The 56,262-nt window shown below is 63.6% G+C and carries 53 protein-coding genes (2 of these 53 running past the window's edge); 24 read left to right on the top strand and 29 right to left on the bottom strand.

Going from position 1 to position 56,262, the window contains the following annotated elements:
- Positions 1–445, bottom strand: partial view of an AraC family transcriptional regulator gene (locus NBH21_RS18685; RefSeq protein ID WP_250911696.1) — the 5' end (the start) only. 446 nt of this gene lie to the left of the window's left edge; only the first 445 of its 891 coding nucleotides appear in the window; its start codon is at positions 443–445; its stop codon lies off the left edge, out of view.
- 163 nt (positions 446–608) lie between these two features.
- Here NBH21_RS18685 and NBH21_RS18680 point away from each other — a divergent pair, with 163 nt between their 5' ends.
- Positions 609–1,364, top strand: a complete 756-nt coding sequence (locus tag NBH21_RS18680; protein ID WP_250911697.1) for an SDR family NAD(P)-dependent oxidoreductase — start codon at positions 609–611, stop codon at positions 1,362–1,364.
- A 104-nt stretch (positions 1,365–1,468) separates the two neighbouring features.
- Here the strand turns inward: NBH21_RS18680 and NBH21_RS18675 are convergent, their stop codons facing one another.
- The 11 genes from NBH21_RS18675 to NBH21_RS18625 all read right to left on the bottom strand — a co-directional run bounded on the left by NBH21_RS18675 (position 1,469) and on the right by NBH21_RS18625 (position 14,859).
- On the bottom strand, positions 1,469–2,926 hold the full coding sequence (locus NBH21_RS18675) for an NAD-dependent succinate-semialdehyde dehydrogenase (protein WP_250911698.1): 1,458 nt from the start codon (positions 2,924–2,926) through the stop codon (positions 1,469–1,471).
- Between the two features lie 16 nt (positions 2,927–2,942).
- On the bottom strand, positions 2,943–3,986 hold the full coding sequence (locus NBH21_RS18670; protein WP_250911699.1) for a tartrate dehydrogenase: 1,044 nt from the start codon (positions 3,984–3,986) through the stop codon (positions 2,943–2,945).
- A 19-nt stretch (positions 3,987–4,005) separates the two neighbouring features.
- Entirely contained in the window at positions 4,006–5,469 is a 1,464-nt protein-coding gene (locus NBH21_RS18665) for an aldehyde dehydrogenase family protein (RefSeq protein WP_250911700.1), read from the bottom strand.
- 95 nt (positions 5,470–5,564) lie between these two features.
- A complete protein-coding gene (locus NBH21_RS18660) occupies positions 5,565–6,473 on the bottom strand; it encodes a LysR family transcriptional regulator (RefSeq protein ID WP_250911701.1) in 909 nt (302 codons plus the stop codon).
- 33 nt (positions 6,474–6,506) lie between these two features.
- Positions 6,507–8,477, bottom strand: coding sequence for a hydantoinase B/oxoprolinase family protein (locus NBH21_RS18655; RefSeq protein WP_250911702.1), 1,971 nt, complete (start codon positions 8,475–8,477; stop codon positions 6,507–6,509).
- A gap of 2 nt (positions 8,478–8,479) precedes the next feature.
- Positions 8,480–10,522, bottom strand: coding sequence for a hydantoinase/oxoprolinase family protein (locus NBH21_RS18650; RefSeq protein WP_250911703.1), 2,043 nt, complete (start codon positions 10,520–10,522; stop codon positions 8,480–8,482).
- A 92-nt stretch (positions 10,523–10,614) separates the two neighbouring features.
- The gene (locus NBH21_RS18645; protein ID WP_250911704.1) at positions 10,615–11,064 is read right to left on the bottom strand and encodes a GNAT family N-acetyltransferase; all 450 of its coding nucleotides are present in this window, start codon (positions 11,062–11,064) and stop codon (positions 10,615–10,617) included.
- Between the two features lie 5 nt (positions 11,065–11,069).
- Complete coding sequence (locus NBH21_RS18640) at positions 11,070–11,423, bottom strand: cupin domain-containing protein (RefSeq protein WP_250911705.1); 354 nt, start codon at positions 11,421–11,423, stop codon at positions 11,070–11,072.
- 29 nt (positions 11,424–11,452) lie between these two features.
- On the bottom strand, positions 11,453–12,376 hold the full coding sequence (locus NBH21_RS18635) for a 2-hydroxyacid dehydrogenase (RefSeq protein WP_250911706.1): 924 nt from the start codon (positions 12,374–12,376) through the stop codon (positions 11,453–11,455).
- 22 nt (positions 12,377–12,398) lie between these two features.
- On the bottom strand, positions 12,399–13,523 hold the full coding sequence (gene argE / locus NBH21_RS18630; RefSeq protein ID WP_250911707.1) for an acetylornithine deacetylase: 1,125 nt from the start codon (positions 13,521–13,523) through the stop codon (positions 12,399–12,401).
- A gap of 7 nt (positions 13,524–13,530) precedes the next feature.
- A complete protein-coding gene (locus NBH21_RS18625; RefSeq protein WP_250911708.1) occupies positions 13,531–14,859 on the bottom strand; it encodes an NAD(P)/FAD-dependent oxidoreductase in 1,329 nt (442 codons plus the stop codon).
- Between the two features lie 260 nt (positions 14,860–15,119).
- On the opposite strand from NBH21_RS18625, the gene NBH21_RS18620 reads away from it, so the two are divergent.
- Positions 15,120–16,022, top strand: a complete 903-nt coding sequence (locus tag NBH21_RS18620; RefSeq protein ID WP_250911709.1) for a GNAT family N-acetyltransferase — start codon at positions 15,120–15,122, stop codon at positions 16,020–16,022.
- Between the two features lie 30 nt (positions 16,023–16,052).
- Here NBH21_RS18620 and NBH21_RS18615 read toward each other — a convergent pair whose 3' ends face one another.
- On the bottom strand, positions 16,053–16,241 hold the full coding sequence (locus NBH21_RS18615) for a hypothetical protein (RefSeq protein ID WP_250911710.1): 189 nt from the start codon (positions 16,239–16,241) through the stop codon (positions 16,053–16,055).
- Between the two features lie 182 nt (positions 16,242–16,423).
- Here NBH21_RS18615 and NBH21_RS18610 point away from each other — a divergent pair, with 182 nt between their 5' ends.
- The 4 genes from NBH21_RS18610 to NBH21_RS18595 are packed head-to-tail and all read left to right on the top strand — an operon-like array spanning position 16,424 to position 19,206.
- On the top strand, positions 16,424–16,693 hold the full coding sequence (locus NBH21_RS18610; protein ID WP_250911711.1) for a hypothetical protein: 270 nt from the start codon (positions 16,424–16,426) through the stop codon (positions 16,691–16,693).
- A gap of 48 nt (positions 16,694–16,741) precedes the next feature.
- A complete protein-coding gene (locus NBH21_RS18605; RefSeq protein WP_250911712.1) occupies positions 16,742–17,926 on the top strand; it encodes a low temperature requirement protein A in 1,185 nt (394 codons plus the stop codon).
- Entirely contained in the window at positions 17,923–18,594 is a 672-nt protein-coding gene (locus tag NBH21_RS18600) for a potassium channel family protein (RefSeq protein WP_250911713.1), read from the top strand. The genes NBH21_RS18605 and NBH21_RS18600 overlap by 4 nt, the downstream gene beginning before the upstream one ends.
- 24 nt (positions 18,595–18,618) lie before the next feature.
- Positions 18,619–19,206: a hypothetical protein gene (locus tag NBH21_RS18595; RefSeq protein ID WP_250911714.1), complete on the top strand. Its 588-nt coding sequence runs from the start codon at positions 18,619–18,621 to the stop codon at positions 19,204–19,206.
- A gap of 263 nt (positions 19,207–19,469) precedes the next feature.
- On the opposite strand, the gene NBH21_RS18590 is transcribed toward NBH21_RS18595, so the two are convergent.
- Positions 19,470–20,030: a TetR/AcrR family transcriptional regulator gene (locus NBH21_RS18590; protein WP_250911715.1), complete on the bottom strand. Its 561-nt coding sequence runs from the start codon at positions 20,028–20,030 to the stop codon at positions 19,470–19,472.
- A gap of 327 nt (positions 20,031–20,357) precedes the next feature.
- The gene (locus NBH21_RS18585) at positions 20,358–21,278 is read right to left on the bottom strand and encodes a LysR family transcriptional regulator (protein WP_250911716.1); all 921 of its coding nucleotides are present in this window, start codon (positions 21,276–21,278) and stop codon (positions 20,358–20,360) included.
- A 186-nt stretch (positions 21,279–21,464) separates the two neighbouring features.
- On the opposite strand from NBH21_RS18585, the gene NBH21_RS18580 reads away from it, so the two are divergent.
- From NBH21_RS18580 to NBH21_RS18550, 7 genes are all read left to right on the top strand, one after another.
- Positions 21,465–22,382 carry a serine hydrolase gene (locus tag NBH21_RS18580; RefSeq protein ID WP_250911717.1) on the top strand — a complete coding sequence of 306 codons (918 nt, stop codon included), beginning with the start codon at positions 21,465–21,467 and terminating at the stop codon, positions 22,380–22,382.
- 100 nt (positions 22,383–22,482) lie between these two features.
- Positions 22,483–24,108, top strand: a complete 1,626-nt coding sequence (locus tag NBH21_RS18575) for an ABC transporter substrate-binding protein (RefSeq protein ID WP_250911718.1) — start codon at positions 22,483–22,485, stop codon at positions 24,106–24,108.
- A gap of 103 nt (positions 24,109–24,211) precedes the next feature.
- Positions 24,212–25,144: an ABC transporter permease gene (locus NBH21_RS18570; RefSeq protein ID WP_250911719.1), complete on the top strand. Its 933-nt coding sequence runs from the start codon at positions 24,212–24,214 to the stop codon at positions 25,142–25,144.
- Positions 25,141–25,974, top strand: a complete 834-nt coding sequence (locus NBH21_RS18565; protein WP_250911720.1) for an ABC transporter permease — start codon at positions 25,141–25,143, stop codon at positions 25,972–25,974. Before NBH21_RS18570 ends, NBH21_RS18565 begins: the two co-directional genes overlap by 4 nt.
- Positions 25,971–26,951 carry an ABC transporter ATP-binding protein gene (locus NBH21_RS18560; RefSeq protein WP_250911721.1) on the top strand — a complete coding sequence of 327 codons (981 nt, stop codon included), beginning with the start codon at positions 25,971–25,973 and terminating at the stop codon, positions 26,949–26,951. Before NBH21_RS18565 ends, NBH21_RS18560 begins: the two co-directional genes overlap by 4 nt.
- A complete protein-coding gene (locus NBH21_RS18555; RefSeq protein ID WP_250911722.1) occupies positions 26,944–27,951 on the top strand; it encodes an ABC transporter ATP-binding protein in 1,008 nt (335 codons plus the stop codon). Before NBH21_RS18560 ends, NBH21_RS18555 begins: the two co-directional genes overlap by 8 nt.
- A gap of 1 nt (position 27,952) precedes the next feature.
- Positions 27,953–29,488, top strand: a complete 1,536-nt coding sequence (locus tag NBH21_RS18550) for a L,D-transpeptidase family protein (RefSeq protein WP_250911723.1) — start codon at positions 27,953–27,955, stop codon at positions 29,486–29,488.
- A 108-nt stretch (positions 29,489–29,596) separates the two neighbouring features.
- Here the strand turns inward: NBH21_RS18550 and NBH21_RS18545 are convergent, their stop codons facing one another.
- Positions 29,597–30,028, bottom strand: coding sequence for a (R)-mandelonitrile lyase (locus NBH21_RS18545; RefSeq protein ID WP_250911724.1), 432 nt, complete (start codon positions 30,026–30,028; stop codon positions 29,597–29,599).
- Between NBH21_RS18545 and NBH21_RS18540 the strand changes: the two genes are divergently transcribed.
- The 8 genes from NBH21_RS18540 (at position 29,916) to NBH21_RS18505 (ending at position 41,415) form a co-directional block, all read left to right on the top strand.
- Complete coding sequence (locus NBH21_RS18540; protein WP_250911917.1) at positions 29,916–30,785, top strand: LysR family transcriptional regulator; 870 nt, start codon at positions 29,916–29,918, stop codon at positions 30,783–30,785. The two genes, NBH21_RS18545 and NBH21_RS18540, sit on opposite strands and share 113 nt — an antisense overlap.
- A gap of 527 nt (positions 30,786–31,312) precedes the next feature.
- Positions 31,313–32,095 carry an SDR family NAD(P)-dependent oxidoreductase gene (locus tag NBH21_RS18535; protein WP_250911725.1) on the top strand — a complete coding sequence of 261 codons (783 nt, stop codon included), beginning with the start codon at positions 31,313–31,315 and terminating at the stop codon, positions 32,093–32,095.
- Between the two features lie 148 nt (positions 32,096–32,243).
- Positions 32,244–33,356 carry an NADH:flavin oxidoreductase gene (locus NBH21_RS18530; protein ID WP_250911726.1) on the top strand — a complete coding sequence of 371 codons (1,113 nt, stop codon included), beginning with the start codon at positions 32,244–32,246 and terminating at the stop codon, positions 33,354–33,356.
- 102 nt (positions 33,357–33,458) lie between these two features.
- Positions 33,459–34,463 carry an NADP-dependent oxidoreductase gene (locus tag NBH21_RS18525; protein ID WP_250911727.1) on the top strand — a complete coding sequence of 335 codons (1,005 nt, stop codon included), beginning with the start codon at positions 33,459–33,461 and terminating at the stop codon, positions 34,461–34,463.
- Positions 34,464–34,899: 436 nt separating this feature from the next.
- Positions 34,900–36,291: an NAD-dependent succinate-semialdehyde dehydrogenase gene (locus NBH21_RS18520; RefSeq protein ID WP_250911728.1), complete on the top strand. Its 1,392-nt coding sequence runs from the start codon at positions 34,900–34,902 to the stop codon at positions 36,289–36,291.
- Between the two features lie 153 nt (positions 36,292–36,444).
- Positions 36,445–37,053 (top strand): TetR/AcrR family transcriptional regulator, encoded by a 609-nt coding sequence (locus tag NBH21_RS18515; protein ID WP_250911729.1) that lies wholly within the window; start codon positions 36,445–36,447, stop codon positions 37,051–37,053.
- 61 nt (positions 37,054–37,114) lie between these two features.
- Positions 37,115–38,251, top strand: coding sequence for an efflux RND transporter periplasmic adaptor subunit (locus NBH21_RS18510; RefSeq protein WP_250911730.1), 1,137 nt, complete (start codon positions 37,115–37,117; stop codon positions 38,249–38,251).
- A 26-nt stretch (positions 38,252–38,277) separates the two neighbouring features.
- Positions 38,278–41,415 (top strand): efflux RND transporter permease subunit, encoded by a 3,138-nt coding sequence (locus NBH21_RS18505; RefSeq protein WP_250911731.1) that lies wholly within the window; start codon positions 38,278–38,280, stop codon positions 41,413–41,415.
- Positions 41,416–41,519: 104 nt separating this feature from the next.
- Here NBH21_RS18505 and NBH21_RS18500 read toward each other — a convergent pair whose 3' ends face one another.
- From NBH21_RS18500 to NBH21_RS26170, 7 genes are all read right to left on the bottom strand, one after another.
- Positions 41,520–41,888, bottom strand: coding sequence for an ArsR/SmtB family transcription factor (locus tag NBH21_RS18500; RefSeq protein ID WP_250911732.1), 369 nt, complete (start codon positions 41,886–41,888; stop codon positions 41,520–41,522).
- A gap of 90 nt (positions 41,889–41,978) precedes the next feature.
- Positions 41,979–43,178 carry an MFS transporter gene (locus tag NBH21_RS18495; protein ID WP_163897937.1) on the bottom strand — a complete coding sequence of 400 codons (1,200 nt, stop codon included), beginning with the start codon at positions 43,176–43,178 and terminating at the stop codon, positions 41,979–41,981.
- Between the two features lie 265 nt (positions 43,179–43,443).
- Entirely contained in the window at positions 43,444–43,827 is a 384-nt protein-coding gene (locus NBH21_RS18490) for a VOC family protein (RefSeq protein ID WP_250911733.1), read from the bottom strand.
- 8 nt (positions 43,828–43,835) lie between these two features.
- Entirely contained in the window at positions 43,836–44,975 is a 1,140-nt protein-coding gene (locus tag NBH21_RS18485) for an MFS transporter (RefSeq protein ID WP_250911734.1), read from the bottom strand.
- A 20-nt stretch (positions 44,976–44,995) separates the two neighbouring features.
- On the bottom strand, positions 44,996–45,781 hold the full coding sequence (locus tag NBH21_RS18480) for a DeoR/GlpR family DNA-binding transcription regulator (protein ID WP_250911735.1): 786 nt from the start codon (positions 45,779–45,781) through the stop codon (positions 44,996–44,998).
- Between the two features lie 83 nt (positions 45,782–45,864).
- A complete protein-coding gene (locus NBH21_RS18475) occupies positions 45,865–46,428 on the bottom strand; it encodes an NIPSNAP family protein (protein WP_250911736.1) in 564 nt (187 codons plus the stop codon).
- 125 nt (positions 46,429–46,553) lie between these two features.
- Positions 46,554–47,447, bottom strand: coding sequence for a helix-turn-helix domain-containing protein (locus NBH21_RS26170; protein WP_250911737.1), 894 nt, complete (start codon positions 47,445–47,447; stop codon positions 46,554–46,556).
- Positions 47,448–47,572: 125 nt separating this feature from the next.
- Here NBH21_RS26170 and NBH21_RS18465 point away from each other — a divergent pair, with 125 nt between their 5' ends.
- Genes NBH21_RS18465 through NBH21_RS18455 form a run of 3 tightly spaced genes read left to right on the top strand, consistent with a single transcriptional unit; the run spans position 47,573 to position 50,818 of the window.
- Positions 47,573–49,291 carry an FAD-dependent oxidoreductase gene (locus tag NBH21_RS18465; RefSeq protein ID WP_250911738.1) on the top strand — a complete coding sequence of 573 codons (1,719 nt, stop codon included), beginning with the start codon at positions 47,573–47,575 and terminating at the stop codon, positions 49,289–49,291.
- A complete protein-coding gene (locus NBH21_RS18460; RefSeq protein WP_250911739.1) occupies positions 49,288–50,067 on the top strand; it encodes an SDR family NAD(P)-dependent oxidoreductase in 780 nt (259 codons plus the stop codon). Before NBH21_RS18465 ends, NBH21_RS18460 begins: the two co-directional genes overlap by 4 nt.
- The gene (locus NBH21_RS18455) at positions 50,060–50,818 is read left to right on the top strand and encodes an SDR family NAD(P)-dependent oxidoreductase (RefSeq protein ID WP_250911740.1); all 759 of its coding nucleotides are present in this window, start codon (positions 50,060–50,062) and stop codon (positions 50,816–50,818) included. Before NBH21_RS18460 ends, NBH21_RS18455 begins: the two co-directional genes overlap by 8 nt.
- A 347-nt stretch (positions 50,819–51,165) precedes the next feature.
- Here NBH21_RS18455 and NBH21_RS18450 read toward each other — a convergent pair whose 3' ends face one another.
- From NBH21_RS18450 to NBH21_RS18425, 6 genes are all read right to left on the bottom strand, one after another.
- The gene (locus NBH21_RS18450) at positions 51,166–51,888 is read right to left on the bottom strand and encodes an ABC transporter ATP-binding protein (RefSeq protein WP_250911741.1); all 723 of its coding nucleotides are present in this window, start codon (positions 51,886–51,888) and stop codon (positions 51,166–51,168) included.
- 1 nt (position 51,889) lies between these two features.
- Positions 51,890–52,636, bottom strand: coding sequence for an ABC transporter ATP-binding protein (locus NBH21_RS18445; RefSeq protein WP_250911742.1), 747 nt, complete (start codon positions 52,634–52,636; stop codon positions 51,890–51,892).
- 2 nt (positions 52,637–52,638) lie between these two features.
- Positions 52,639–53,613, bottom strand: a complete 975-nt coding sequence (locus NBH21_RS18440) for a branched-chain amino acid ABC transporter permease (protein WP_250911743.1) — start codon at positions 53,611–53,613, stop codon at positions 52,639–52,641.
- Positions 53,610–54,488: a branched-chain amino acid ABC transporter permease gene (locus NBH21_RS18435; RefSeq protein ID WP_250911744.1), complete on the bottom strand. Its 879-nt coding sequence runs from the start codon at positions 54,486–54,488 to the stop codon at positions 53,610–53,612. The genes NBH21_RS18440 and NBH21_RS18435 overlap by 4 nt, the downstream gene beginning before the upstream one ends.
- Positions 54,489–54,581: 93 nt before the next feature.
- Positions 54,582–55,712 (bottom strand): ABC transporter substrate-binding protein, encoded by a 1,131-nt coding sequence (locus tag NBH21_RS18430; protein ID WP_250911745.1) that lies wholly within the window; start codon positions 55,710–55,712, stop codon positions 54,582–54,584.
- Positions 55,713–55,860: 148 nt separating this feature from the next.
- Positions 55,861–56,262, bottom strand: partial view of a shikimate dehydrogenase family protein gene (locus NBH21_RS18425; protein ID WP_250911746.1) — the 3' end only. 411 nt of this gene lie beyond the right edge of the window; the window shows 402 of its 813 coding nt (coding positions 412–813); the start codon falls outside the window, past its right edge — the gene reads right to left on this strand; the stop codon is at positions 55,861–55,863.

Genomic DNA, 56,262 nt, shown 5'->3' with positions numbered 1-56,262 from the left:
GCCGCTCTACGAGCCTCATCATGCGATGGGCTGCATCCTCGACTTCCGCATCGGTCGGCTCAACCCGTATGGGAGAATAATGGGCAAGGGGTGCCGCCTTGATCTCGACGGCAAGCTCCGCGAGGACGGCCTTGTCGAGTTCCATCACCACGGAGCAATAGGGATCGCCGACGCTGGCCTCGGTTATCTGGCTGACAGTCGGGACGTCGGCGCTGATGATGAGCGAGTCGCCGGCGCCGAAATCATAGACCTCGCTGCCCATCCGCACGCGCTTCCTGCCTTGCAGGACAATCGCGACAAGCGGTTGGGAAACGGCATATTGAAGCTCGCTCGCATGCGTGGCGCGGATCACGCTCAGTCCGGGGATCGGGCAAGAGGCTATTCCGGCCCGGTTGGCGTGAGCTTTCGCGTAGCGGAGCGCAAGTTCGAGAAACGTGTCTTTCATCGCCACATCTAACGACGGTTGCGATCGTCTGTAAACTCCATCCGGAGGAATAGGCAAGAAACTCCGAGCTTCGCGCAACACCGGCGTCCTCCCGTGAAGCAGAGTCCAGCCATCGGACAAACGCTCCCGGTTGTTCGATGTCCCTGCTTCAAAGGAGTTTCAAATGTCGAAAATTGCCATCGTCACCGGTTCCAGTCGCGGGCTCGGCCGCAACACCGCGCTCAACATTGCCAGCAAGGGCACCGACGTCATCGTCACCTACCAGAGCAACGCCGCCGATGCCGAGACAGTCGTTCGCGACATCGAGGCCATGGGCCGCAAAGCCGCCGCTGTTCAACTCGACGTCAGCAAATTGAGCAGCATTGCCGCCTTTGCCGGCGAGGTGAAGAACGTTCTGCGCGAGAGGTTTCAGCGGGATCGCTTCGACTATCTGGTCAACAATGCAGGCCATGGCGATATGGCCGCGATTGCCGACACCACGGAAGCGCAGTTCGATACGCTGGTGAACGTTCATTTCAAGGGCGTGTTCTTCCTGACACAGGCCCTGCTGCCACTGATCGCCGATGGCGGTCGCATCGTCAATCTGTCATCGGGCCTGACCCGTATCTCATTCCCCGGGTTTTCCGCCTATTCCGCAGTCAAGGGCGCGGTGGAAATTCTGACGCTCTACATGGCCAGGGAATTCGCCGACAGGGGCATCACCGCCAATACCGTAGCCCCCGGCGCCATCGAGACCGATTTCCTCGGAGGAGCGGTGCGTGACATGCCCGACCTGAACAAGACCTTCGCAGGGATGACCGCGCTTGGACGCGTCGGCGTGCCGGATGACATCGGCCCGATGATCGCCAGCCTGCTGTCGGACGACAATCGCTGGGTCACCGGCCAACGGATCGAGGTGTCGGGCGGACAGACTATTTAGGGCTTCAAGAGGCATCATTCGTACGCTTCAGGCCCGAATTGCAATTGAAAAGGGGCCGCTTGCACGGCCCCTTTGATGTTTTCCGCATCCGCCCATCGCCAGCCTCAGGCGAGGCCGCCGATGTGGAAGGTTTTCATTTCCAGATATTCCTCGATGCCGACCTGGGCGCCTTCGCGGCCGAGGCCGGATTGCTTGACGCCGCCGAAGGGGGCGACTTCGGTGGAGATCGCGCCGGTATTCAGGCCGACCATGCCGAATTCCAGTGCCTCGGCCACCTTCCACGAACGCTTCAGGCTCTCGGTGTAGAAATAGGCGGCGAGACCGAAGGGCGTGCCGTTGGCGATCGCGATCGCTTCCTCGTCCGTTTCGAAGCGGAAGAGCGGGGCGACCGGACCGAAGGTCTCCTCGCTTGCCAGCAGCATTTCGGTCGTGGCACCGGTCAGCACCACGGGCGCGGTGTATTGCGGTCCATCGGGCATTGCCGGCTTCTGCGTCACGACCTTCGCACCCTTGGAAAGCGCGTCTTCCACATGGCGGTTGATCTTGGCGATGGCCGCCTCGTTGATCATCGGGCCGATGGAGATGCCGGGCTCGGTGCCGGGGCCGACCTTCATCGCGTTGACGCGCTCGGAAAGCTTGGCTGCGAAAGCATCGTAGACGCTGGACTGGACGAGGATACGGTTGGCGCAGACGCAGGTCTGGCCGCCGTTGCGGAACTTGGAGACGAGCGCGCCCTCGACGGCAAGATCGAGATCGGCATCGTCGAACACGATGAACGGCGCATTGCCGCCGAGTTCGAGCGAGAGCCGCTTGACGCTGTCGGATGCGCCGCGCATCAGCAGCGAACCGACGCGGGTCGAGCCGGTGAAGGAGATCTTGCGGACCGTTTCGTTGGCCATGATCTCGTTGCCGATCTCCGTCGGCATGCCGGTGACGATGTTGACGACGCCAGCCGGGATGCCGGCGCGTTCGGCCAGCACGCCGAGCGCCAGCGCCGAATAGGGCGTGAATTCGGAGGGCTTGATGACCACGGTGCAGCCGGCGGCGAGCGCGGGGGCCACCTTGCGGGTAATCATCGCATTGGGGAAATTCCATGGCGTGATGATGCCGCAGACGCCGACCGGCTCCTTCAGCACCACGATGCGGCGGTCGGGCGTCGGCGAGGGGATGGTGGTGCCGCCGATGCGGCGGGCTTCCTCGGCGAACCATTTGACGAAGGACGCGCCGTAGCGGATTTCGCCCCTGGCCTCATCGAGGGGCTTGCCCTGCTCGGTCGTCAGGATCAGGCCGAGATCGTCGACATGGGCGATCATCAGGGCAAACCAGGCCTCAAGCAATGCAGCCCGTTCGGCATGGGTTTTCCGCTTCCAGGCGGGGTAGGCGGCATTGGCCGCCTCGATTGCCGCGCGGGTCTCGCCGCCGCCCATATCCGGCACGCTGCCGATGGAAGACTGGGTTGCGGGATCGATCACGTCGACGGTCTTGCCGGAGGCTGCGTCGACCCATTTGCCGCCGATGAGGCCCTGCTGGCGGAAGAGGCCCTTGTCCTTCAGGTTCTGCATGTCTTGTCCTTAAATATCAGGAAAGCGCCGCAAGCACTGCGGCGGTGATGACGTCGGTCTTGTCCTTGCCCGGTACGGTGCCGATGCCGCGGGCGGTGGTCTGCTCCAGCGCTGCCATGATGCGGACGGCGGCGTCCTTTTCGCCGAGATGATCGAGCATCATCGCAGCCGACCAGATGGTGGCCATCGGATTGGCGATACCGAGATGGGCGATGTCGGGCGCCGAACCATGCACCGGTTCGAACATCGACGGAGCGGAGCGGTCCGGGTTGATGTTGGCGGAAGCCGCAAAGCCGAGACCGCCCTGGATGGCGGCGCCAAGGTCGGTGAGGATATCGCCGAAGAGATTGGAGGCGACCACCACGTCGAGGCTTTCCGGCGCCATGACCATGCGGGCGGCCATGGCGTCGATGTGATAGCTGGTGACCGTGACATCGGGATATTCGGAGGAGAGTTCTTTCGTCACTTCGTCCCAGAACACCATGGAATATTTCTGGGCATTCGACTTGGTGATGGAGGCAAGCTTGCCGCGCCGGGCGCGCGCCTGCTCGAAACCGAAGCGCAGGATGCGCTCGACGCCCTTGCGGGTGAAGATCGAGGTTTCCACCGCCACTTCGTCAGCCGTACCCTGATGCACGCGCCCGCCGGCGCCGGAATATTCGCCCTCGGTGTTTTCGCGGATGCAGAGGATGTCGAATGCCTCGGCCTTCAGCGGGCCCTGCACGCCGGGCAGCAACCGGTGCGGACGGATGTTGGCATATTGCACGAAAGCCTTGCGGATCGGCAGAAGCAGGCCATGCAGCGAGACCGAATCCGGCACCTCCGCCGGCCAGCCCACGGCTCCGAGCAGGATGGCGTCGAAGCCGCGCAGCGTCTCGATGCCGTCTGCCGGCATCATCGCGCCGGTTTCCTTGTAGAACTTGCAGGACCACGGAAACTCGGTGCCCTTGAGAGCGAAGCCCGCGTCGCTGGAAACCTTTTCGAGCACGCTCCAGGCGGCCGCGGTGACATCACGGCCGATGCCGTCGCCGGGAATGAGCGCGATGGAATATGTCTGCATGGAAAAAGACCTTGTGCTGTCAGAGGCTGATGAGGACGCTCTTGCTCTTGCGGTTGGCGAGATAGGCATCGCGGCCGAGATCCTTTCCGATTCCAGAGCGTTTGTAACCCCCGGTCGGCAGGATGTGATCGCGCGAGCGGCTGTAGCGGTTGACCCAGACGGTGCCCGCCTGGATCTGGCGGGTCAGGCGGATGGCGCGGGAGAGATCGCGGGTAAAGATGCCGCTTGCCAGCCCGTAGGTCGGATGGTCGGAAAGCGCCAGCGCCTCTTCCTCCGTGGTGAAGGTCTGCATGGTCAGGACCGGCCCGAAGATCTCCTCGGTCACGGCGGGTGAATCCTGCCGGACATTGGCGATCAGGGTCGGGGCGTAGAAATAACCTTCGCCCTCCATCGCCGCGCCACCGGTCAGGCACTCGCCGCCGGCTGCAACCGCCGCCTGCACGATGCTGTCGATACGGCCGCGCTGGCGCTCGGAAATGATCGGCGAATACTGGCTTGCCTCGTCCCAGGTCGGGCCGGGGCGCACGGTCTTCATGCGGGCGATGATGGCTTCGACCAGAGCGCCGGCGACACTTTCCTCGACGATCAGGCGCGAACCCGCAACGCAGGCCTGTCCGGCATTGGAAAGAATGCTTCTTGCAATCTCGTCGGCCGCCTTGCCGAGATCGGCGTCGGCGAAGACGAGCTGCGGGCTCTTGCCGCCGAGTTCCAGCGTCATCGGCTTGACCCCGGTGCGGGCGATATTGGCCATGATCGCGGAACCCGCGCCGGTCGAACCGGTAAAGGAGATCTTGGCGATATCGGGATGCCCGGTGATCGCATTGCCGGTGGTCGGGCCGTCGCCCAGCACGATGTTGATGAGACCTGCCGGGATGCCGGCGCGCACGGCGAGTTCGGCGAGATAGACGGTGGAGAACGGGGTCATTTCGGAAGGTTTCAGCACCACCGCATTGCCTGCCGCAAGCGCCGGGCCGAGCTTCCAGCCGGCCATGGAGACCGGGAAGTTCCACGGCGTGATGGCGCCGACCACGCCGTAGGGCTCCGTCATCACCATGCCGAGACTGTTGTCGTCGGTCGGCACGAGATCGCTGCCTTCCTTGTCGGCGAATTCGGCGAAGAAACGGATCTGCTCGGCGGTGACGGCGATATCGCCGGCGACGAGATGGCCAACCGGCCGGGTGGAGGAAAGCGCCTCGAGCTTGGCAAGCGTTGCGGCCTCGGCTTCGATCAGGTCGGCCCAGCGCTGCATCGCCCTGGTGCGTTCGCGGGGACGCACGCCGCCCCAGTTGCTGACTTTCAGGGCCTTCTTCGCGGTTTCGACGGCGCGGTCGACGGTTGCCTCGTCGGCCAGAGGGCAGCCGGCATAGGCCTTGCCATCGGAGGGGCGATGCATGTCGATGACGCCACTGGCCTCCACCAGCCGGTCGCCGATGAAATGACCGACGGGCAGCGGAAGGGTATCGGGATCGAAACTGAGGGTCATGACGCGCACCTTTGCAAAACCTTTGGGCAAGGGTAACTGCCGCGCATGAGCAGCATGCATCGTGTGAGACGGCAGGCGCGAATGAAAATCCTGTTTTACCGGCGGGGGGCAGTGCAATCTTTGGCGGCAGCGAAGGAGCGGCGGAGGCTTTGCAGGAAAGCCGAGATGAAACGGGACTTCGGTCGCTGCTCGTTGATCGAAATCGAGACGCGTGTGGTGACGACCGGCTCGAAACGCCGGGCGACGATGCCTTCCCCGCCCTGAAGCACCGCGAGGCCATCGACCACGGCGACGCCGAGCCCCTGCCGCACCAGCGGCAGCGCACCGACGGATGAGGCGATCTGGATCGCGACATCGCGGTTGAGCCCCCTCGACGCAAAGGCCTCGTCGAGCGCCGGCCCGACTTCCTCGGCATGCGACCCATAGGAAATCAGCGGCACGCCTTCGAGAAGCTCCGGCGTGATGACCTCATGGGCGGCGAGCGGATCGCCTTCCCGCAACACCGCCACCATCGGCGTGGCGCCGAGCGCCTCCACCCGCACGCTGGGGGCCAGAATGGCCGAGAGCGTCACCGCGACATCGATGTCGCCGATGGTCAGGGCCTCGGCGATCTCGCGCTTGGGGAGCGTGTGCAGATGGATCTTCACCTCCAGATGCCGGGAGCGGAAATCGCCCAGCGCCGGCGGCAGCACCGAATAGGCAAGCGGCAGGCTCGCGCCGATCCGCAACAACCCGATCTTGTTGGCGCCGACATCGCGGGCGAGCGTCTTCAGCGCCTCCATCTGGCGGAACACGCGGTCCGCATCGGAAAACAGCAGATGCGCCTCCATCGTCGGAACCAGCCGCCCGCCGATCCGCTCGAACAGCGCGTAGCCGAGCTGATCCTCAAGCTGCAGCAGAAGCTTGCTGACGGCCGGTTGCGAGACGCCGAGCGAATTGGCCGCGGCGGTGATGGTGCCGTCGCGCATGATCGTCCGGAAGATCTCGAGCTGGCGGACATTCATGGAACGGCTTTTTCTCCGGGGTGGATGCTCGGTTCAGAGACCGTACCGGATTTTCATCTCCTGAAACAGGCCGCGCATCTGCTCGACGACCGGCCGGATGTCGGAGCCCAACTTTTCCACCGCCTCGAAGATCCGGTGCTTCAGGAAGAAGCGCCAGCCGACGGGCGCGGTCGCAAGGAAGCCGGTCAGCAGATCGTAGCGCTCGTTGGTCCAGACGGCCTCGAATGCCAGGCGTTCCGCTCCGTAGGTGATGACCGGGGGAGCGGGGTCTACCGGCCGGCCGGCGCGCAGGCTTGCCGTCTCGATTTCGTCAACGCGGCGTTCGCGAATGGCGACACCGTAATCCCGTCTTGCGCTTTCCTCGCTGACCGCCCCCTTCAGGACGTCGTCCAGAACGGCAGCGGGATCGCGCAGGAAGGGGTCGCCCCAGCCGCCGGCGCCGGGACCGACGACACGGATCACGTCGCCCGGACCGCAATGAACGACATCGGTATTGCCGAGCGACACCTCGTCGGCACGGCCGGGATTGCGCAGGAAGCGGGACACCGTGCCGGCCTTTGCGCCGTTCACGCCCCAGGCTGGCATGATCGAGCGGTTGCGGTTTCGCGCCGTCACCACGGTTTCGGGCGAGAACACCTCGAATTCCATGACGGCGGACAGGCCACCGCGATGACGGCCCGGTGCACCGCTGTCAGGTTCCAGCCCGTAGCGCAGGAAACGGATCGGCACTTCCGCCTCGCTGATCTCGATCGGCGTGTTGCGCAGGAAGCCGGTGGCTCCGCCCGCGCCGTCGCTGCCGTCGCCGAAGGGCGTGCCACCGCCACCGCCGCCGACCGGACCGATGGAAGCCATGACCGGCCGGCCGTTGCGACCGCTGGTCTTGATGTTCATGATCGCGTTACCGCCGGGAGAGGCGGCCGGCATCAGGTCGGGAAGCGCCTGCGCGAACGCGCCGACGGTGACGATCTGCGTCATGGCGCAGGTGAGCGAGCGCATGCCGACGGCGGCCGGCCGCTGGCAATTGACCACCGATCCCTCGGGCAGGATGGCGCTGGCCGGGCGCAGCGTGCCGGCATTCAGAAGCAGGCTGTTGTCCAGCGTGTAAAGCACGTAGGTCAGGCCGACCATCACCAGCGGATGGCGTTCACGCCCGCCGGTCGGCATGTTGAGCGAGGAGCCGAGCTGCGGATCGGAGCCGGTGTAATCGAGCACGATCTCGTCGCCGCGCACCTTCAGCGTCAGCGCCACGCGGCAGGGCTTGCCGCCGACGGAATCCTCATCGGCATAGTCGGCGAAGAAGTAGTCGCCGTCCGGCACGCGCGTCAGGATCTGGCGCACCTGTGCTTCGGCATAATCGAGGATCTGCTCGACGCCCTCGATGAAGGTGTCGAAACCGAAGCGGTCGATGATCTCCCGGATCTTGCGCTCGCCGACATTGACGGAAGCGATCTGGGCGTGGAGGTCGCCGAGGTTCTGGTCCGGCAGGCGAACATTGGCGCGGATCATCTCGGGAATGAAGGGGTTCAGCACGCCCTTCTCGACGAGCTTGACCGGCGGAATGCGCAGACCTTCCTGCTCGATTTCGTTCAGCGAGCGAGAGAGAGAAGCCGGCACTGCGCCGCCGACATCGGTATTGTGGATGTGGCCGACGACGAAGCAAGCGATGCGGCCCTCGTGAAACACCGGCTTCCAGATGTGGATATCCGGCGAATGGGTGGCGACGAAGCCGTTATAGGGATCGTTGGTGATGCAGATGTCGCCTTCGGCGTAGTCGTCGAACATCTCAAGCAGCGGGGCGTAATCGATGCCGCTGTACCATGGCGCGCCGAACTGGCGCGGATTGGCGAAGGCCAGCCCCTCGCGGGTGACGATCTGGCAGGAAAAGTCTTCCGTCTCCTTGACGAAGGCCGAATGGGCGGTACGCATCAGCGTGAAGGCCATGGCGTCGGCCGCGGCGGCGCAGAAGTTGGCGAGAACTTTCAGGTTGCGGCGATCGATGGCCATGCTCACAGCTCCGACTTGGTGATGACGAGATTTCCGAGGCGGTCGACGCAGACCTCGAAACCGGGCGGAACGACCGTGGTCGTGTCGTCCTGGGCGATGATGGCGGGTCCCTGGAATTCATGGCCGGCGGCGAGCTCTTCCCGTCGATAGACGCCGGTGACCCAGGTGCGTCCCTTGAACCAGCCCTCGACATGGAAACGCGGTTCGGCTGGTCCCGTTGCCTCCGGGGCCGGCTGCAGGACGAATTTCGGCGTTGCGCCGGAGATGACGAGCCTGAGGCTCACCATCTGCACGGCAGCCGTCTCGTCGGAATGGCCGTAGAGCCTTTCGTGCTCGCGGTGGAAGGCGCCGGCGACCGCAGCCGCATCGCCAGCGGTGAGCCAGACCGTCTCCAGCGGCGTCTCGATCTCAAAGGACTGGCCGAGATAGCGCATGTCGGCCGAAAGCCGGATCTCGCCTTCCTCCGTGTGGCCCTGTGTCTTCAACCAGTCTCGTGCTGCGTTTTCCAGGTCGGAGAAGACCGGAAGCAGCCCCGCGATGCCGGTCTCGTTCACCTCGCAATAGGTGGTGCGGATAAAGTCGTTCTTGAGGTCGGCGATCAGGCCGCCCAGCGCCGACACGACGCCCGGCGTCGGCGGCACGACGACGCCCTTCATGTCGAGTTCGCGGGCGAGGAAGCAGGCGAGCATGGCGCCCGCGCCGCCGAAGGCGAACAGGTGGAACTCCCTGGGATCGATGGCGAAACGCGAGACGAGCGCGCTCACTTCGGCATACATGCCGGAAACCGAGATATCGATGACGCTGCCCGCCAGTTCCTCGACGCTGGTGGAAAGCTGGGCCGCAAGCGGCGCAAGCGCCGCCCGCGAGGCCGCATGATCGACCGTGACCGCGCCGTAGCCGAGCGGCATGTGGCCGATCAGATTGGAGGCGGCCATGGCGTCGGTGATGGTCGGTTTGGTTCCGCCGCGGCCATAACAGGCCGGGCCGGGCGTCGAGCCGGCGCTTTCCGGGCCGACCTGAAGGAAGCCGAGCGGGTCCACCCAGGCGACCGAGCCGCCGCCCTGTCCGACCGAACTGACCGAGACCGAGGGAACATGGATCTGGAAGTCGCCGATCAGTTCGCCGACGCCGTATTGCGCGGTGCCGTCGACGATCACCGCGACATCGGCGCTGGTGCCGCCGATATCGAGGCTCATGATCCGGTCGAAGCCGCTCGCCTTCGCCAGATAGCCGGCGCCGATGACGCCGGAGGCCGTTCCCGAAAGGATCATCTGCACGCATTCGGCCCGGGCCTGGTCGATGCCCATCACGCCGCCATTGGTCTTGGTGATGAGCAGCGGGCAGGCAACGCCACGACCGCGCAGAACGGTTTCGAAGCGGTCGAGATAATGGGCGACGCGCGGCTGCACATAGCCGCTGATGACGGCGGTGATGGTGCGCTCGTATTCGCGGATGATCGGCCACGTATCGGCCGAGGAAACGACAGGCAGGCCGGGAGCGAGACGCTCGATCATCGCCTTGACGGCCCGTTCGTTCGCCGGGTTGCGATAGGAATGGAGGAAGGAGATGACGATACCCTTGCAGCCGGCGGCAAGCGCCTCTTCGACCGCGCGGGCAACATCATCCTCCCGGGGTGCCTCTGCGATCTCGCCGGTTGCCAGCGTGCGTTCCACGATCCCGAACACCCGGTCGCGACGGATCAGCGGTTCGGGCCGGACGGAATAGAGATTGTGGATCTGCGGGATCTTCAGACGCGCGATTTCCAACACGTCCTCGAAATTGCGGGTGGTGAAGAGCGCGATGTCATGACCATTGCGCTGGATCACGGTGTTGACGCCGACCGTGGTGCCATGGGTGAAATAGGCGATCTCGGCGGCGTCCATGCCGTCGCGCGCCTTCAGCGTATCGAGCGCAAGCAGGATTTCCTCGCCCGGCGCATCCGGTCTCGAGAATACCTTCAGCGTCGAAAGCCTCCCCGTGTCCTCGTTCAGCACCGCGAAGTCCGTGAAGGACCCGCCGACATCCACACCGATCCGATAAGTCATGCCGCTCTCCTGTCGTTCGGCATGACTGTCGCATCGGCTATATGACACCACCACCGAAAATCGATGAGGAATCCATAACCAACGGTTATGCTCTACTCGAGCTTAGGCACCGTCATGTAATATTCGGGATGGGGTGCCGGCCGGTAGCCGGCCTTCTCGTAGACGGCATGGGCGTCCTTCGTCGCGAGCATCCAGCTCGTGACGGTGGCAAGCTCCGGATGATTACGGATCTCCAGCGCCAGCCATGAGGCAAGACCCTGACCGCGATGGGCGGGCAGGGTGAAGACGTCGCGCAGATAGGCGAAGACAGCGTAATCCGTCACCAGCCGGCCGAAGGCGGCAAGCGTGCCGTCCGGGGCGTAGATGGCCACGGGAAGGGAGCCTTCCAGCGCCCTCTCCAGCTGGTCGAAGGTGAGGTTGCGCGCCCAGTAGGACTCGTTGACGAGGAAGCGATGAACCTCGACCGGATCGAACCGGCTCCGGTCCGTGCTCAGCGTATAACCCTTGCGGGAAGCCTCGAAGATGACCTTGTCGCGCAACATCGCAATCACATGACCGTAACGTAGATTTTCCGAACGGTTTCTATCGTCTTCCAGACGCCGACGAAACCCGGCTTCATGACAAAACTGTCACCGGCCCTGTAGACGACCGGCTCGCCGCCTTCCGGGGTGATTTCGACGACGCCCGAAATGATGTGGCAGAACTCGAAGGTCTCGCCCTTGATCGAGCGGGTTTCGCCGGGCGTGGCTTCCCATACGCCGGTATGGATCATCTCGCCGCGGGCGACATCCTGCGCCCATGTCTTGAAGGAGGGATTGCCGGCAATCAGGCGTTCCGGCAGCGGGCCGGATTCGCGCGGTGCAGTGGCGGGATTGGTGTCTATGGTCTTGAGCAGGGACATAGGGTTCCTTTCGAGGGGGGGGTAAGAAATCAGTAGCCGCGGGTGCGGTCCACGAGCCCGATGGGGTCGAGGCCGGCTTTGTGGCGCCTGACGTTCTCGACGACGGCGCGGGCGGCGGTTTCGGGTTGCGTGACGCTCGCGACATGCGGGGTCAGCAGGATTTTCGGATGCGACCAGAAGGCATGGCCGGCGGCCAGCGGCTCGGGATCGGTGACGTCGATCACCGCACCGGAAAGATGTCCCTCGTCGAGGGCCGCGATCAGCGCGTCATGGTCGAGTTGCGGTCCGCGTCCGACATGGACGAGGCCCGCGCCAGCCGGCAGTTGGTGGAAAAGATCGGCATCGAGAAAGCCGCGGGTCTCCGGCGTCAGCGGCAGCAGGCAGACGAGAATGTCCGTCTCCGCCAGCATCGCCGCAAGCCCTGACGCGCCGCTGTGGCAGGTGACGCCCTCGATCTCGCGCGGGCTGCGGCTCCAGCCGGCAAGCGGAAAGCCGAAGGGCTTCAACCGTTCCAGCACGGCGGTGCCGAGCATGCCGAGGCCGAGCACACCGATGCGTCGCTCGCCTGCCTGTGACTGCGCCAGCATCCGCCACGTCTGGTGGCGCTGCTGGTCGAGATAGGCGGGCAGGTTGCGATGAAGGGCAAGCACCGCCATCGTCACATATTCCTGCATCATGCGCACGATGCCATCTTCGACCATGCGAACCACCTTCACATGCGGCGGCACGGCGTCGATGCGGAACTGGTCCACGCCCGCGCCGATGGAAAAGAGGATTTCCAGATTGCGGTAACTCGCGAGGTTTTCCGGAACCGTCCATGTGATGAGGTAGCGCACTGCATCGGGGTCGACGGTCGCCGGATCCATCGAGAACGGCACATCGGGCAGATCGCGTGCGAAAGCTTCGGCGAAGATCGCGCCGCGTTTTGCATCGGAGTTGAACAGAAACGTCATTTCGGTCGCATCCCCTCGTTCGTCAGGCCCGGCAGCGAGCGGCAAGCGCGCCGATCATCGCCCGGCAGGACTGCAGTTCCTCGATCAGGATGAATTCGTCGGGCTTGTGGGCGCGGCCGATATCGCCCGGACCGCAGATGATCGCGTCGATGCCGGCAGCCTGGAACAATCCGGCCTCGGTGCCGTAGCTGACCGCTGCGAGTGGAGGCGTTGCCGTGAGTTCAGTGAGCAAGGCGGCGAGCGGAGCGTCGGCGGCAAGCGACAGTGCCGGATAGCTGCTGGTCTCGACCCAGTCGACGGTAAAGCCGCGGGAGGAAAGGGCGCTGGCGGCGGCCTTCACCGGCGCGAGCAGGGCCGTTGGATCGACGCCGGCAATGGCGCGGGCCTCGAGTTCGGCGATGCAGCGGTCGGGAATGATGTTGACGGCCTGACCTCCGCTGATCGTTCCGACCTGAAGCGAGGAATAAGAGGGTTCGAAGGCCGTATCGAACGGTCCCTGCGTCAGCCGTTCGGCCTCCTCGACAGCGGCCGTCAGGATGGAAGCCATGGCGTGCACGGCGTTGAGGCCGAGATCGGGACGCGAGGAGTGGCCGGAGCGGCCGCCAATGGTGATGCGCGCGGCGGCCTTGCCCTTGTGGGCGAGGATCGCGCGCATGTTGCTCGGCTCGCCGATGATGGCACCGGCAGGCGTCGCGCAGAGTTCCGGTAGTTTCGCAAGCATGTGCGGGACGCCGCGGCAGCCGGCTTCCTCGTCATAGGAAAAGGCGAAATGGATCGGCCGCGCCAGCGGTGCTGCCGCAATCTCGGGAACGGCGGCAAGCACGGCCGCGAGAAAGCCCTTCATGTCGGAGGTGCCACGGCCGAAAAGGCGGCTGCCTTCGGCGCGCAGGCGGAAGGGATCGGAGGTCCATTCCGGCTCGCCGGCGGGAACCACATCCATGTGGCCGGAAAGCACATAGCCGGGCACATCGGCCGGGCCGATGGTGGCGAAAAGATTGGCGCGGTCGCCTTCCGGTCCGTCCAGCACATGGACGCGCGCGCCATGGCTTTCGAGATAATCCCGCACCCAGCCGACGATCGCACCGTTCGGCGTTCCGACGACGGAGGGGAAGGCGATGAGGCGTTCGAGGATTTCCGTGGTCTGCATCGTCACCTCACAGCATGCCCGGCTTACCGAGATTGGTGCCGTCGATCATGCGTTCATATCGATAGGGTTTCGGATCGACGCAAGGCTTGTCTCCGCGAACGAGATCCGCCGCCAGCTGACCGGCCGCCGGGCCGATGCCGAAGCCGTGGCCGCTGAAGCCGGACGCGATGAACAGCCCGGGCTGCGACGCGACGGATGAGATGACCGGAATGGCGTCGGGTGTCGAGTCGACCATGCCGCCCCAGCTTTCGGCCACCCTGATGCCCGCGAGCGCCGGATAGATCTCCTGAAGCTTCTTCAGGCCCTTGGCCACCAGATGGGCATCCGGCTTCGGATCGAGAATACGGGTGCGCTCGAAGGGCGAAATGCCGTCGGCGCTCCAGCGGATGATTGCCTCCGGACCATCGAGGAACTGCCGGCCGATGCCGAAGGTCAGTCCCTTGCGACGAAGCTTGAAGGTCGGCCAGAACGGCTTCGCCTGCAGCAGTCCATAAGGGGTGATCTGCAATTGACCCTGTCCGCTGAGGCCGACCGTATAACCGCCGTCCAGCCGGCGGCGCAGCGTGACATCCTGCATGGATACGCCGCCCTCGGTCACGGCCGGAGCCGCCATCGTATAAAAGGAGGTCGATTTCACCGAGGCCTGCAGGAACCTGAAGCCGTGGTGGCGCAGAAACATGCCGCTCCAGGCGCCGCCGGCAACCACGACCGCCGAGCAGCGGATCAGCCCCTGTTCGGTGATGACGCCCGAGACGCGGCCGGCGGTGGTTTCAAAGGCGCGAGCGGCGCAGTTTTCGACAATCACGGCGCCGGCGCGTTGCGCGGCGCGAGCAATGGCGGGAACCGCAAGCTGCGGCTCGGCACGACCGTCGGTCGGGGAATGCACGCCGCCGCGCCATGTGCGGCTGTTGCCCGGCAGCATGGCGGAAACCTCTGCGCCCGAGAGCATGCGGGTATCGACTCCGAAGCCACGGGCAATCTTGCCCCATTTTTCCCAGGTGGCGATGTCCGCGTCATTGTTGGAGGCATAGACGAGGCCGCTGCGCACGAAACCGGTTTCCTCGCCGGTCTCCGCATTCAGCGTTTCCCATATGCGGATGGCAAGCTGGGCAAGCGGCAGTTCGCGCGGGTCGCGGTTCTGCTGGCGGCACCAGCCCCAGTTCCGGCTCGATTGTTCGGCCGAGACGCGTCCCTTCTCGATGACGACGACGGAGGTTCCGCGCCGGGCCAGATGCCAGGCAGTCGCGATGCCCGCCATGCCGCCGCCGAGGATGACCACATCGGCCTGGGACGGGATCCTTGCGGCACTGTCGATGGAAGGAATGGGAGGCGTCATGCTCGAACTCTTCATTCGTGGCTGCGGGCGGTCGAAAAGGCCCCCGACGGTTGTTTCTGCTCATGAAGCTTAAGGGCAGGGCGCCCGATTGCATGCCGAAAGCGGGCTTGTTTTGGTGGATTGTTGTGTATGCTCAGCACTCTCAAGCAATTTGTATCGATGACGCCGGCGTATTCTTCAGGAAACTCAGTGAAATGCCGAATTCACGGGGTCGCGCGGCGCGGTACCGGAATAAACGGCATGGGAAAGGGAGATGGCGAATGGAACCCTCGGCGTCCGAGTCTCTGTTGGTCGATACATTTCAGGCGCGGATGGTCGACATCCACGACGCCAGTCTGGAGCAGTTGCATGCCCTTTCCATCGCGGTCGGCTGGCCGCACCGGGCGGATGACTGGCAGTTCCTCAGGGAAATGGGCCGCGGCTTCGTGGCGCTGGACGAGATCGACCGCGTCCTCGGCTCGGCCATGTGGTTCTCCCATGGCGACCACTTCGCCACCGTCGGCATGGTCATCTCCTCCCCAAGGCTGCAGACCAACGGCACCGGCAACTGGCTGATGCAGCGGATCCTTGCCGAGTGCAAGGAGCGCGGCCTTCGCCTCAACGCCACGCGCGCGGCGCGCCGTCTTTACCAGTCGCTCAACTTCGCGCCGGAAAAGACCGTCTACCAGTGTCAGGGCGAGGCAAGGCGGCTGGCGACACCCGTGCCGCTTCCCGACGGCGCGACGATTTCGACGCTTGGCCCCGAACATCTTGACCGGGCAACAGAACTCGACGCCCTGGCCTTCGGTGTCGAGCGGCGCGTGCTGATGGAAAAGCTTTTCGAGCAATCCGTCGGCTACGGTCTCTTCCGCGAAGGCCGGCTCGAGGCCTTCGCCCTGTGTCGCCATTTCGGCCGGGGCCATGTCGTCGGCCCTGTCGTCGCCGGCAATGACGAGGATGCGATCGCCGTGGTCCAGCCGCATGTGCTCGACCACGAAGGCGCGTTCCTGAGGCTCGACACCCATCGCGACGGCGGCGCTTTCGCCACCTTCCTCTCCCATGCCGGCCTGCCGGTGTTCGACACGGTCCTGACCATGTCGCTCTCCCATGGCAATGCGGTCCCTCAGGTCGCGACATCCGAGGGGCCTGCGACCTATGGCCTCGCAAGCCAGGCGCTTGGCTGAAACGGGCCGCCGGGCACGGGGCCGCAGAAGTCAGATCTGCGCCTTGCCGTCGCCGGCAAGCTCGACCAGGCCGGCCGTGTAGATCGGGTCGGGCGAGACCACATAGACGCGGATGCCCGTCTTCGAGCCACACGCAAGACGTAGGAGAACCGGAACGAATGTTCTTCGCCCATCGATCGGCACCCGCGATTGTTCGTCATTTCTGACAGGTGTTGTCATCAATGCCCGCTTTATCAAGTCGGCACAGACGGTAGGTTGACCCGAAACGCTTGATTGCGGCGATCAAGGTGGCAAAGCTTCGCCCTGCCTGGAATGCCGTGAAATATGCTGCCGTGACCCGCTCCGAAGACAGGGGGTGGACGCAATCGGTTCGGGGGCACGGGAAGAGGGGACCTGTTTTCATGCATATGCTGCTCGTTATTTCCGCCGGCATCCTCCTGCTCGGCGTTTTTGCGTTGTTTGGAAAGTTGTGGGGCGGGGATGCCGCCGGCATTGCGCTGGCTGCCCGGTATTTCGTGCCCGTCTGGCTGCTCGTGGCGCTGACCAACATGTGGGTGGGCGTGACCAAGGCCGGTTATGGCGTGTCGGAGGAACTGCCGATCCTTCTCGTCGTCTTCGCCGTCCCGGCCGCGATCGCCGGTTTTGCCGCCTGGCTCTTGCTGAAGTCCTGAGCGTGGCCGTAGCTTGGGACGGAATTCCTCACTCGTGAAAAGGTCTCCATGAGCCAGTCACTCTTCGCCCGTCTTTTTCCCGCCGACGCCCTGCGTAAACCGGATGCCGGCGCGCAGCCGCGCGTCACCAACATGGAGCTGTTCTTCGACCTGGTCTATGTCTTCTCCATCATCCAGCTTTCGCATTTCCTTCTAGCTCACCAGAGCTGGGAGGGCGTCGTGGAAGCCGCGACCCTGTTTGCCGCGGTATGGTGGGCATGGAACTACACCGCCTGGGCAACCAACTGGCTGAACCCCGACCATCGCAACGGCCGCCTGCTGATGGTCTTCCTGATGGGCTGTGCGCTGATGATGGCTGCCGCCGTGCCCGAAGCGTATTCGGAGCGCTCCGACCTGTTCGTCGGCGCCTATGTGACCATGGCGGTGGTCCGCGCCGCCTATATGGCGCTCGTTTTCCGGGGTGAGCGCATGGGCCGCAACTACGCGCAGCTCTGTGCATGGAGCGCGCTTTCCGGCCTGTTCTGGATTGCCGGCGCTTTCCTGCCGGAGCACAGGATCTGGCTGTGGATCGTGGCAGTCGCCGTCGATTACGGAGCGCCCTATGCCGGCTTCTGGCTGCCCGGCGCGGGCGCAACGCCGATGTCTTCCTGGCCGCTGAAGGGTCTTCACCTGCTCGAGCGCAACCAGCAGGTTTTCATCATCGCGCTCGGGGAATCCGTGCTCCTGCTCGGCGCCATGCTGGTGGAAAAGCCGCTGGACGCACCGATGCTCGGCGCAGCACTCGTCGGTTTCCTTGTGATCGTCGCGATCTGGTGGATCTATTTCGTGCAGCTGTCGGAAACGGGAGAGCATCGGTTCAGCCATGCGGCGGACCACACTGATCTTGCCCGCGCGGGGCTTGCCTATGCCCATGGCATCATGGTCTGCGGCGCGATCGTGGTCGCGGTCGCCATCGAGCAGATGGCGTCTCATCCGGTGGAAGCCACCCATGCCTCCACCGCGCTGATCGCGTTTTCCGGTCCGGCGCTCTTCCTGGCCGGCAGCGCGCTTTTCCATCGCACCATGGCCGAGAAGGTGCCGTTCAGCTATCCCGTCTCCGTTTGCGCCATCGGCGCGTGGTCGGCGCTGTCCTTCGTCATGCATCTTCCGACGCTTGCGCTCGGCGCCGGCGTGCTGGTCGTCATGCTTTTCCTCGCATCGAGCTGCCGGGAAGGGGAGGCCGCCCATAAATGACGACCGAGCCCGACGGCAACCGACAATCAAAACAGGCCCTGACGGCCAACGTCCTGCTGCTGGTCGCGATCCTGCTGCATAACCTGACCTATCCACTGTCGACGATTGGCGGGATCGGCCCTCTGGTCTTCTATCTGTTTTATGCCTCGATCTTCGTCGCCGGCACCTGGGCGCTGGAAAAGGGCAGGGGCTGGCGGCTGGCGGTAAGCGTTGCCGGCCTCTCGGTTTTCATCGCTGGCCTGCTGAACTCCTATCGGCCAGGCCCGATTGCGGCGCTCGACGTCTATCTGACCTCGATCGTCTATCACGGGCTGATGATCGCCGTTCTGATCCGCTATACCTTCACGGCGCGCATCGTCGTCACCGATGTCGTGCTGGCGGCGACCTCGCTCTATCTCGTCATCGGGTCATGCTTCGCGGCGGTCTTCGCGCTGATCGACTGGCTGCAGCCGGGTTCCTTCGTCGCCTCCTCAGGCGCACGGATCGGCTGGCAGCAACTCGTCTATTACAGCTTCGTGACGCTGACGACCGTGGGGTACGGCGACATCACACCGGTCGGCTTCTATGCCCAGTCCTTCGCTGCATTCGAGGCCGTGCTCGGCGTGCTTTATACGGTTATCCTGCTGTCGCGTCTGGTGGGGCTGCATGCGAGCCGACCGACGGAGTGACGAGGTTTCGGAGGGAGTGGGACAATGGATGCTCTGGCCAGCAGCGCGGAAGGCTTCACCCATGTGCGCGTGATCGTCGGCATGGTTCTCGGCCTCAGCCTCGCGAGGCTGGTGAACGGCCTGACGCGCTTCGTGCAGCATCCGGGCAGCGTGAAAATCTATCCGATCCATCTGGGATGGGCGTTCTTCCTGCTCGTCACCATCATTCATTTCTGGTGGTACGAATTTCACCTCAGGCTCGTTCCGCAATGGAACTTTCAGGTCTATTTCTTCCTGATCGTCTACACCATGCTCTATGCGGCGCTGACCGCGCTGCTGTTTCCCGACCAGATCACCGATTATCAGGGCTACGAGCACTATTTCGAGGCCCGCAAACGCTGGTTCTACGGCGTCCTCGCGCTGACCTTCATCTTCGATATCGGCGATACGCTGATCAAGGGACAGGACTATTTCGCCTCGCTCGGAACCGAATACGTCCTGCGCCAATGCCTGTTCGCGGCCGCCGCCATCACGGCCATGTTCGTGAAGGGGAGACGTTTCCAGTTCGTGTTTCTGGTGGTCGGAGCCATCTACCAGATCAGCTGGATCATCAGGGTCTATGACCTGCTTTAGAGATCGTCTCTCGATACCACGGGGCAAGGCGGGTCAGCCACGGGAGCCGACCCGGGGTCAAGTTGCTCCGGCTATCTGGAGCGATACTGTGCAACGAGGTTCCGGCAGGCGCGGAGCGTCAGGGCCACCACGGTGAGCGTCGCGGCGAAACAGCCGTTGCGCGTCTGGCGGGCGGTTTCAACTCGCTGCCGCCATAAAGCCTGACCCGTCTCAACCCCAAGGACGAGGGCGCATAAGGCTCTCCGAGCTTTTTGCCCGTCCCGTCAAGCGGCATCCCTTGCGATGGCAGCGTCGATCCAGGCGCGGGTTTCGTTGAGCACCTCATCCGAGAGTTCGGGATCGGCGATGGCGCGGGCGAGGATCACGGCGCCGACCATGGCCGACCAGCAGCCGATCGCCGCCCGGCGTTTTTCGGCCTCGCCCGTGCCCGGCATCGCCTGGCTTATTCTCTCGATCTGGGCGCGGACGCCTTCGGTCATCGCGGCCTGTGCCGCCGGGCTCTGATGGCGGGTCTCGGCCGCGAGGCCTGCCGTCGGGCAGCCATGGCCGGCATCGTCCCGGTGACGCGGCGACAGATAGCTGCCGATCCAGGAGGAGACGCTGGATTTGCCTTCGGCGTCGATTTTCAAGGCATGGGCCAGCGTCTGGGCGACCAGATCGTCCTTGGAAGAGAAATGACCATAGAAGCCGCCATGGGTCAGGCCCGCGGCCTTCATCACTTCGGCGACGGTCACTGCCTCGAAACCCTTGGCCCGGAAGAGTTCGGCTGCCGAATCGAGAATGCGGAGCCGGTTCTCCGCCATCTGCTCGCGCGTGACTTTCATCGCAAATTTCTCTCGCTTGTCGCTGGCCTTGTCATGACGACCAACATCCCTAGCATCAAACATGATGTCTGTCATCAATATGGGAAGAATGCGGCAAGGTTAAAGGCCCTTCGAATGCCCGTTTCAAAGGCCGAGTTTCGCCCAGGCGCGCTCCGGGCCGTAGACGAAGCCGTGGCGGCGGGCGATTTCCTTGCGGGCCTCAAGGAAGATCCGGCCGATCTCGAAAAGCCGCTGGGGAGCAATGAGCCTTGCGGCTTCCGCCGTTACGGCATGAACCCCGACGGCACACCTTCCGGCAAGAAACCCGCCGGCACCAATGGATGTCGGCTATCGCTCCAGAATGCTTTCCAGCAGGCGCGCCCGCTCGCCGCAGACGGCGGTCAGATATTGCACGAGGCTCTCGCCGCTGTTGACCACGGGCCGGTTTGCCGGCCTCAGCGCCGAAACGAGGAAGTGGATCGAGCGGGACAGCCTTCTGAGCACGATGGGTCTGTCACGATAGGACAGGGCGGTCAGCGGATTGATGATCGCCACCCCCAGTCCGCAGGCGACCATTTCGCAGACGGCATTTGCCGATTGCGTGCTGATCGACATCTTTCGCGTCACCCCGGCTTCGTCGAACATGCGGTCGATCTGCATACGGAAGGGGTCATTGTCGCCGAGAGAAATGAAGTCGACATCGTGGAAATCTTCTGGAACGAGAACCTTCTTTTCTGCCAGCGCATGGCCGGCAGGGATCACGCAGACCTGATCGAAACTGCCGACGGTCAGGACATCGGCGCTTTCCGAACCATAACTTCCCTCGATCAGGCCGATATCGAAGTTGAAGCCGGAAATCGGCGACTGGTCCCGCGGGTCGGAGGTGTCGATGCGCACCGAAACGTGCGGGTGACGGGTCATGAGACGCTGTAGCGCCTCGGGCAGCAGGTTCTGGGCGAAGGCGGGCAGGGTGGCGATATAGAGGATTTCGTCATAGGAGCCACGAAGCCCGTGGACGCAGACATTGATGCGATCGAGGCCGATGAAGGAAGCCTGTACTTCATGGTAGAGCTTCAGCGCCCGGGCGGTCGGATGGAGCCGCTGACGCCGGCGTTCGAACAGCAGGAAGCCCACCGTATCCTCGAGACGCCTCAATTCCCGGGTAATCGTCGGTTGCGACGAGGCGAGAGCGGCCGCCGCCGCCGTCACCGTCCCGAACTTCATCGTGGCCCTGAAGACCTCGATCTGCCGCAGATTGAGATCGCCCATGAAATACCCCCGGCCCGTGTCCACGCATCACAACTTCATATCATGAATGAATGAACTTGCAGCGCATTTTTCGTATCGAAGAGCTGCATATCGGACTTAAGCTTCATTCATGTTGATCATGACATCGCCATTACCGGGACCGGTTTGCACCGCTTTCGGAACGGCGAACAGAATGCGGATTGATACGTGAACGCGGCAGACTTCGACGAACTTCGAGACGGGATCATCGGCCTTGCGGGCGAGCGCAGCGCCGGCAGGCTGGGGCCGGATGCCATCGGACTGGCGCTCGCCGTTCATGACCGGCCGCTGCGCGGAAGCGGTTGCGGGCCTTTGCCGGAAACCGCGCTCTTCGGTTACCGACAGGATGTGCCGGTCTATCCGGCAAGCGTGATGAAGCTCTTCTGTCTCTACGCTTTCACCGCCTTCGAGGCCATGGGGCGCTTTCAGCCTGACGACGAAGACCGGCGCGCCGCCCGCGCCATGATCGAACTGTCGTCCAACGAAGCCACGGCATTTCTCATGGGCCGGCTGACGGGTGCGTTCGACGGCCCCTGCCTGGATGATGCGGACCTTGCCGACTGGCTTCGCCGTCGGCACGCGGTGCAGGACTGGCTGACAAGTCTCGACCGGCCGGAGTTCCGCGACATCAACGTCCTGCATGCCACTTACGAAGACAGCCCGTATGGCTGTTCCTATCAGGCAAGGTCTCATTCGAAGGGCAACCGCCTCACGGCGCGCGCCTGCGCCATGCTGATGCATGACATCGTGCGCGGCGCGACCGATGCCTCCGACTGGATGATGGAGCTGATGGACCGCAGCCGGGAGCGGCGGGCCTTTGCCGAAACCGGCATTCCGCCGGAAGGTGATCAGGCGCGGGGCTTTCTCGGGGAGGGAATGCCTGAAACCACGCTTCTGTGGTCGAAGGCGGGCCATACGAGCTGGACACGCCACGATCTCGTCTATGCCGAGACGGCATCCGGGAAAAGCTTCGTCGCCTGCGTGATGACCGACAGCCACTGGTCGGCCGACGACAGAACGTTTTTCCCCGATGTCGGGCGGCTCATTCACGAAGCCGTCCTGAAAGGAGGGCTAAACCCGTCCTGACACCCAATTTGCCTCGCGCCTCCTGTGGGGCAGGAAAAGAGCATCAAACGAAATGCTCGCATGCATGAAGATAGAAAATAACCACTAGAGGGATACTGCCATGACATTACTCAAGACATCCGCCGGCTGTTTGCGTTCGGCCCGCCTTCTGCTTGCCGCCACCGCAATCAGCGTTCTGACCCAGTTCTCGCCGGTTATGGCGCAGGACCCGATCCCCGGCGGCACGCTGCACCTGCCGGCCCCCTACAGCTCGGCGCTGAAATCGCTCGATCCGCACATCACCTATGAATCGCAGGACATGGCCGTTTCCAAGGCCTTCCACCGCGCGCTCTACACCTGGGATTCGGCCGAAAACCGGCCGGCGCTCGATCTGGCGACCTCGGTGGAAACCTCGGCCGACGGCAAGACTTTCACCTACAAGCTGCGCGACAACGCCTATTTCCACAATGGCCGCAAGATGACGGCGGACGACCTGATCTGGTCCTACACCCGCATCATGGACCCGGCGAAGGGCTATCCGGGTTCCCCGATGATCTCGGAAATCGTCGGCGCGGAAGACTATGCGGCCGGCAAGGCCACCTCGATCTCCGGCCTGAAGAAGATCGACGATTTCACCCTTGAGATCACCTTCAAGAACTACCTCGAGCCGGGCACCCTGCTGTTCGAGGCCGTGACCGCCATCCTGCCGAAGGAAGAGGCCGACAAGCCGGAATTCCTGTCGCATCCCGTCGGTCTCGGCCCGTTCCGCTTCGTCGAGCATGTCGAGGGTTCGCGCGTCGTCGGCGAGAAGTTCGACAAGTATTACAAGCCCGGCCAGCCCTACGCGGACCGCGTGGAATTCACCATTACCGATGAATACAGCGCGCTCGACGTCGCCTTCCGCGCCGGCGAACTGGACGCCACTGTGCTTTCCGGCAGCGCCTATGCTGCCTACAAGGCAGATCCGGAACTGTCGAAGGGCCTGATCGAGGTTCCCGAACTCTTTACCCGCCATATGGGCATGAACGTCCAGAAGGCGCCCTTCAACGACGTTCGCGTGCGTCAGGCGATCAACTATGCCGTCGACCGCGACATCATCATCCGCAAGCTCCTGAAGGACAAGGCGTTCAAGGCCACGGGCTGGCTGCCGATGACCTCGGTCGCCTTCGACAAGGACCGCCAGCCCTATGCCTATGATCCGGAAAAGGCCAAGCAGCTCCTGAAGGAAGCAGGCTATGGCGACGGTTTCGAATTCGAGGCGATGGTGACCGATGGCGAAAGCAGCCTCGGCGTTCTGCAGGCCATGATGCCCTTCCTCTCGGCGGTCGGCATCAACGCCAAGCCGAAAGTGGTGGAATCGGGCGTCCTGCTCGATGCGATCAATGCCGGCGAGGCCATGGCATGGTTCCGTTCCAACGGCACGGGTCCCGATCCGGTCGGCGCGCTGCGCTGCTTCGACAGCCGCGTCTCCCGCTCTGCCTGCAACCGCAGCGGCTATGCCGATCCGAAATTCGACGCCATGATCGATGCCGCCTCGTCCGACCCCGATCCCAAGCGCCGCATCGAGCTGGCCAAGGAAGCCGACGGCTACATCTTCGAACAGGCGCCGGTGTGGTTCCACAACTACAACAAGGCCGTCGTCGCCACGCAGCCCTGGGTGCACGGCGTCGACTCCAACGTAACGGAAGCCGCCATCCTCGAAGTCGACCAGATCTGGCTTGATGAGAACGCCCCGGGACGCAAGTAAGTCCATCGGCTCCTGTCAATCCAACCTTTCTGGCCAACCTTTCCGGTTCGGGCGTCGCGTGTCATCCATGCGGCGTCCGCGTCCCGGAACAGAGGAACACTTCATGCTGATGGTGATTGCGCGGCGGCTGATGCAGGCGCTTCTGACCGTCGCCGTCGTGGTGACGCTCGTCTTCCTGCTGTTCAGCGTCATACCCGGCAGCTTCGTCACGTCGCTGGTCGGTGAAAAACGCGATATCGATCCCAAGGTCATGGCCCGGATCGAGGAACAGCTTCATCTGAACGATCCCTTGCCCGAGCGCTTCGGCCGCTACGTCGCCGACCTCGCGCGCGGCGATCTCGGAACCTCCTTCTCCACCCGCCGGCCGGTGATCGACATGCTGGAAAGCCGCATCGTCGCGTCCTTCCGTCTGGCCTGCGCCGCCATCCTGTTCGCGGTCGCCATCGGCCTGCCGCTCGGCTTCATCGCGGCCTCAAGGCCGGGAAGCTGGATCGACATGGCGGCGATGATGGGGGCGGTTTCGGGGCTTTCCGTGCCCGGCTTCTGGTTCGGCCTGCTGGCGATGTATTTTTTCTCGCTGCAACTGGGCTGGCTGCCGACCTTCGGCTACGGGCAGGGCGGATTGCAGCACCTCATCCTGCCGGCGCTCACCCTTGGCATCGGCCCGATGGCGCTTCTCGCCAGAACCACGAGGGCGGCCGTGCTCGAAGTGCGCGGCGCCGATTTCATCCGCACGGCGCGCTCCAAGGGCATGAGCGAGACCCGCATCGTCACCCGGCATCTGGCCCGCAACGCCTTCGTTCTGGTGCTGACGACCATCGGCCTGCAATTCGGCTCCATGCTGGGCGGCTCGGTGGTGATCGAAAGCCTGTTCGCATGGCCGGGCGTCGGATCGCTGCTCATCCAGTCCGTCTCGCTGCGCGACATTCCCGCAGTGCAGGGCTGCATTCTCGTCATCGTGCTGTTCTTCCTGCTCATCAATACGCTGGTCGACATCGCCTACATGCTGATCGATCCGAGGATCCGCTACCGATGAAACTCCTCCATCTCCTGCGTCCCAATCTCTTCGTCGGCGGGCTGATCCTGGTCGTCATGGTCTTCGTCGCGCTCTTCGCGCCGCTGATCGCCACCCATGACCCCGTTCTCGACGCCAACCTCATCTATGCCGAGGAGCCGCCGGGCCTGTCGTTCCTGATGGGAACGGACGAACAGGGCCGCGACATCTTCAGCCGCGTGGTCTATGGCGCCCGCATTTCGCTCACCATCGGGCTGGTCGTACAGCTCATGAACACCTGCATCGGCGTGGCGCTCGGTCTTTCGGCCGGCTATTTCGGCGGCTGGTGGGATGAATTCGTCCAGGGCCTCACCAACCTGATGCTCTCCATCCCGACGGTGGTCTTCGCGCTGGCGCTGATGGCCGTACTCGGACCGGGAGTCACGAGCCTCTTGATTGCGCTCGGCATGACCGACTGGGCCTATAGCTGTCGCATCAGCCGCGCACAGGTGCTGTCGCAGAAATCGCGCAGCTATGTGCAGGCGGCGCAGACCATGGGCTACGGGCGCCTTCACATCATGTTCCGCGAGCTTCTGCCGAACATTGCGGGTCCGCTGGTGGTGATCGCCACCATGGGCATCGGCTCGGCGATCATGGCGGAGGCTTCGCTCTCCTTCCTCGGGCTGGGCGTCGTGCCGCCGGCGCCGAGCTGGGGCTCGATGCTCTCCCATGCGCGGGAGCAATTGATGGTCTCGCCATGGATCGCCATCTTCCCCGGTGCGGCGCTCTTCCTCACGGTTCTCGGGTTCAATCTCCTGGGCGACGGTCTGCGCGATCTCATCGATCCGCAGGGGAAGGCACGGCGGGCATGAGCGAGGATATCATTCTCAAAATCGAGGACCTGCGGATCTCGCTCTCCGTCAATGGCGAGGATTTCCCGGCGGTCGAAGGCCTCAACCTGTCGATTGGCCGCGGCGAGGTCGTCGGCCTCGTCGGAGAATCCGGCTGCGGCAAGAGCCTGACGGCGCTTTCGGTCGCGGGACTGCTGGGCGGCCCGCTTCGGGTGACCGGCGGCCACATCCGCTTCGATGGCGGCGATATCGCCCGCCTGCCCAACCGCAACATGCGGATGCTGCGCGGCAACCGCATCGCCATGATCTTCCAGGAGCCGATGACGGCGCTCAATCCGCTGATGACCATCGGCGACCAGATCGGCGAAATGTTCGTCCTGCATCAGGGCATGAGCCGTCGGGCGGCGCGCAAGCGCGCCATCGAATGTCTGGAACAGGTGCAGGTGCCGGCTGCCAGCCGGCGGGTAAACGATTATCCGCATCAGCTTTCCGGCGGCATGCGCCAGCGCGTGATGATCGCCATCGCGCTCGCCTGCGATCCGGATCTCCTGATCGCCGACGAGGCGACGACGGCGCTCGATGTCACCATTCAGGCCGAAATCATCGAACTGATCCTCGATCTCTGTCGCGCCCGAGGCACCGCCGTGCTGATGATCTCCCACGATCTCGGGCTTGTCGCCCGTGTCTGCCATCGGGTGGCGGTGATGTATGCCGGCCATCTGGTGGAGGAACAGCCGGCGGAGAAGATCTTCTCCGATCCGCAGCACCCCTACACGCAAGGGCTGGTGGCATCGCTGCCGCGTCTCGGCCGGCGTCTCGTCGCCGGTCAGGCGAAGCTTGCCGAAATACCGGGCGTGGTTCCCCCCATCGTCGAATACGGAAAGGGCTGCCGCTTCGCTCCGCGTTGTGCCGAAGTCATGCCGCAATGCCTGACAGCCGAGCCGGAAACGACGCCGCTTTCCTCGGGCGGCCGCAAGAGGTGCTATCTCAATGGCTGACGTCACCATGGAAAATCCCGGGACCGCGCGTCCCGATATCCTAGGCATCGAGGATCTCAAGGTTCATTACCCTGTCCGTCAGGGCTTCGGTTTCCGGCGCGGCCTGCTCAAGGCCGTCGATGGCGTGAACCTCGACCTGAAGGCCGGCGAATGTCTCGGCCTCGTGGGGGAATCGGGCTGCGGAAAATCGACGCTCGCGCAATCCATTCTCGGCCTTGTGCCGGCGAGCGGCGGACGGATCGTGCTCGACGGACAGGACGTGAGCGGCGCGAGCAGTCACTCCGACCGGCTGGACCGCGCACGCATCGTGCAGATGGTGTTTCAGGACCCGTTCGCCTCGCTGAATCCGAGGCACACCGTCGGCCAGAGCCTCGGCGGGCCGCTGAAGCTGCACGGCATCGGCAATGCCAGCGAGCGGGAAGACCGCGTCGCAGAGATGCTGCGCAAGGTCGGGCTTAGACCCGACGCAGCCAAGCGCTATCCGCACGAGTTCTCCGGCGGCCAGCGGCAGCGCATCTGCATCGCGCGCGCCCTGATCGTCGAACCGAAGCTCGTCGTCTGCGACGAGCCGGTATCGGCGCTCGACGTCTCCATCCGGGCGCAGATCATCAACCTGCTTCTGGAGCTGAAGAACGAACTCGGCGTGGCGCTGCTGATGATTTCGCATGATCTCGGCGTCGTGGAGCATATGTGCGATCGCATCGCCGTCATGTATCTCGGCCGGATCGTGGAACAGGGACGCTGGGACGAGATTTTCACCGCACCCGCGCATCCCTACACCCGCTCGCTGATCGCTTCGATACCCGATCCGATGAACCCGGCTTCCGGCAGCATCCGCCTTCAGGGCGAGATACCCTCGGCGCTCGATCCGCCGCCGGGTTGCGCCTTCAACCCGCGCTGCAGCCAGGCGATTGCCGCCTGCCGGACAGGTACCGTCCCCGAATTCTCCGCTTTGTCACCGACGCATCACGCGCGTTGCCATCTCCTGCAAGGTCTCTGACATGAATGACATCTCCGCTTCCCATCTCGTCCAGCCGGTCATCAAGGTGCGTGCCGGACAGGATCCGGACCAGCCCCACCGGGGCACGCTCACCATCGGCAACTGGACGATCCCCTGCGCCGTCGGCCGCTCGGGCCTGCGCGATCCGGCGTTGAAGCGCGAAGGTGACGGTGCAACCCCGATCGGTACCTTCCCGCTGCGTTATGGCTTCTACGATCCCGAAGCGCTGGGCGACGACCCGCGTTCCTTTGCCTTCCCCTTCCTTGAAAAGCCGGCCAACTATAACTGGGTCGAGGATCCCGAAAGCCCGTTCTACAACCAGTTCGTGCTCGACATGTCGCCGGAAGCGCAGACACGGACAGGCGAGCGGCTGTTCGATCTCTTCATTCCCGTCGGCTGGAACGACTCCACCCCGCGGGCAGCCGGCGGCAGCGCCATTTTCATGCATGCGGCGCGGCCGGATTTCAGCGGCACGCAGGGCTGCGTCGCCATCGCCCATGACCAGTTGCTGGAATTCGCCAGCCGGCTTCAGCCCGGCATGATGATCGATATCGCCCCGGCGGACGCTCCCGAACAGGCGACCCCGCCGGTGCAGACGGAAACGATGGAATGCGTGTCGTTCCGCGCGCTCCAGCCGGGTCCGAGCCTGATCGTCACCGGTTCCGTGCATGGCAACGAGACCTGCGGCCCGACCGCAATTGCCCGCGCCATCGCCGAGTTCCGCTCCGGCCGGCTCAGGCTTGCTCGCGGCAGCGTCACCTTCGTGCCGGTGGTCAACGCGCTCGCCTACCGCTGGAACCGCCGCGAGGGTGACCGCAACCTCAACCGCGACCTCGGCGAGAAGCCGGTGCCGGTGGACAACGAGGACCGCATCGCAAACGTGCTCTGCCCGCTGTTGCGCGAACATGACGTGCTGATCGACCTGCATTCCTTCAGTTCGCCGGGCGTTCCCTTCGCCCTGATCGGCCCAAGTGACAATAGCGGCACGCTGGAACCCTTTGCCAGGGCCGCCCAGGAGGAAGCGCTTGTCAAGGCGCTCGGACTGCCGATGGTGGTGCATGGCTGGATGGACGCCTTCAAACAGGCGGCAACCGTCCGCGCCGAACGCGGCTTCCCGGAAATTTCCCTGACGCATAGCGTCGGCACCACGGAATACATGCGTTTCGCCGGCGGCTACGGCGTTACCGTCGAATGCGGGACGCATACGGACCCGCAGGGAGCCGCGGTCGGCTACCGCACGATCCTCAACGGTCTCGCTCATCTCGGTCTCGTGGTCGCCGACCCGATCCTGCCGCAAGATGCGCCGCAGGTCTGGGAAATCTCCGAAGCCCTGATGACGGATGCGCCGGAAGACAAGTTGTCACGGCAGTTCGCCGCCGGCGAGGCCGTGCGGGAAGGCGAGGTGATCGGCCAGCGCGCCAGCGGCCAGCCGATCCGCGCGCCCTATGACGGCGCCGTGATTTTCGCGAGCCTCACCGCCGAGCCGGGCACGGAACTCTGCTTCTTCTGCCGACCGAGCAATCGTCTCGCGGACTGAGACCGATCACGTCCAAGGAGGCGGCGAACGATGGTTCTCCGTCTCCCAGCTCCTCACCCGTAGATCGAATTCGATCGCATCCACTGCCGCGCCGGTAATCGGGTGTTCTCACTTGCCGCCCAGATATTCGGCATCCGTGACGTGTTCGAGCCAGTCGACGACCTTGCCGTCGAGCGCTTCGGCTATGGCGATGTGGGACATGGCGACGTCAGCCGATGCGCCGTGCCAATGCTTTTCGCCCGGTGCGAACCAGACGATATCGCCGGCGCGGATTTCCTCGATGGGGCCACCCTCGCGCTGCACGCGGCCCAGCCCCGAAACGACGAGCAGGGTCTGGCCGAGCGGATGGGTGTGCCAGGCGGTGCGAGCACCCGGTTCGAAGGTAACGGTCGCGCCGCCTGTCCGGGCCGGAGCGGAACTCGGCGATCTGGTTGCATTTCTCATCGTTGCGGAGGAGCGCAGCTTCACGCGTGCGGCCGCACAGCTAGGCACATCGCAGTCGTCGCTCAGCCACACCGTGCGGCGGCTGGAAGAGCGCATGGGCGTGAGACTTCTCCTCAGGACGACGCGCAATGTCGCGCCGACAGAGGCCGGTGAGCAACTGGTCGAGACGCTGCGCCCGGCGTTCAACGACATTCGCAGCCGTATCGACGCGCTCAGCGCGTTGCGACAGAAGCCGGCCGGCACGATCCGCATCACGTCGAGCCGCCATGCCAGCGAGACGATCCTGATGCCGGTGGTGAAGCGGCTGCTGGCGGAATATCCGGATATCAACATCGAGATTTCCAACGACCCGAAACTCATCGATCTCGTCGCCGAGCGCTACGATGCCGGCGTGCGGCTGGGAGAGCAGGTGGAAAAGGACATGATCGCGGTGCGTATCGGCCCGGAAATGCGCATGGTGGTTGCCGGGTCCCCCGCCTATTTCGAGAAGCATCCCAAGCCCCAGACACCCCATGACCTGACGCAGCACACCTGCATCAACCTGCGCCTGCCGACACTGGGTGGCCTCTACGCCTGGGAATTCGAGAAGGACGGCCGCCCGCTCAATGTCAGGGTGGAGGGACAGTTCATCTGCAACGACCTGCCGATGATCATCGATGCGGCCGTGAGCGGCCTGGGGCTGACATGCCTTCCCGACGATCATCTGGAGAAGTTCATCGCCGAGGGAAAGCTGGTGAAGGTTCTGGAGGACTGGTGTCCCCCGTTTCCCGGCTATCATCTTTTTTATCCGAGCCGCAGGCAGGCTTCGCCGGCCTTCGCGCTGCTCGTGGACGCCCTGCGCTACAGGGGATGAGGCGTTTTCTGCGATCCGCTTGCCATGTCTTGCCTATTGCGCGGCAGGTGAAGGCTACAATTTAAGCACACACAAATGCTGCAATGCGCTATACGCATAGCTGCACTGCGGTAGAGCCCCTTCCTCGAAATCGGGAATGCGGTATAAATCATTTCATCGAAGCGATGCACCTCCTCCCGCAGAGCTTCGTGTTTCAGGCGACCCACTCCTCCTCCCAGGGAAGCCTGAGGGAACAACGACACTCCTCCTCCCAGTCGTTGTTCGGTTTTTCAGGAAAAGCCTGCCGCACCTCCTCCCGCGGCAGGCTTTTTCGTTTGCGCCCCGCCGAAACGCGATCACAACATTTTGATCTCGGCATCGCCGCAACTGTCGTCCCTTGACGATGGCGGGAGAGATCGGCTCACCCAACGCTACCCGACAAAAAAATCCAGCGATCCACCATTGACAGATTACATGATGACCATCATGTTTGCGCTCTATCATGATGATTGTCATGATTAAGCCTATCCAAAGGAAAGAGCAACGCAATGGCCGACAAGAATACTGTCCTCATCACCGGTGCCTCGGCAGGCATCGGCGCGGTTTACGCGGAAAGGTTCGCCCGGCGCGGCCATGACCTTGTGCTGGTGGCGCGCAATACCGAAAAGCTTGGCGAAAACGCAGCGCGGCTGCGGGCCGAAACCGGCGTCTCGATTGATCTCCTGCCGGCGGACCTGACCGACGAAAGCCAGCTGGCTTCAGTCGAGGCGCGGCTTCGCGATGACACCTCGATCGGCATTCTGGTGAACAACGCAGGCGGCAATGTCGGCGGCACCTTCCTCACCCAAAGCGCCGAGGACCTGACGCGCCTGGTGATGCTGAACGCAACAAGCGTTCTGCGCCTCAGCCATGCCGTAGCACCGCGCTTCGCTGAACGGGGCGAAGGCGCGATCATCAACATCAGCTCGGTTCTCGGCCTTGCACCGGAATGGGGCACCCCGGTCTACTCGGCGACCAAGGCTTTCGTCCTGACGCTGTCGCAGGCGCTGCAGACCGATCTCGGGCCGAAGGGCGTCTATGTCCAGGCAGTTCTTCCCGCAGCGACCCGAACCGACATCTGGAAATTCGTCGACGAGTCGCGACTGCCGCCGATGATGGAAGTTGCCGATCTGGTCGATGCCGCGCTCGCCGGTTTCGACCGTCGCGAGGAAGTGACCATCCCGCCGCTGCATGACGAGGCACGGTTTCTGGCCTTCGAATCCGCGCGCATCTCCGTGGTGCAGGGCATAGGAAACACCACCCCAGCCGAGCGCTATCGTGCCTCCGCCTGACGGCATTCGCGATAGAGCCCGCACGCTTCGTCATCGACCACGCCAACGCTCCGACGGGGTTGAAAGGTGCGTCCCGGGGAACGAAGTGCAGGGCTGCACCGTCACCGACGTCAACGCCTGAGCCCATTCCCGCATAGAAAGAAAGATCATGTCGACCCAGATCCTGTTTCAACCCTTCTCCCTGAAGTCCCTGTCCCTGAAGAACCGTATCGTCATGGCCCCGATGACCCGCGCCATGGCGAAGGACGGCATTCCCGGCGCGGCACAGGCCGAGTATTACCGCCGCCGCGCCGCGGGCGGCGTCGGCCTGATCCTGACCGAAGGCACGGTGATCGACCGTCCCGCCTCGCGCAACGATCCCGGCATCCCGTTCTTCCATGGCGAGGCAGCCCTTGCCGGATGGGACGCGGTGGCGAAATCCGTGCATGCCGCAGGCGGCAAGATCGGCCCGCAGATCTGGCATACAGGCTCGACCCGCTCCAGCCGCAGCCAGTCGCAGCCGGAGGATCTGGTGGAAAGCCCTTCGGGTCTCGTCGGGCCCGACGATCCGCGCGGCAAGGCGATGACCGAGGAGGATATCGCCGATACCGTCGCGGCCTTTGCGAGTGCTGCGGCTGACGCCAAGCGCCTCGGCTTCGACATCGTCGAACTGCACGGTGCCCATGGCTATCTGATCGACCAGTTCTTCTGGGAAGGCAGCAACAAGCGCACGGACGCTTTCGGCGGCGCAACCATCGCCGAGCGCTCGCGCTTTGCCGCAGAGGCCGTGCGCGCTGTAAGAGCCGCCGTTGGCGCCGACTTCCCGCTATCGCTTCGCGTCAGCCAGTGGAAGCAGCAGGATTATGCCGCCCGCAACGCGAGCACGCCGGATGAAATGACGGCATGGCTCCTGCCGCTGGTGGAAGCCGGTGTGGATATCCTGCATTGCTCGCAGCGCCGTTTCTGGACGCCGGAATTTCCCGAGATCGACGGTGATGCCGGGCTGAACTTCGCCGGCTGGGCCAAGAAGCTCACCGGTGCCGCCACGATCAGCGTCGGTTCGGTCGGTCTCTCGTCGGACTTCTTCGGTGCATTCGGAGGACAGGGGTCCGAAAGCGCCTCGTTCGACAACCTGATCGAACGGATGGAACGCCAGGAATTCGACCTCATCGCCGTCGGCCGTCCGCTGATTTCGGATGCCGAGTGGACCGCCAAGGTCTCCGGCGGAAAGCTTGAAGAACTGGGCGGCTTCAACGCCGCCGATCTGGCCCTGCTGGCCTGACCCCAAAAGGCTGCCCGGGAGGTATTCCCGCCCGGGCAGCCGCGAAGGCGACCCAAGGCGGATGGGGAGCCGAACAAGACGAGACAGGAACGGAGACATCCGATGAAGGCATTCGTCGTCGATCAATACAAGAAGCGGGGCGCATTGCGGCTGACCGATCAGCCGATGCCGGAGATCAAAGGGACGGATGTCCTCGTCAGGATCCACGCCACCGCCGTGAACCTACTCGATTCCAAGTTGCGCGACGGCGAGTTCAAGCTGCTGCTTCCCTACAGGACGCCCTTCGTGCTCGGTCACGATCTTGCCGGAACCGTCGTCAGGACGGGCGCCGGGGTGACGCGTTTCAAGGTCGGCGACGAAGTCTATGGGCGGCCGCGAGACCATCGCGTCGGAACCTTCGCCGAATTCATCGCGGTCGATGAAACCGATCTCGCGCTTAAGCCGAAGAACCTTTCCATGATCGAGGCAGCCTCGATCCCGCTGGTGGGGCTGACCGCGTGGCAGGCGCTCGTCGAGGTCGCCAAGATCCAGCCCGGCCAGAAGGTGTTCATCCAGGCCGGCTCCGGGGGCGTCGGTACATTCGCCATCCAGCTTGCCAGACATCTCGGCGCAACGGTCGCCACGACCACCAGCACGAAGAACATCGAGCTGGTGAAGAGCCTCGGCGCCGATGTCGTCATCGACTACAAGACGCAGGATTTCGAAACGATGCTGTCGGGATACGACCTTGTGCTGAACAGTCAGGATCCGAAGACGCTCGAAAAATCCCTGCGCGTGCTGAAACCGGGCGGGAGGCTTATCTCTATCTCGGGTCCGCCCGATCCGGCCTTCGCGCGGGCGCTCGGGCTCAATCCGTTCCTGAAACTCGTCATGCGGCTGCTCAGCTACAGCGTGCGCAAGAAGGCGAGGGCGCTCGGCGTCAACTATTCCTTCCTGTTCATGCGCGCCGACGGTCAGCAACTCAGCGAAATCGCAACACTGATCGAGGCCGGGGCGATCCATCCCGTCGTGGACAAGGTCTTTCCGTTCGACAGGACGGGCGACGCCCTTTCCTACGTCGAAACGGGACGGGCAAAGGGCAAGGTGGTCATTTCGATGCCGCAATAGCGTCATCACCGACCGGCGACAACAGTTCTTCGAACCCGGCTTTCACGATTGAACGGGCCAGCCCGGCTGCTCGCCCATGCGCATGTCGCGATCCTGCGACACTTTGCTCGGCCTCATTCGACCTATGACAATTACAAAAGTACGCACGCCTACTATATATACGGAGATACCAATTTAAACAAGGAGTTAGCTTCCTACTCCCGTGATCCTTGGGCCGGCGGCCGGGTCCTCCGTTTTTCTTGGAGGGCATACTGACATGGCTGACCGAAGCGTTCCCGGCTCTCCGTAAGCCCGGCGAAGTGACCCGTTTCGAGGGCCGCCGTCGGACGAGCCCGCGCGATGTCGAACATCGCTTCATTCCGCTTCGCAGGTTCTTCGCGATCCACTCTTGCCGAGCACCCGTCGGAGCCCATTCGTTATTGAAAGGTGATCCATCATGGCCTACGCCACAATCAATCCCTACACCGGCGAAACCATCAAGACATTTGCCGACGCCACGGACGCGGAAGTCCGCGACGCGATCGCAAATGCGCATAATGCCTTCCTGTCGTGGAAGGACGCATCCTTTGCCGACCGCGGCCGTATCCTCCAGAAAGCCGCCGATCTTCTCCGCAAGAACAGCGATGCCTATGCAAAGCTCTTGACGCTGGAAATGGGCAAGCTGTTTGCCGAAGCGAAGGCCGAGGTCGAGCTTTCGGCCAAGATATTCGAATATTATGTCCGTAACGCCGAGGAACTGCTGAAGCCCGAAAAGCTGCCCGTTCTCGATCCGACCGAGGGCGACAATATCATCGTGCATGAGCCGCTCGGCGTGCTGCTCGCCATCGAGCCGTGGAACTTCCCCTATTACCAGATCGCCCGCATCATCGCGCCGCAGCTTTCGGCCGGCAACACGGTGCTCCTGAAGCATGCGTCGAACGTGCCGCAGAGTGCGGCCGCATTCGAGGCGCTGATGAGGGAAGCGGGGCTTCCCGAGGGCGCGTTCCGCAACCTTTACGCCACCCGCTCGCAGATCGAACTGATCCTCAATGACGACCGGGTTCATGGCGTGGCGCTGACAGGTTCCGAGGGTGCCGGCTCCGTCGTGGCGGCGCAAGCGGGCAAGGCGCTCAAGAAATCGACGCTGGAACTTGGCGGGGCCGACGCCTTCGTCGTGCTGGCCGACGCCGATCTCGACAAGACCGTCAACTGGGGCGTCTTCGGACGACACTGGAACGGCGGCCAGGTCTGCGTCTCCTCCAAGCGCATGATCATCGTCGAAGACGTCTACGACGCCTACCTTGAAAAATACCGCAAGGGCGTGGCCGGCCTCGTGGCAGGCGATCCCTTCGACCCGAAGACGACGCTCGCTCCGCTCTCCTCGCAGGGTGCGGCCGACGAGGTGAAGGAAAAGATCCGCGAAGCCGTCAAGCTCGGCGCCAAGGCCGAGGAAGTCGGCCCCGCCGTTCCCAATCAGGGCGCCTTCGTGCAGCCGACCATCCTGACCGACGTCGCCGAGGACAACCCGGCCCGCTACTGGGAATTCTTCGGCCCCGTCTCCATGCTGTTTCGGGCGAAGGACGAGGACGATGCCGTGCGCATCGCCAACGACTCGCCATTCGGTCTCGGCGGATCGGTCTTCACCTCCAATCCGGCGCACGGCGCGGACGTGGCCAGGCGCATCTCCACCGGCATGGTCTTCGTCAACCATCCGACCAAGGTGGAAGCCGACCTTCCATTCGGCGGCATTCGCCGCTCCGGCTACGGACGTGAACTCATCGGGCTCGGCCTGAAGGAGTTCGTCAATCACAAGCTGATCGGCGTGGTCGATATCGACGCGCACTTCTGAAGCGCCGCAAGTCGGTCCAAAACAGCAGTGAACGGGAGAGGCATTCACGATGCCTCTCCTTTTTTGTCGCCTGGTTTGAATTGACGAATGACAGACTATGAGTTACGACTGACGAAATTCGAATTTCGTCAGTCGTAACTCATAAGGCAGACCATGAACCAGATGCCGGAAATCGACGTGGAAGAAGCCCGCCGCGATACCGCCACCCGTATTCTCGATGCGGCCGAGCGGACGTTCCGGCACTACGGCTACAGCAAGACGACGGTGGCCGACATCGCCGGTGAACTCGGCATGTCCACGGCCAACATCTATCGCTTCTTCGGCTCCAAGGTGGAAATTCACCAGGCAATCTGCGCGCGCATGCTGGGGACCTGCTACAAGCAGGCCTATGATACGCGCCATAGTTCCGACAGTGCGGAGATGCGGTTGCGCCGCTATGTCGAGCAGCAGCATCGCTGGACGGTCGAAACCATGCTCGACGAGCACAAGGTGCATGAAATGATCATCGTCGCCATCGAGCGCGACTGGCAGGTGATCGAGCGTCACATCGACAGGGTTCAGGATCTGGTCGCCGAGATCATCAGGGAAGGCATCGCAACAGGGGAATTTGCCGAACAGGACCCGGTTGCAGCCGCAAGATGCTTTGGCGCCGCCACGGTCAGCCTCTGTCATCCGCAAATGGTGGCCCAATGCATGGCCAAGGAAAACCGTGCAACCACGTCTGAACTGGTCGACTTCGCCATTCGTGCATTGAAAAAATAAGGTAGGCGCCGGTCGTCTGCTTCCGTTGAACAGAATTTCTATTATTATCGAGGATGCGAACATGACTTCGCTGAGAGATTTCCTATTTTCAAAATTCCCCGCTCTGGCGCTCGTTTTCGCCCTTGCGCTCGGCGTATCCGGGTGCAGCGAGGAAAAGCAGGCAGAGACGAAGGAACCTATCCGCCCGGTGAAGATCGCGCGCATCTCCGCGACATCGCACGAGCAGGCCGCAATTTATTCAGGCACCGTCAAGGCCCGTGTCGAAACGAGCCTCGGCTTCCGGGTCGCGGGCAAGATCATCGAGCGCCGGGTCAATGTGGGTGACCGCGTCAGGCCGGGCGATATCCTCGCAAGGATCGATCCGACCGACTACCAGTTGAGCGTCAGAACCGCCGAGGCCAGTCTCGCCGCGGCCGAAACTGCGGTCGCGACCGCTGATCTCGCCAACAAGCGCGCGCAGCAGCTCTTCGACAAGAGCGTAACCGCCAAGTCCCAGGTGGAGCAGGCCCGCCTCAATTACGATCAGGCGGTATCCACGCGTGATGCCGCGATTTCAACGCTCGATCAGGCGAGGAACCAGGTTTCCTACACCGAGCTCAAGTCCGACCGGGAAGGGATCGTCACCGCGATCAGCTCCGACACCGGCGCCGTCGTTGCCGCGGGTACGCCGGTCGCCACCGTTGCCCTCGACAATGAGAAGGAAGTGCAGATCGCGGTTCCGGAAGGCGACATCGCGGACTTCCGTCCCGGCAAGACGGTGAAGGCCAGCTTCTGGTCGGATCACACGCTCGCCATCGACGGCAGGGTGCGGGAAGTCTCCGGCAGCGCCGACACGCAATCGCGCACTTTCGCCGTCAGGATCAGCCTGCCCGACAACGCCCAGGTTCTTCTCGGCATGACCGCCACCATCGAGGCCGCAAGGGAAAACACCAAGGGCTATCTGGCTGTCCCGCTTTCGGCCCTTGCCGAAAGGAACGGACAGAAGATCGTCTGGGTGGTCGACCCGCAGACCTCCACGGTCAGCGCGCGCGAAATCCGCGTCGCGGAATTCACCGCCGATGGCGTCAACGTGTCGAGCGGTGTGAAGCCTGATGACCTGGTGGTCGCGGCCGGCACGCAGTTCATGCGTGACGACCTCAAGGTGAAATTGCCCCAGGAAGAATCCGCTCTTCTGCGCCCCTCGGACGCCGTTCGCTGAACCGGCCGGTTGGAAGGAATATCGTCATGACGAAATCGAGCGAAGAAAAGCGCCCCTTCAACCTCTCGCGGTGGGCCATTGGCCACCCCAGCATCGCGCGCTTCCTGTTCGGCCTGATCCTGATCACCGGCGTTCTCGGCCTCACGCGCATGGGACAGAAGGAAGATCCTGATTTCACCTTCCGCGTCATGGTCGTGCAGGCCGTGTGGCCCGGCTCCTCCATTCAGGAAATGCAGGACCAGGTCGTCAACAAGATCGAACGCAAGCTGCAGGAAACGCCGCATCTGGATTGGGTGAAGTCCTATACCCGCGCCGGCAGCGCGATCATCACCCTGCAGGTAAAGGGCGATACCAACGCCGCCGACGTGGCGGACGCCTTCTATCAGGTGCGCAAGAAGGTTGGCGACATCTCCAGCGAGCTTCCCGAGGGACTGCTAGGCCCCTATTTCAATGATGAATTCGGGGATACCTACATCACCCTGCATTCGATCAGCGGCGAAGGCTTTACCTTCCCGGAACTGAAGAAGATCGCGATCCAGGCGCGCGATATGCTGCTCACCACGCCCGGCGTGGAGAAAGCCGTTATCCTCGGCGACCAGCCGGAAAAGATCTTCATCGACGTTTCGTCGAAGGCGCTTGCCGAGCGCGGGCTGACGCTCCTCGACCTGCAGAATGCCATCAAGGGCCAGAACAACGTCGATGCCGCCGGCACCGTCGATACCGGCGTCCGCTCGGTTAGGATTTCTGTCGAAGGCGACGTGAAGCGGGCCGAGGATATCCGCGAACTGCGCCTCAACGCCGGCGGACAGATCACCCGTCTCGGAGACATCGCCACCGTTACGGCCGGGCTTGAAGACCCCTACCAGCGCAAGTTCCGCTTCAACGGCGCCGACAGCGTGCAGGTCGGCGTGGTCATGGCCAAGGGTTTCAAGGTGACCGATGTCGGCGACGCCGTAGAAGCGACCTACCATCGCTTCGAGGAAAGCCTGCCCTATGGCGTTTCTGTCCAGCAGATCTCCAACCAGCCGGAAGTCGTGACGGAAGCCGTCGGCGAATTCATGAAGGCGCTGGTCGAAGCGCTGGTGATCGTGCTCGTGGTCTCGTTCCTCTCCATCGGCTGGCGCTCGGGCCTCGTCATCGCGATCACCATTCCGCTGGTTCTCGCGGCCACCTTCGCCATCATGTACGAACTCGGCATCGATCTTCAGCGCATTTCGCTCGGCGCACTGATCATCGCGCTCGGCCTGCTGGTCGACGATGCGATGATCGTCGTCGAGCTGATGGAACGGAAGCTCGAGGAAGGGCTGGTCAAGATCGAGGCCGCAAGCTTCGCCTATTCATCGACCGCATTTCCCATGCTGACGGGAACGCTCATCACCACCGCCGGCTTCATTCCCGTCGGCTTTGCGGCTTCGACCGCCGGTGAATATGTGCGCTCGCTGTTTTACGTCGTCGGCATCGCGCTCGTCACATCCTGGTTCGTCGCGGTCTATTTCACGCCGTGGCTCGGCCACATGATCCTAAAGCAGCGCGCCCATGCCGGCGAACATCACGACGTGTTCGACACGCGCTTCTATCGCGGACTGCGTTCGACGGTCGGCTGGGCCGTTCATCACCGCATCATCGTGCTCGTCATGACGCTCGTGACCTTCGTCACCAGCCTGTGGGCCTTCCAGTTCATCCCGCAGAACTTCTTCCCGCAATCGTCGCGTCCCGAAATCCTTGTCGATCTCTGGCTTCCCGAGGGAACCAGCATCAAGGAAGTCGAAACGCAGGCGCGCGCGCTGGAAGGCAAGATCATGGACGATCCGGACAAGAAGTTCGTCGCCACCTATATCGGTGAAGGCGCGCCGCGCTTCTTCCTGCCGCTCGACCAGCAGCTTCGCAATCCGAACTTCGCCCAGATGCTCGTCATGGCCAATGACGAACCGGCCCGCGAAAGACTGATCGTCAAGCTGCGCGGCATTCTGGCGGATGATTTCCCCTCCATCCGCGGCAAGGTCGACCGGCTGTTCCTTGGGCCCCCGACCGGATGGCCCGTGCAGATGCGCGTCATGGGGCAGGATCGCCAGGAGGTGCGCCGCATCGCCGACGAGGTGAAGGCAAGGTTCGATGCCGATCCGCGGCTGAGCGCCGTGCATGACGACTGGCTGGAACCCGTGGCCGCGATGAAACTCGTCATCGATCAGGATCGCGCCCGTGCGCTTGGCGTAACCTCCCAGCGCATCCGGCAGATGCTGCAGGCGGCAATGAGCGGCGTTCCGCTCGACGATTTCCGCGATGGCGAGGAAACCGTGTCGATCGTGCTGCGTGAGCAGGATGACACACGCTCGCTGCTTTCTGCGGTGAACTCCGTCTACGTGCCGACGGATTTCGGCGGCTTCGTGCCGGTTTCCCAGCTGGCGCGGATCGAGCCGGTGCTGGAACAGGGCATCGAGTGGCGGCGCAACCGCCTGCCGACGATCACGGTGAGGGCCACCTTGCCCGACAACGTGCAGCCGAACGACGTGGTCATGAAAATGTATGCCGACATGAAGGATCTGCGCGACAGCCTGCCCGCCGGCTACAGCATCGAAATCCAGGGCGGCGCCGAGGACGCAGCCGAGAGCCAGGCCTCGATCGCCGCCAAGGCGCCGGTCATGCTGCTTGTCATCGTCGTGCTGCTGATGGCCCAGCTCCAGCATTTCGGCAAGGCCATGCTGGTGCTGGCTACGGGGCCGCTCGGCATCATCGGCGCGGCGGCAGCACTGCTGATCAGCGGCGCACCGTTCGGCTTTGTCGCCATCCTCGGCGTCATCGCGCTGCTCGGCATCATCATCCGCAACTCGATCATCCTCATCGACCAGATCGATCAGGACATCAAGGCGGGCATGGCGCGGCAGGAAGCAATCATCGGCGCGGCCGTGAGACGTTTCCGCCCGATCATGCTGACGGCGCTGACCGCAGTTCTCGCGCTGATCCCGATTTCCCGCGGGGTCTTCTGGGGACCGCTCGCCTATGCAATGATGGGCGGCATTCTCGTGGCGACCGTGCTGACCATTCTCGTGCTGCCGGCGGCCTACGCCCTGTTCTTCGGACGGGAGCCCAAGGCGCATACCGATACCCCCGACAGCATCGCGGAAGAGGAAACCATGCCCCACCCGACCGCCATGGCCGCCGAGTAAGCGGACGCAGGGACAAGATCACAGCCGGCGGGATGCATTTCAGGCATCTCGCCGGCTTTCTCGTCTTGTATTGAAAACTCAGGAGAAACGACGGCAGGCGCGCCTCACGCGCCCGACAGGCGGCGCGGGCTTGCCTCCGGGGAGGAGGAGGCTTTCAGGATGGCGTCCAGCAATCCGGGAAACCGATGGTCGAGATCCTCGCGCCGCAGGCTCAGCACGCGGCCTCGGCCCCTGGGTTCGTTGCGGATCACACCCGCCTCGCGCAGCACTTTCATCAGGTGCGATTTCGTCGATTTCGGCAGGGATGGATCGTTCAGATGGCAATGGGCCATCTCCAGCGGACCCATCGCCAGTTGCAGCACGATCTCCAGCCGCCCCGGATCGCTCAGCGCAAACAGCACTTGCGCCAGCACGAGTTCCTCGCGCGCGGGATGATGCAGTTCAAGGGGCGAAGAGACGGTCTGATCGTTCATCGTTCAACCATAATGGAACACATTTTGCCATCATAGCCCGGATTGCCGGAAAGCGTCCGGGTGCGGCAATGCCGCATGCTCTCGCTACAATCAGGTTTTTGATCCGTATCTACGCCACAGCCCGGCAATGGCCGCCATGATCGCGATGGTGGTGCCGTAAACGAGGACCGTTGCGTGCAGTCCGGCATAGGGAAGCGCCAGACCCGCAAACACGACCGGCAGACCGAAGGCCAGATAGCTCAGCGTGAAGATCGATGCGAAGAGTTCACCGCGCTCGTCGGGCGGGCTCAGCGGCACGATGGTTCTGAGCGAGCCGTAGAAGCAGGTCCCGAAACCCGTTCCGGCGAATGCAAGCGCGAGCAGATAGACGGTGAGGGATCCGATCCAGATGCCTGCCAGGGTGAGAACGGTCCCGACCGAGAGCGCGAACGTGCCATAAAGCATGATCCGGCGCGGCTGATGGGTTCTGGCAATGAAGCAGGCGAGCGCACCGGTGCCGGAAATCAGCGTCACCACCGCCCCCTGCATCAGGTAGCTGTGAATGCCGAAGACAACAGCGACGATGGGCGCGCCGAGCGACAGATAAAGACCGCCGGTCGCCCATCCCGCGATGATTGCGGGCGCGCTCTGCCAGAAGGCGGACCGCGCGGAGACGGGTACGCCAAGGCGCGGCATGAGGGCCTGAAGCAAGCCTTCATGCCGCGGCGATGTTTCCGGCAGCAGCCAGACGGCAGCCGCTAGGATAAGGCTTATGACGGTGATCGCGACGAAGACGTCAATCTTCGGAGAGCTTGCATGCTCCATGACGATGCCCGAGGCCAGCGCCCCCGCGGCAAGGCCGATCAACGGAAGGACCGAGTTGCAGACGGCGGCAAGCCCCGGCCTTTCGGGCGGCTCGAGATCGACGATGGCGGCCGAGAGCGTGGAAAGCAGAAACGCGCAGGCAATGCCCTGAAGCGCTCGCGCGCCGATCAGGCCAAGCGGCGATATCGCGGCCTCGAAGACGAGCGCCGACAGCGCCAGCAGCACGAATGCGAGCGACAGGATCGGACGCCGGCCGACATGGTCGGAACTGGAGCCGCCGACCAGCAGGGTGAACAGCAGGACGATCGCATAAACAGCGAAGATCGCCGTCATGGTGACGTCGGAAAACGCCATCTCCCGTTGCAGCACCGGATAGAAGGGGGAGGGCGCGCTGGCGCTTGCCATCATCAGGCCACTGCCCAGCGATGCGATTGCGAAACCGGCACCGTGTCGCCGGGTGTAGGAAATGCTGCTGGCTGTCGTCATGGCGAATTTCCGTTGCCTGTCGGCGATGCATGAGGTTGGTTCGAATATTATCGAACTGACCATATGCCACTCCCCGACGAATGGTTCAACTAATTTCGAACAATGCGGATCTGGATCTGCCGTTCCGTTGACGCGTGAGGATTTCAGGCAACGTGAAAATGCGCTGGCGGTGGCCATAACCACCGCCAGCCTTCGCCACACGGAGCTTGCAACGTTTCCGGGGGTGGCGAACCGGATTATCGATCTCAAGAGGTGGTCGAAACCGTTATTCCGTGATCTCCACGAGCGTTCCGTCCGGCATGAGGATCACGGCTTCATAGAAGCCGTCGCCGGTCATGCGGGGGCTGGAGGCGAGGCAACCATCCCCGGCGCAACGTCGGGCAAGTTCATCCACGGCCTCCCTGCTGCCGAGCGAGACGGCGATGTGATCCCAGCCGACGTGCTCCTGTTCCGGAGCATCTTCAACCCATGGCCCGGTCATCAGCTCGATCTCATCGGCCCCACCGGGCAGGTGGACGAAGCGGGAAACGAAGCCTTCCCGCCTCTTGCTGCGATAGGGTCTACCCACCGTTGCGCCGAAGTAGCGCTCCCAGAAAGCGGCGGCAACATCAACGTCTCTGGTCCACAGCGCGGAATGGGCGATACGCATGGTCCCTCTCAGTGTTTCGAGCGGGTGACAAGCCCGGCGCAGAGCGGAACGACGCAGAGCAGCCCAACGAGCATCCAGAAGGCCCCCGGAAGGCCGACGTGATTTGCCACGAAGCCGATGCTTGCCGGGCCGAGCAGGACGCCGGCATAGCCGATCATGGTAATAGCAGCCACGGCCAGCCCCGGCGGCATGACGGTTTGCGATCCGCCCCGGCGGAACAGCACCGGCACGATGTTGGCCGCGCCCAGCCCGATCAGCAGGAAGCCGCTCAGCGCGAGAAGCCGGATCGGGCTGGCAAGAACGATCACGAAGCCGACGATGGCAACGACCCCGCCCCAAAACAGCGTGGCGCGGTCGCCAAGCCTTGCGGTCAGGGCGTCTCCGGTCAGCCGGGCGGTCGTCATGGCGATGGCGAACAGGATATAGCCGATACCACCCTGTTCGGTGGGAACGATGCCGCCGGATGTCAGGAACAGGGCGCTCCAGTCGAGAACCGCGCCCTCGACCAGGAAGACGATGGCAGCCAGAATCGCAAGCAGCAGGACGGCCCCGCGCGGAACCGCAAACAGCGGCGCATCCCCGGCCTGCGCCGTATCGAGAAGCCGGGGCCAGGCCACGACAATTCCAGCGATCATCAATGCGGCACAGATGACGGTCGCGGTGAATGCCCCGGCATTGGCGGAAAGCAATACGGTCATCAGCAGCGAGCCGACAAAGCCGCCGATGCTGAACATGGCGTGAAACCCGGACATCAGCGGGCGGGCTGCTCCCTTCTCGACTTCCACGGCATGAATGTTCATCGCGACCTCAAGGGAACCGAGGGTTCCGCCGAAGATCGCCAGTGCGATGGCGAACGTCACTGGTGTGCTGGCCAGCGTGAGAACCGGCAGGACGACGGCCATTCCGAGACCACCGGCAATGACGATCGGCTTGCTGCCGAAACGCGTGTTCAGCACGCCGGTCGCAAGCATCGCCGCCACCGACCCAAGGCCGAGACAGAGAAGCAGGACGCCGAGAACACCGTCATCGACGCCAAGCCGTTCCTTGGCGAAGGGCACGAGCGGCGCCCAGCAGGCAAGGCCGAACCCGGCCACCAGAAAAGCGAGGCGTGTCGCCAGCCGGGTTGCCGGCCGATCAGCAGAAAGCATGTCGTTTCCTTGGGGTAAGATCAGTTTGTCGTTAAAGCGGGCTCGGCTCTCACGAGATTGAAGCCCGCATTCGCCAGCCGTTCCGACTCGTCGGCGGCAAGATCGTCTTCCACGATGAGAACCTCGATGTCCGACGCCACGGCGATCCGGTAGGGCGCGCTCTGCTGAAACTTTTCGGAAGTTGCGAGAACCGCGCATGTCGCGCTGTTTTTGAGAAGCGCGCGTTTGAAGGCTGCGTCTGCATGGTCATGCACGCTCATGCCTGTTGTCGCGGAAACCGCGCAGGCGCCGATGAAGCAGCGATCGATGTTGAGCAGGCTGACGGCTGAAATCGCGGAAGTATCGACACTGCCCCCGACATGGCGATTGACCGCGCCGCCGATCAGCAGAAGCTCGATATCGTCTCTTCTGGCAACGGCACTGGCAATGTCGATAGAATTGGTGGCGACGGTCAGGCCGAGATCCGGGCCAAGGCATTCCACGATAGCGAGATTGGTGCTGCCGCTATCGAGGAAGACAAGCTCTCCGGGCCGGACCATGGCGGCGGCGGCCTTTGCAAGCTGGCCCTTGCGAACAGAGCCTTCGCCGACGCGCACGGCCATCGGACGCCCGGTCGGCGCAAGCGGCAGGGCACCGCCATAGACACGGCGGCACTTGCCTTCCGCTGCAAGCGTTCTCAGGTCGCGGCGGATCGCATCCTCGGAGACGTCGAACTCTTCGGCAAGTGATGCCGCGGAAACCTGCTGCCCGAGAGCAAGCCTCGCCTCGATCGCATCACGCCGGGATAGCGGAAGATGATTGTTCATAATCGTGAATTAACGTACACAAACATGCATGTCAATTCATGAATCGTGCAACATCACGAATCCCAGAAGAGCGACTGCCTCTTCTACAACCGGGAAAAAGCCAGCGGCCGCAGAACTGTCGGGCAGGAGGCACCAGAGCTTTCGACCGCCAGCGGATCGGACGAGCGGGGCAGAAGCGAGAGCGGCTGGCATGGCCCGCCCGAGACGGGCTGGAAGGTCGCAATGCTTTCACCATCGGTCTCGCCATTGACGATCACCGCGCATTCCCCGGCAAAAAGCGGCGATCCGCCTTCGCGCGCGAGCAGCGGCTCCCGTCTTTGGCCGAGCGCCGTTTCGAACAGGCCGGAGCCGGAGGAAAGGCGCAGCATGCGGTTCTGCTGTTCCTCGACCAGCGCGAACGCCCTGGGAATGAAGCCCTTCACCCAATCGTCTTCCCTGGCCAGCGCCGCGCGGCAGGCCTCGCGCTCGGCCCAGTCCGCATAGCTCCAGAGATGATGGATCGTGTTGAGCGGCCCGGTTTCCGCGAGCCAGTAGCCCATCAGCGGCAGGTGCCGGCTCACGAATGGAAGCCCGTGGTCCGCCAGCAGTTCGAGATAGGGTATCGCCGCACCGGGCTTCAGCCGGTAGCTCCGCCATTCGTGAATCATGTGTCCTCCATGCCTGCGGCATCGCGCTCCAATGGCCATTGAAGTGCGACATGCATTGAAGACTGGTTCAGGAGGCCTTGCGATGAAATGGATCGTCCGTCGCAAAACATGGACGATCGACGTCTCTACTCATGGCTGCCCGCCACCTGCTTGCGATAGGCGCCGGGCGATATGCCGACCTGCCGGGTGAAGAAGCGGTTGAAATAGGCGGGATCGTCGAAGCCCGTCATATGGGCCACCTGCGCCACGCTGCTCTCGGTATAGACCAGATAGCGCTTGGCCTCGATGGTGACGCGCTCATAGAGCAGGTCGGAGGCCGTCTTGCCCGCCCGGTTTTTGCAGGCGGCGTTGAGTCGCGCCGGCGTGACGGCGAGAGCATCGGCATAGAAGGCCGGCGAGCGCTCGATGCGGAAGTGCTCCTCCAGCAGCGCCCGGTAGCGGGCGAGAAGGTCGTAATCCCTGTCGGGCGCAATGATGCGGGGGTCTTCCTGCGTGATACTGAGCCGCAGGACCACCACCAGTATTCGCATGAACTGCGCGAGGATGGCGGTTCGGCGGCCGGGGGCCGACCAGACATATTCCCGGTGCAGCCAGTAGAAGGTGTCGGTGACGGCGGCGATGTTGACGCCGGTTCCTTCCAGCGAATAGACGGCCGGGCGGCTGGCGGCATCGAGGAGCCTTGGGTCACTCGCAGCGGCCGCCTTCAGGCAGCCGAGGGCGGCGGTAACGACGAAGCCGTCGGTGCCGGGATTGAAGTCGATCTGGTGGACGATGCCGGCCGGGATGACCAGAACACCCGGCACGGGGATCGTCAGCGTAAGCTCCTCCATGCGGATGGTGCCGCCACCCTCGCGCACCAGCAGAACCTGCATGTGGTCGGGATGCGCATGCGGACGAATCCTCCAATCGTTCGGACCGCTTCGCTCCCGGATGATCTCGATGTTCAACAGGTCGAGTTCCACATCCGCGCCCTGATCTCCATAGAGATAGTAGTGCGGAATGTTCGCAGTGGCTTCCACGCCCATTTTTCCTCCCGTCATTGCTCCCATCGAATTGTGCAACAATTGCACGGCAGCGTCCATTGGTCCCGTCTCTTCCCGCGCGTAGCAATTTCCCCGTGGAGTGCAAGAAACGGGAGGAAATCATGGAACGGGCAAGCGAAGGGCGCGTCTGTGACGTGCTGGTGGTCGGATCCGGCGCGGGAGGACTCGCGACGGCGATCACCGCTAGAAAATACGGGCTGTCGGTCATCGTCATCGAGAAGGAAGCCGTCTTCGGCGGCACCACTGCCTTTTCCGGCGGCGTGCTGTGGATCCCCGGCAACCGCCACGGCAGGACGAACAATCCCGGCGATACCCGCGAGGCCGCGCGCCGCTACATGGCGGCGGAGACGGGAAACTGGTTCCAGCCGGAGGCCGTCGACGCCTATCTGGAGGCAGGACCGCGCATGCTCGACTGGTTCGAGAAGGAAACGGCGGTCCAGTTCGTGCCGACGCTTTATCCGGACTATCATCCGACGATGGATGGCGGCGTGGATGTCGGGCGTTCGGTGCTTGCCGCGCCCTTCGACACCAGCGCCCTTGGGGCCGACCTGAAGCGGCTGAGGCCGCCGCTTTCGACCATCACCTTCATGGGCATGATGTTCAATTCCTCGAATGCCGACATCAAGCACTTCTTCAACGCCACGAAGTCGGTTGCATCCTTCGCCTATGTGCTGAAACGGCTGGTCGCCCATGCCGGCGAGGTGGTTCGCCACGGCCGGGGCGTTCAGGTCACCAGCGGCAATGCGCTCGCCGCCCGGCTGGCAAAGAGCTGCCTCGATCTCGGCATTCCGATCCTCACCGAAACCCCGGCGATGCACCTCGTCAAGGCGGATGGCCGCGTCATCGGTGTCGATATCGGCGGAAAGAACCCGGGACGGATCACCGCGCGGCGCGGCGTCGTGCTGGCCTGCGGCGGCTATGCCCATGATCTCGCGCGCCGGGCGGAGGCCTACGCCCATCTGAAGGCCGGCGGCGGGCATTTTTCGCCGGTGCCGGAAGCCATCACCGGCGACGGCATAAGGCTTGGGGAGGAAGCGGGGGCTGCCTTCGATACCGAATACCCACAACCGGCCGCTTGGATGCCGGTGAGCCGGGTGCCGGGCAAGGGCGTGTTTCCGCACCTGCTCGACCGCTACAAGCCCGGCATGATCGCCGTGCTTTCGAACGGCCGGCGCTTTACCAACGAGAGCGAGAGCTATCACGATGTCGGCGCCGCCATGGTCGCCTCCGGCGAGGCGGCGGCGTGGCTGATCTGCGACCACCGCACCATCCGCAAATACGGTCTCGGCCATGCCAAGCCCGCCCCCATGCCGCTCTGGCTGTGGCTGCGCAGCGGCTACCTGAAGAAGGGAAGAACCCTTGCCGAACTGGCACGCGCCTGCGGCATCGACACACAAGGGCTGGAGGAGACCGTCTCGACCTTCAATCGCGGCGCGCGCGAGGGCCGCGACGAGGCCTTCCATCGTGGTGAGACGTCGTTCAACCGCTATCTCGCGGACCCGGACCACAAGCCCAATCCGGCCGTCGCACCGGTGGAGCAGGGGCCGTTCTATGCGGTTCGCATGGAGATGGGCGATCTCGGCACGTTTGACGGATTAAAGACGACGGTTCCGGGCGAAGTGCTCGACCGGCAGGGAGCTGTCATCCCCGGCCTCTATGCCGTCGGCAATGATCGGGCCTCGATCATGGGCGGCAACTATCCCGGCGCCGGCATCACACTCGGCCCCGCCATGACCTTCGGCTGGATCACCGGACGCCATCTCGCCGGCATCGCACAGGAAGCAGACAGCAAAACGGACAACAGGGAGAAAGCATCGTGAACTGGCTTGGACTGGAGGGAAAGACCGCCGTCATCACCGGGGCCGGCGGTGGCATAGGTCAGGCGCTTGCCCGCGCCTTTGCCGGGCAGGGCGCGCGCGTCGTTCTGATCGACCGCACCCTTGACCGCACACAGCCGCTTGCCGACGAACTGGGCAACGACGCCCTCGCTCTCGCCTGCGACCTGTCGCGGCCGGAGGAGATCGAGGCGGCGGCCGGCCGGGTGAATGTGCAGGGCGGCGCGGATATCCTCGTCAACAATGCCGGCGTGCTGCGCCCCGGCCCACTCGACAGCGTGTCCGTTGAAGACTGGTCGATGATGCTGTCAGTCAACCTCACCGGCTACATGCTGGCGGCACAGGCCTTCGGTAAGGGAATGATGGCGCGGGGCTCCGGTGCTCTGGTCCATGTCGCGAGCGTCGCCGGCAGCGAACCGCAGCCGGCAAGCGGCGCCTATTCCGCATCCAAGGCGGCGATCCTGATGCTGTCGCGCCAGCTCGCCTATGAATGGGGTCCGAAGGGCGTGAGGTCCAACACGCTGAGCCCCGGTCTGGTGCGCACCCCGCTTTCGGAAGCCTTCTATGCCGATACCGAGACCAAGGCGCGGCGTGAGGCCATGGTACCGCTGCGCCGCATCGCCACGCCCGACGACATGGCGGATGTGGCGCTGTTCCTTGCTTCGCCGCGCGCATCCTACGTGACGGGTCAGGATGTGGTGGTCGATGGCGGCCTGACCCAGTCCCTGATGGGCCTCGTGCCGAGGCCGGGCTATGCGTGAGGCGCTGGTCACCGGAGGCGCCGACGGCATCGGATTTGCCACGGCGCTCAAGCTCGCCGAGGCCGGCTATCGGGTAACGATTGCCGATCTCGACGGCGAAAAGGCCGTGGAACGCGCCGCGCAACTCAGACAGATCCATCCCGGTTCGCCTCATCGAGGTATCGCCTGCGATATCACCGACGAGGCACGGGCGGCGGAGGTATCGGCCTCCGCCGCCTTCGATGTTCTCGTCAACAATGCCGGTATCGGCGACAGCCATCTGCCCACGCTGGAGCAGGGGCTCGATGCCTTCCGCAAGGTGCTGGACGTGCACCTTGCCGGAACCTTCGTCATGTCGCGGGAGGTGGCGAAGGGCATGGTGGCGCGGGGCAGCGGCGCAATCGTCAACCTCTCCTCCATCGCCGGCCTCACCGGGTTGCCGAAACGCAACGCCTATGGCGCGGCCAAGGCCGGGGTCGTCGCCATGACGCGGGCCTTGGCCTGCGAATGGGCGGGCAGGGGCGTGCGGGTCAACGCCGTCGCACCGGCCTTCGTGGAAACGGCGCTGGTGAAGAAGCTCGCCGATGCCGGCCGCGTCGATCTGCCGACCATCCGCCGACGCACCCCGATCGGCCGGCTGATTGCCGCCGAGGAAGTGGCGGCGGCAATCGTCTTTCTGGCATCGCCCGAGGCCTCCGGCATCACCGGCATCGTGCTGCCGGTCGATGGCGGCTGGACCGCCTTCGGCGATTTCGGGGATGCGTCGGCTTAGAGCAATATCAGCGAAAGTGGGAACCGGTTTTGCGTCCGGAATTGCGTGAGACCCAAGAGATAGAGCATTGCAGGCGTTGCTGTTATCGCCGGAAATGCTCCAAAGTCGAGAGCGATGAAACGAACAGGCCTGGGCGTGCACCGGGCCTCTTCGTTTGATCACAAAGATGGACAACCCCGTCACCCTCATGCTCGGGCCTGCCCCGTGCATCCGCACACGATTGATTCTGTTGACGTGGGTAGATCCTCGGGACAAGCCCGAGGATGACGGGGGAGAGACAGAAAAGGCCCGGTGACACATTCACCGGGCCTCTTCGCATCATACCCTGGGAGGGATTTCTAACGCCCTCAGGCGGCGTCCTCGATGTGGCCGCCGAGGAAGAGCTGGCCGACGCGGGGGTCCTTCAGTAGCGTATCGGCCTTGTCGAACATGCGGGTCTGGCCGAGTTCGAGGACGAGGCCGTAGTCGGACATGGCAAGGGCCGCCTTGGCGTTCTGCTCGACCATCAGGATGGTCACGCCCTGATCGCGCAGGCGGATCAGCGTCTGGAATACTTCCTGCACCAGATTGGGCGACAGGCCGATCGAGGGCTCGTCGATCAGGATCAGCTTGGGATCGAGCAGCAGGGCGCGGGCGATCTCCAGCTGCTTCTGCTGGCCGCCGGAAAGCTCGATCGCCTTCTGGTCCCTGCGCTGGCGCAGCATCGGAAACTGGTCCATCACCTCTTCCATACGCCGCTTCACCCGGGCCTGGTCCTTCGACGTGATGCCGCCAAGCTCGAGGTTATGCAGCACCGAAAGCTGCGGCACCACGTTGCGGCCCTGCGGCACATAGGTGACGCCACGGGCGATCATCTCCGCCGGAGACTTGCGCGTCACGTCCTCGCCATCCAGCAGGATCTCGCCCGAATGGATGCTCAGAAGCCCGAAGATCGCCTTGAACACCGTCGACTTGCCGGCGCCGTTCGGGCCGATCACCGTGGTGATCGACGCCTTGGGGATGTTGAACGAGGTTCCGTTGAGAATGGTGATGCGGCCGTAGCCGCCGGTGACTTTCTTCATCTCCAGCATGTCAGCCTCCAAGATAAGCGTCGATGACCATCTGGTTCGACCGGATCTCGTCCGGTGTCCCCTCGGCGATAACCTCGCCCTGCGCCAGCACGATGATGCGCGTGCAGAGCGACATGACGAACTCCATGTTATGTTCGATGACGACGAAGGTCGTGCCGTGCTCGCGGTTGTAGGTGATCAACCGTTCCTTCAGATGCCCGAGCATGGTGAGGTTCACGCCGCCCGCCGGCTCGTCGAGAAGCACGATGCCGGGACCGGCCATGAAGGCCATGGCGGCATCCACCAGCTTCTGCTGTCCATAGGAAAGCGAGCCCGCCGCCGTATCGCGATAAGGCGTCAGGCGGAAGAACTCGATCAGCTGCTCGGCCTTTTCGGTGAGGCCCGCATCCGGCTTGCCGAACAGGCGCGAGAGTATCGAGCCCTCGTGCTCCTGGCCTGCAAGAATGACGTTGTCGAGAACGCTCATCTTCGGGAAGACCGAAAGCTGCTGGAAGGTACGGCCGACGCCCATCAGCGACAGGTCCGCCGGACGCACGCCGTCGGTGGACTTGCCGTTGATCTCGCAGTGGCCCTCGCTCGGGCGCAACTGGCCGAGAATGCAGTTGAACAGGGTCGACTTGCCGGAGCCGTTTGGCCCGATCAGGCCGAGGATCTCGCCCTTCTGAACCTCGAAGCTCACCCCGTTGACGGCGCGGATGCCGCCGAAGCGCTTGGAGATGTTGTGGACGGAGAGGATGGGTGCGTTCATGTTCACAGCTGTACCCCCTGTTGCAGGTCGCGGCGGGCCTCATGCCGGGGCTTCAGCTTTTCCGCGATACGCTGGCCGAGGCCGATCAGGCCGTTCGGCGAATAGACCATCAGCACGATCACCATGGCCGCGTAGATGATGAGGTAATAACCCTCGGTGAAGCGCAGCACTTCCGGCAGCAGGATGACCACGGCAGCGCCCAGCATCGGGCCGAAGAAGAAGCCGGAACCACCGACCACCACCATCAGCAGAAGCTTCAGGGAATGGATGAGCGCGAAGCTGCCGGGCTCGATGAACTGCACCAGCGGTGCCTGCAGCGCGCCAGCCAAACCGCCAAAGGCGGAGCCGATGGCGAAGGCGAGCAGCGTCTGGCGGCGGATCTTGAGGCCGAGGCTTTCGGCCCGGACCGGGTTTTCCCGGAGCGCCTTGAAGGCGCGGCCCCAGGGCGAACGCAGGATCCACCACAAGACGAAGGCCGCAACGAGGAAGCAGGCCAACGAGAAATAGTAGAAGGCCATGTTGCTGTCGGTGGCGAGACCGAAGAAGGACGGACGCTCCATGCCCGAAAGCCCGAAGGAGCCGCCGGTAATCTCCTCCTCGTTGCGCAGCACCAGGAACAGCAGCGTGTTGAAGGCAAGCGTCACGAAGGCGAGGAAGTGGTGCTGCACGCGCAGCGCCGGATAGCCGAGCACGAGGCCGACGGCGAAGCTTGCGGCAATCGAGATGATCGCGGCAAGGCCCCAGTGGATGCCAGCAAGCGTCATCAGCGAGGTGATGTAGGCGCCGATGCCCATGAAGGCCGCCTGTGCGAGGCTGACCTGACCGGCATAGCCGAGCGTCAGATTGAGCCCCATGGCGGCGATGGAGAACAAGAGCCACGAGCAGAGCGTGTAGACGATGTAATTGCCCTGGCCGATGGGCGCGACGAGCAGCGCCGCGATGCCGAGGACGAGAAGTACGGGTTGAAGACGGGTCATACGGTTCTCCCTTCCGGGGTGCCGAGCAGGCCCTGCGGGCGCAGCAGGATGATGGCGATGAGCAGGATAAGCGGCATGGCCGAGCGGTATTCCGCCGAGATGTAGACGGCGGATAAGTTGTCGATCACCCCGATCAGCAGGCCGCCGACCAGCGCGCCGCGGATCTGGTTGAAGCCGCCGACGATGGCCGCGATGAAGGCGACGAGGCCGAGCGTCTCGCCATTGGAGAACTTGGCGAGGTAGATCGGCGAGATCAGCACCGAGGCGATGGTGGCGAGCGCCGCATTGATGAGGAAGGTATAGAGCACCATGCGCTTGACGTTGACGCCGAGGATTTGGGCGACCGCCGGGTTCTGGGCGCTCGCCTGCATGCAGCGCCCGGTGCGGGTGCGGTTGAGGAAGAGCTGCAGCCCACCGATCGCCAGCATGGAAACGACGAGGTTGCCGATGTCCTGAACGGACACGCTGGCGCCCGCGACGTGATAGACCGTCTGCGGGAAGATCGCCGGAAACGGCTGGGCGGTGGCGCCGTAGAATTCCTTGACGCTTTCCTTCATCAGCAGGCCGAGCGCGATGGTGGCGATGACCAGCGGCAGGGTGCCATGCAGCAGCATCGGTTCGACGATCAGCCGCTTGAAGGCCACGCCGAGGATCAGGAGCGATAGCGCCAGCGCCAGAAACACCGAGGGCCATAGCGGCAGGCCGAAGACGGTCATGCCGACGAGCACGAAGAAGGCCGGCAGCATGACGAACTCGCCCTGGGCGAAGTTGATGGTTTGCGACGCCTGCCACAGCAGCGTGAAACCGACCGCGGCCAGCGCATAGATGGAACCGGCGGCAAGGCCGGAGATGAGAATCTGGATAAGCTCGGCCATGGGTTCGTCCTCAGGGGCTGGTGGTCGGCTTTGTGAAAGCTTTTGGATCAGAGCCGGCGGCACAGGCCGCCGGCAGGGGTTCATTTACCCGGATCAGTTCGGAGGAAGGATCGCGTCAACAACCTGCTTGCCGTTCTCGACCTTCACGAAGAAACTCTCGCGGGACATTTCGCCGGTCTCGTCCCAGCTCACGTCCATGAGAACGCCGGGATATTCGGAGGCCTTCAGCGTCAGGCCGTGCAGCTTTTCGGCAATGGCCTTGCTATCGGGGCTGCCGACGAGTTCGGTGGCGTATTTGAGCGTCCAGGCGGCGGTATAGCCCTTGATGGCGTTATGGTCAGGCGTGTACTTGAACTCGGACTTGAAGCGTTCGACCATTTCCTTGAGCCCCGGAATATCGGCGTCGGGCGTCAGGCCGACATGGCCCATGGCGCCGTTGGCCGCATCGCCGGCAAGCTCGATCACCTTGTGGCCGATCAGCGTGGTTTCGCCGACCAGCGGCTTGTCGAGACCCTGCTTGCGGGCTTCGCGCAGGAAGCGGGCGCATTCTTCTTCCGTGTAATAGACGAAGAACGCTTCGGCGCCGGAGTTCTTCAGCTTCAGCACGTCGGCGGAGAAATCAGCCTGCGCCTGTTCGGAAGGCACATCGACGACAATTTCCAGACCAGCCTTCTGGGCTTCATCGAGGAAAGCCTGATGGCCGCCCTTGCCGAATTCGGTATTGGCCCAGGCCACGCCGACCTTCTTCACGCCCATCTTCTCGACCATGTATTTGACGAGCTTCGGCACGCCCTTCTGGGAGCCGAAAGCGGTGCGGAAGATGTAGGGGTTGCCCTTGGCGGTGATCGACGGGGCTTCCGAGCCGGTGAACTGCGGAATGCCATACTGCTTGGCGACCATCATGTTCACCACGGTCGATGACGAAAACACGGTGCCCATGATGGCATAGACTTCATCGTCGATCGCCTTCTGCACCATGGCGCGGGAGACCTGCGGATCGGTCTGGCTGTCATATTCGATGATCTTCACCGGCTCCTTGAGAATGCCGCCGGCGGCGTTGATCTCCTCGAAGCCCATCTTCACGCCGTCGCGGAAATTGGTGCCGGCGGCAGCGCCCGGCCCGGACAGCTCCACGATCGAGCCGACCTTCAGTTCGGCCAGTGCCGGTGCGGCGGTGCAGGCCACAATAATTGCGGCTGTAGAAAGCAGTTTCCTGATCATCATCTTCCTCCCGTGAATGATCGTATCAAAAATCCGATAGCTGTCCTCATGACGGCTTCTCGGAATACGGCCGCCCCGAACTCCTCCCCGGGGTCGCCATTTCTCTCAGTCCCTTTCCACCGATGCGAACGCCGCATCGGCAGCAGATCCATCATGCCTCTATCGAACGCACGCCCATCAGCAGTTCGGCGAGCAGGACGGCCTGGGCGTTGAACATTCCCGATCCCGGCATTGTGCCGCATCCGGCAGCCCGGGCGGCGGCGATCAGTGGCGGCACGGCAGGACGCGTCACCACATCGGCGACGAACTGCTCCGATGTCAGGAACTCCGTCTGGACGGGCAGGGGGTCGCCTTCGCGCATGCCGAGCGGCGTCGCATTGGCGACCAGCGCAAAGCCGCGCGGATCCGTGCTGCCGGCGCGCGCCTTACCCGGAAAGGCTTCGTTCAGCCGGGCGAGAAGCGCATCGCGCTTTGCCGTGTCTATATCGTGGAGCGCAAGCTCGGAGGCACCGCGCGCGAGAATTTCGTAAGCGATGGCGGAGCCCGCCCCGCC

Source organism: Ciceribacter sichuanensis, assembly GCF_024055605.1.
Taxonomy (GTDB): Bacteria; Pseudomonadota; Alphaproteobacteria; order Rhizobiales; family Rhizobiaceae; genus Allorhizobium; species Allorhizobium sichuanense.
Note: the sequence above shows the minus strand (reverse complement) of the source record. Positions and strands in the feature narration are given on the sequence as shown.

Excerpts from the sequence above, each read along its gene's own strand:
- NBH21_RS18555 (WP_250911722.1), top strand. The coding sequence starts at position 26,944 with ATGGCTGACGTCACCATGGAAAATCCCGGGACCGCGCGTCCCGATATC.
- NBH21_RS18600 (WP_250911713.1), top strand. The coding sequence starts at position 17,923 with ATGACGACCGAGCCCGACGGCAACCGACAATCAAAACAGGCCCTGACG.
- NBH21_RS18525 (WP_250911727.1), top strand. The coding sequence starts at position 33,459 with ATGAAGGCATTCGTCGTCGATCAATACAAGAAGCGGGGCGCATTGCGG.
- NBH21_RS18440 (WP_250911743.1), bottom strand. The coding sequence starts at position 53,613 with ATGACCCGTCTTCAACCCGTACTTCTCGTCCTCGGCATCGCGGCGCTG.
- NBH21_RS18660 (WP_250911701.1), bottom strand. The coding sequence starts at position 6,473 with ATGAATGTCCGCCAGCTCGAGATCTTCCGGACGATCATGCGCGACGGC.
- NBH21_RS18565 (WP_250911720.1), top strand. The coding sequence starts at position 25,141 with ATGAAACTCCTCCATCTCCTGCGTCCCAATCTCTTCGTCGGCGGGCTG.
- NBH21_RS18640 (WP_250911705.1), bottom strand. The coding sequence starts at position 11,423 with ATGTCCCTGCTCAAGACCATAGACACCAATCCCGCCACTGCACCGCGC.
- NBH21_RS18595 (WP_250911714.1), top strand. The coding sequence starts at position 18,619 with ATGGATGCTCTGGCCAGCAGCGCGGAAGGCTTCACCCATGTGCGCGTG.
- NBH21_RS18585 (WP_250911716.1), bottom strand. The coding sequence starts at position 21,278 with ATGGGCGATCTCAATCTGCGGCAGATCGAGGTCTTCAGGGCCACGATG.
- NBH21_RS18545 (WP_250911724.1), bottom strand. The coding sequence starts at position 30,028 with ATGCGCTCTTCCAGCCGCCGCACGGTGTGGCTGAGCGACGACTGCGAT.
- NBH21_RS18500 (WP_250911732.1), bottom strand. The coding sequence starts at position 41,888 with ATGAACGATCAGACCGTCTCTTCGCCCCTTGAACTGCATCATCCCGCG.
- NBH21_RS18435 (WP_250911744.1), bottom strand. The coding sequence starts at position 54,488 with ATGGCCGAGCTTATCCAGATTCTCATCTCCGGCCTTGCCGCCGGTTCC.
- NBH21_RS18475 (WP_250911736.1), bottom strand. The coding sequence starts at position 46,428 with ATGATTCACGAATGGCGGAGCTACCGGCTGAAGCCCGGTGCGGCGATA.
- NBH21_RS18670 (WP_250911699.1), bottom strand. The coding sequence starts at position 3,986 with ATGCAGACATATTCCATCGCGCTCATTCCCGGCGACGGCATCGGCCGT.
- NBH21_RS18550 (WP_250911723.1), top strand. The coding sequence starts at position 27,953 with ATGAATGACATCTCCGCTTCCCATCTCGTCCAGCCGGTCATCAAGGTG.
- NBH21_RS18490 (WP_250911733.1), bottom strand. The coding sequence starts at position 43,827 with ATGCGTATCGCCCATTCCGCGCTGTGGACCAGAGACGTTGATGTTGCC.
- NBH21_RS18450 (WP_250911741.1), bottom strand. The coding sequence starts at position 51,888 with ATGCTGGAGATGAAGAAAGTCACCGGCGGCTACGGCCGCATCACCATT.
- NBH21_RS18645 (WP_250911704.1), bottom strand. The coding sequence starts at position 11,064 with ATGTTGCGCGACAAGGTCATCTTCGAGGCTTCCCGCAAGGGTTATACG.
- NBH21_RS18615 (WP_250911710.1), bottom strand. The coding sequence starts at position 16,241 with ATGACAACACCTGTCAGAAATGACGAACAATCGCGGGTGCCGATCGAT.
- NBH21_RS18575 (WP_250911718.1), top strand. The coding sequence starts at position 22,483 with ATGACATTACTCAAGACATCCGCCGGCTGTTTGCGTTCGGCCCGCCTT.
- NBH21_RS18445 (WP_250911742.1), bottom strand. The coding sequence starts at position 52,636 with ATGAACGCACCCATCCTCTCCGTCCACAACATCTCCAAGCGCTTCGGC.
- NBH21_RS18495 (WP_163897937.1), bottom strand. The coding sequence starts at position 43,178 with ATGACGACAGCCAGCAGCATTTCCTACACCCGGCGACACGGTGCCGGT.
- NBH21_RS18515 (WP_250911729.1), top strand. The coding sequence starts at position 36,445 with ATGAACCAGATGCCGGAAATCGACGTGGAAGAAGCCCGCCGCGATACC.
- NBH21_RS18675 (WP_250911698.1), bottom strand. The coding sequence starts at position 2,926 with ATGCAGAACCTGAAGGACAAGGGCCTCTTCCGCCAGCAGGGCCTCATC.
- NBH21_RS18680 (WP_250911697.1), top strand. The coding sequence starts at position 609 with ATGTCGAAAATTGCCATCGTCACCGGTTCCAGTCGCGGGCTCGGCCGC.
- NBH21_RS18535 (WP_250911725.1), top strand. The coding sequence starts at position 31,313 with ATGGCCGACAAGAATACTGTCCTCATCACCGGTGCCTCGGCAGGCATC.
- NBH21_RS18620 (WP_250911709.1), top strand. The coding sequence starts at position 15,120 with ATGGAACCCTCGGCGTCCGAGTCTCTGTTGGTCGATACATTTCAGGCG.
- NBH21_RS18455 (WP_250911740.1), top strand. The coding sequence starts at position 50,060 with ATGCGTGAGGCGCTGGTCACCGGAGGCGCCGACGGCATCGGATTTGCC.
- NBH21_RS18650 (WP_250911703.1), bottom strand. The coding sequence starts at position 10,522 with ATGACTTATCGGATCGGTGTGGATGTCGGCGGGTCCTTCACGGACTTC.
- NBH21_RS18510 (WP_250911730.1), top strand. The coding sequence starts at position 37,115 with ATGACTTCGCTGAGAGATTTCCTATTTTCAAAATTCCCCGCTCTGGCG.
- NBH21_RS18465 (WP_250911738.1), top strand. The coding sequence starts at position 47,573 with ATGGAACGGGCAAGCGAAGGGCGCGTCTGTGACGTGCTGGTGGTCGGA.
- NBH21_RS18505 (WP_250911731.1), top strand. The coding sequence starts at position 38,278 with ATGACGAAATCGAGCGAAGAAAAGCGCCCCTTCAACCTCTCGCGGTGG.
- NBH21_RS18570 (WP_250911719.1), top strand. The coding sequence starts at position 24,212 with ATGCTGATGGTGATTGCGCGGCGGCTGATGCAGGCGCTTCTGACCGTC.
- NBH21_RS18625 (WP_250911708.1), bottom strand. The coding sequence starts at position 14,859 with ATGACGCCTCCCATTCCTTCCATCGACAGTGCCGCAAGGATCCCGTCC.
- NBH21_RS18480 (WP_250911735.1), bottom strand. The coding sequence starts at position 45,781 with ATGAACAATCATCTTCCGCTATCCCGGCGTGATGCGATCGAGGCGAGG.
- NBH21_RS18590 (WP_250911715.1), bottom strand. The coding sequence starts at position 20,030 with ATGAAAGTCACGCGCGAGCAGATGGCGGAGAACCGGCTCCGCATTCTC.
- NBH21_RS18520 (WP_250911728.1), top strand. The coding sequence starts at position 34,900 with ATGGCCTACGCCACAATCAATCCCTACACCGGCGAAACCATCAAGACA.
- NBH21_RS18485 (WP_250911734.1), bottom strand. The coding sequence starts at position 44,975 with ATGCTTTCTGCTGATCGGCCGGCAACCCGGCTGGCGACACGCCTCGCT.
- NBH21_RS18655 (WP_250911702.1), bottom strand. The coding sequence starts at position 8,477 with ATGGCCATCGATCGCCGCAACCTGAAAGTTCTCGCCAACTTCTGCGCC.
- NBH21_RS18560 (WP_250911721.1), top strand. The coding sequence starts at position 25,971 with ATGAGCGAGGATATCATTCTCAAAATCGAGGACCTGCGGATCTCGCTC.
- NBH21_RS18635 (WP_250911706.1), bottom strand. The coding sequence starts at position 12,376 with ATGACGTTTCTGTTCAACTCCGATGCAAAACGCGGCGCGATCTTCGCC.
- NBH21_RS18665 (WP_250911700.1), bottom strand. The coding sequence starts at position 5,469 with ATGACCCTCAGTTTCGATCCCGATACCCTTCCGCTGCCCGTCGGTCAT.
- argE (WP_250911707.1), bottom strand. The coding sequence starts at position 13,523 with ATGCAGACCACGGAAATCCTCGAACGCCTCATCGCCTTCCCCTCCGTC.
- NBH21_RS18605 (WP_250911712.1), top strand. The coding sequence starts at position 16,742 with ATGAGCCAGTCACTCTTCGCCCGTCTTTTTCCCGCCGACGCCCTGCGT.
- NBH21_RS18530 (WP_250911726.1), top strand. The coding sequence starts at position 32,244 with ATGTCGACCCAGATCCTGTTTCAACCCTTCTCCCTGAAGTCCCTGTCC.
- NBH21_RS18610 (WP_250911711.1), top strand. The coding sequence starts at position 16,424 with ATGCATATGCTGCTCGTTATTTCCGCCGGCATCCTCCTGCTCGGCGTT.
- NBH21_RS18430 (WP_250911745.1), bottom strand. The coding sequence starts at position 55,712 with ATGATGATCAGGAAACTGCTTTCTACAGCCGCAATTATTGTGGCCTGC.